Source organism: Paenibacillus sp. NFR01 (assembly GCF_900111565.1).
GTDB lineage: Bacteria > Bacillota > Bacilli > Paenibacillales > Paenibacillaceae > Paenibacillus_AQ.
This window is the reverse complement of sequence record NZ_FOIK01000002.1, coordinates 689,574-747,244: the sequence shown is the minus strand read 5'-3', so window position 1 is coordinate 747,244 and position 57,671 is coordinate 689,574. Positions and strand designations below refer to the sequence as shown.

Below are 57,671 nucleotides of genomic sequence, written 5' to 3'. Positions count from 1 at the left end.
AGCGCATCTCGGCGTCGCTCAGCTCCGGCTGCGAGAACAGCAGCTTCCCGGAATTGTCGGTCACAATGACGCACATCTCCACCGTCAGCTTGAAAAAGCGTTTGCGGTCTTCAATCAGCGCTCCGAGCGCAGGGCTGATCTCCAGGTTCCCGGCGGCATTGACGCTGCGGTCGGCGATCTCCTGGGCTAGCAGGCCGGTGGTCTGCATTCGGTTATTCATCGCCTCCTGCTGAATCCACCAGAAGGTAACAAGCGCCGTCAGCAGCAGGCCGACGCTGATGATGAGCAGGTACCGAAGCGTCCAGTAGGCAAGGATGGAGGTCCGGGCACGCGGCTGCTTCATTCGGTCCATAGCTGGTACCCGATCCCGCGCAGGGTGCGGATCTCGCCCTCGTCCGCCGGCCAGTGCTGCAAGGCTTGGCGCAATCTTTTGATCGATAAATCCACCGCGCGGTCACTCCCTTCGTAATCCATCTCCCATACCCGCTCGATCAGCTGCTCCCGCGTACAGATTTGGTTCGGCCGCTCCGCGAGGAACAGCAGCACCGACATCTCCCGCGGGCTTAAGTTCACCTCGGCATGATTCAGGAACACGTGGCGCGCGGCAAAATCGACGAGCAGGCTGCCGAAATGGCGCTTGCCGCTGCCGTCGGACCAATAGGAAGGCCGGCGCAACACGGCGTGAACGCGGGCCACCACTTCTTCCGGCACGAACGGCTTGGACATATAGTCATCGGCGCCGCCGTCCAGTCCGGCCAGACGGTCCTTGATGCCGTCTCTGGCGGTCAGCATGATGATCGGGCATCTGCTTTTTTCACGGATCAGGTGCAGCAGCTCGAAGCCGTCGATGTTCGGCAGCATAATGTCGAGCAGAATCAGCGAAGGCGGCGATGTTTCGAAAGCCTCAAGCGCGGCTTGCCCGTCGGCGGCGCGGGTTACCTGAAAGCCGGCTTTCCGCAAATAAGCGGTGAGCACGCGGGCGATGGCTTCTTCATCTTCAACGAGCAGAATCGATTTCATGGGTGGAGCCTCCTTGCCCTTTACAGCAGACGATAGTTAAAATTATGGTCATTTTACCACATTGTCCGTCCTGCCGCTTCGACTTCTTCCCGACACATTGCTTTGCTAGAATGGGGCCAAGCCAGAGAGATAAACTACAAATCCGGATGGAGGGAATGCAAATGAAGAAGAGTACCTGGGTGTGGAGCGCCGCGGTTGTTGTGGCTGCGGGTGCCGTTGCCGCTTTTATTTTGCTTAACAATAGTTTGGGGAATAATGTGGAGATCGAGTCGGTCATCCCTGAACAGTCGGCAAACAACAGCAGCACAGGGGCGGCAGGAATAAATACGGCAAATGCGGCGGCAGCGCCGGTCACCGGGGATCAGCTAAACGGAAGCTGGTCGATCACGGATGCCTCCAAAGTGTACTGGTCTGTCACTACCTCCAAGGAAACCGTCAACTTCGTGGACCCTTCGGTAGATGGAAGCTGGGAGGTCAATCTGGAGGACGCGGCCGCGATGAACGGCGAAGGAACCATCGACATGACCACGCTTGATTCCGGCAACGGCCAGCGGGACGAGCACGTGAAGAGCGGTGACTTCCTGGATGTCGCACAATTCCCGCAGGCCGAATTTATGGCTACTTCCTTCTCGGCACTGCCGGCGGAGTGGACGGAAGGAACGGCGGTTCCGGTGGAAATGAAAGGGACGCTGACGGTCAAAGGCATTGAAAAGGAGGTTACGTTCCAATCGCAGGCGGTATACAGCGCCGGACAGCTGATGTTATCAGGTACGACAGTCGTGACCTTTGCCGATTTCGGCATGACCAACCCGCATTCCATCGTGCTGGATACCGAAAACGATTTGGAAGTGCGGCTGGAGCTTGTGCTGGATAGGCAATAACGCAAGGATATAGCCGGAAAAACAAAAAAGAAACGAGAGAGCAACCCAGCTGCGGATAAAATTGGGCGGTCGGGCGCACGCTACAATGGAGAAGGGCAATACACCCAGTCTTATATAGAGAGGACTACACTCCATGACCGAAAAAAATATATTAGCATACTTTAAAAGCCCGGAAGAAGCGCAGAGCGTCTCCCGCAGACTGGAGTCCATGCGCGTCGCCGACATGTCCATCGACTACTTCAGCAGATACAGCGGAGGATTCAATGATGCCTATATTCCCGCCAATGGCCAGCTCACGACGCTGGGAACGGCGGCCACCGGGCATCCCGACGCCGGCGTAATGGCGGCGGCTGATCCCAGCGCCAGCGGAATGAGCGACGGTGGAGCCGGCGGACCGACAGGCCGCAACGTGCTTTTGACCGTAGTCATCGATGAGGCGGATTTTCATCAGGCGTTATCCCTTATTGAGGAAGCCGGCGGGATGATTTAAGGATAGGCAGAGCCGCCGCATATATGCACAAAATATAAAACATCCCCTTCAAGCCACCGTGGACTTGGAGGGGATGTTTCGTTTTACGGGTTACGAACGGGACAGCAGGTTGTAGAGGACCTGAGCCGCTTGGGCCCGCGTCGTTAGAGCTTTCGGCTCCAGCTTGCCGCCGTTGCCTTGAACGATGCCGCTTGCGCTCAAGGCTTGCACAGCCTCCTGCGCAAAGGCGGCGAACTGTCCGGCATCGCTGTAGCCGGACAATCCGGTACCGGTCTGCTGGGCCGGAAGCTGGCCCAGTGCATTCAGCGCGCGGTAGAGCAGGGTGAACAGCTCTTCGCGCGTAAGGCTTTGCTCCGGCAGGAACTGGTTGCTGCCGGAACCGGTGGCGATGCCGAGCTTCTTCGCAGCGGCGAGATAGCCGCTGTAGTAACCCGTACCGGCATCGGCGAAGTTATCCGCGCCTGCCGCTTCCGGCGCGATGCCGAGGGCTTTCAGCAGCAGGACCGTGAACTGGCCGCGGGTAACCGGGGCATTCGGCGCGAAATGCGTGCCGTCCGTTCCGGTGGCGATGCTGCGTGCTGCCAGATAACCGACGGCATCATTGTACCAGGAAGAGGCTGCGACATCGGCAAAAGTGACATAATCGGGAACGGTAATCGTTACGGATTGACCGGCCGGGTAAGGGATTGCAGTCGCGCCGGCAGCGGTTGTCGGACCTTGATATCCTGCCTTGGAAGCGTAGCGCACAACATAGGCACCCGGTGCAAGACCGGTGATGGATCCGGAATTAACCGGTTGGTACACTGCAGAAGTTACACTGCGGTATTCAAGCGCTTTGCCCGCAGTTCCGGCGATTTGTCCGTCCTGTGCGCCGGCAGCGGTCGGAGCCACGCCGGTTAATCTGGACGGTACAGCCTCCAGACGGGAATAAAGAGAATTCAAGGCATTAATTGCATTGGTATATCTGGCGCCGTCTGTATAACCGGTACTTACGTAATCAGGCTGGATATTAGTCCAGGAGTACATCAGTTCCACATGGCCCAGAATGGGCGCCGGTTGACCGTTTGCATCGACATTGTTTTTGTTATAGGCGAAAAGGTATGGAACCTGCAACCGGTCCCCGGTTACGGTACTGCCGTTTGCATCTACATAGCTGATGACGGAAGGTTTGGCGGCAGTATTGTTTTCTGTTTTGATATTGGTTAAGTATGTTTTCACTAGATCGACGTACAGATTTGCATAAGGATGATTGGTCGTACGGATTTGCAGCTCATTGTTATTGTGGGGATTCGTTTTGCTGTTCGTGCCGCTGTTGTTGGCCGGATCGCCGACGATCAGCCCTGCGTCCAGCTTGGTGTCGAAGAAGTAGATTTTATCCACGTTGTTCTTCTTTGCATATTCATTGACGTATTTAATGATGGCTTGGGTATTCGGGCACCAGGAGCCCCCGAACAGGAATACATAATTACCGTCGCTCGCGAGAATCTGCTTGAGCTGATGGTATGTAACATGCTCCAGCACGAGCGGTTCGTCGCCCTCCGTGAAGATGAGCGGTTTGCCTGCATTCTCCCCGGCGTAGTTGACGTTGAAAGATGTTTTAATATAATTCGATTCATTATAAGTGTTATAAGAATTTACTGTGGAAAATACAGCTTGCAGTTGTGCCTTATATGCATCAACTTTTGCCGAGTCAAGCACGCCGCCGGTCTGCAAGTCCGCTGCGGATTTGCTTTCGTTCAGATAAGCGACAATCGGGGCTTTGTTGCCTCCGGCATCGACATGGTCTTTGTTGTAAATGAACAGGAAGGGTGCTTCAACCTTGTTGGCGCTCACCGTCTCGCCTGATTTGTTGACGTAGCTTACGTTATGGGCAGCATCGGCTTTATCGTAAAGATTCAGATTCTTCAAATATTTGTTGACAAGGTCTACATATTTGTAGGCATAAGGGCTGCTGCTGTCGGCAATGTCGAGGCTTTCGCCGTCCAGCTTCGTGTCGAAATTATAGATCGTCGAAACGCCGTATTGCTTGGCAACCTCGTTGATGTACCCGATGTCGGCCTGAGCGTTAGCGCTCCAGGAACCGCCGATGAGGACGGCGAAATTGCCTTCGCTCTCGAACAGATGCACGATATCTTCATACGTTGCCGTTTTGAGCACATGGTTCGGATCGTTCAGGTTCGGATATACATGGCTGAAATAATCAAAATGGTCGGCCGGGGAGGCCGGTGAGCCGGTTGCGAATCCGCCGGAAGCTTCGGCCGCCGCCGTACCGCTGGTCAGCGCGGGCAGAATGAACAGGGCCAACGCCAGCAGGAAGGACAACGTTCGTTTAGGTTGTAAAGGTCTAATCATCAACTACACCTCGGTTTATAGGATGGAATAAGATCAGGAAAGAAAAAGGCAGCGGCTCGCTGGAGCCGCCGAATAGGAAGGGATTCGGATCATGGCATCATCGGCATCATCGGCCAATCGGGGAAGAGTTTATTCCGGGCAATCCTCTTCGGCGCTGGAAGCCGGCGTCGGATTGGACTGTGCCGGCGCGGATACGCTTGCCGCCGCCGGGGCTGCGGTTGCCTTCGCCTTTACAACTTCGGTCGTTGTAAAGGTGACGGCTTTGGCCGTCGCAGCCGGCGCGGCTGTCGCTTTCGGCTGGCTAGGCGTTTCGCTCTTCGGCGCCGCTGTAGCGGCTGCCGAAGCCGTAGTCACCGCCGCCTTCACTGGCGCCTGCGCAGCCGTCGCCTGCGGCTTTGCCGCCTGCGCAGCCGCGGCAACTTTCGGCGAGGCGGCGCTGCTCTTCGCCTCGCTGGCGGCCGCCTTCGGCGCCGCGGTTGGCTCCGGCTGGCTCGCCGCCGGAGCAGCCTCCCCAGCCGCCGTGACCGCGGCGGCTTCAGGTGCGGCCGAAGCGGCAGGCTCTGCCGCCGCCACGGCCGCCGTTTCCGGCTGCGCCGCCTCTGGCGCAGCGGTGGCCTCCGGCACGGCGGCTTGCACAGCCGGTGCCGCTTCAGCGGTCACCGGCGCTGCCGCGGCGACCGTGCTGGCCGTTGCGGCTGCAGCGGCCGCCGCAACCTGGCCCGAAAGAGCTTCGGTGCCGGACGCGCTGCCGCCCGTCGTCACCGCTACATACGTGAGTCCTGCGAAAACGATCGCCCCCGCAGCAATGGAAAACGTCCATTTTTTCATGAGTACATCCCATCCTTTTCTGTTGGCCCCCCGGCGTCTTCACGCATCCGGGCTAAGCTGTCGTTGTGGAGTTTCGGAACTTGGCGAAGCAGCAAAAGAAGACTGGTTCATTGCTTATCGGGGCATCCCTCCTGAAATTCGGACAACAAAAAAAGATCCAACTTCAGGTACGTAAATTGTCCCTAATGTTGAATCTCCGGCGGTCCAGTGGATTCGAAATGTTTTGCGGTTAAGCTTCATATTACCCAGGTTAACATAGGGTGTCAACTAAAAAATATAATTCAGATAAGTTTTATAGGAATTAAGATGAAACAGAGATTTTTCCCTGAAAATACGCCATTGACAAAGCTAAATATTCCCTGTACATTGGTCACATTATTCGCATCGAAAAAGTAGGCATAGGGGGTATTTCACAGAAATGAACAATATCGACAACAATTTATTGTCCGCCATCGAGACCAACTGGTATGGCTTCACGGTATCCGTCTTTGTCTTCGCGCTGCTTTACGGGCTGGCCCGCAAACGGGTCGGATTCGGTACACGGGTGCTGATCGGACTCGGTATCGGTCTGCTCGCAGGCATCTTTTTTCAAACGTTCGAGCTTCAGACGCAGGCCATTACGACCTTTGGGAGCATCTATGTCAGCCTGATCCGGATGCTGGTCATCCCGCTTGTCTTCATTCTTGTCCTAAACAGCATTTCTTCGCTGTCGAGCCTGGAATACTTACGCAAAATCGGCACCAAAACCTTTGCCTGGTTTCTGGGAACGACCGGCATCGCTTCCGTCATCGGCCTCAGCGTGGCGCTGCTTTTCAATCCCGGCCACGGTATTCAGCAGGCGGTTCCCGCCGACTTTACTGCACGCGAAATTCCAACCTTTTCCCAGGTTATTCTGGATCTCGTGCCTTCCAATCCGTTCAATGAAGCTGCGGAGGGTAAGGTGGTGCCGGTTCTGATTTTTGCGATTTTCCTGGCCGTTGCCATTCTGAAAGTGGGCGCGAAAAAGCCGGAGGCGGTTAAACCTGTCCGCGATTTGATCGAATCGCTCACGCAGGTGCTGCATCAGGTCGTGAAATTCGTGATCCGCCTTACGCCATATGGGGTGTTCGCCCTGATAGCCGGCATTACGGCGCGGTACGGCTGGGGAACGCTGGAGGAGCTGGGGAATGTCATCCTCGCTTCCTACACGGCGCTGATTCTGCATTTTGTGCTTGTCTTCGGCGGACTGGTACTGCTGGTGGCCAAAGTCAACCCGCTGCGCTTCTTCCGCAAGGTGTACCCCACCATCACGGTCGCGTTTACGACGCGGAGCAGCTATGCCACGCTGCCGGTAAATCTGGAGGTTATCACGAAGCGGCTGCATGTCTCGCCGAAAATCGCCAGCTTCGTCGCCCCGCTCGGCGCTTCGGTCAATTTCAACGGCTGCGGCGGCGTATGGCCGGCAATCGTTGCGGTATTCACCGCCCAAGTGTTCGGTATTGACCTGAACGCTACCGACTATGTGACGCTGGTGCTGGTCAGCATCATTTCCTCCATCGGAGTGGCCGGCGTACCTGGACCTGCGGTAATCTCCACGACCGTTGTGTTGACCGCGCTCGGTCTGCCGCTGGAGGGCATCGCCATTGTCGCCGGCGTCGAGGCGCTGATCGATATGGGCCGGACGGCCATCAATGCGACCGGCACCGCCGTAACCGCGCTGCTTGTCGCCAAATCGGAAGGCGAATTCGACCGCGAGGCGTTCAACAGCAGCGAAAGCGAAGACGAGATTTTGCTGAACGTAGGTTAAGCACCGCCGATAAAATTGCAGCAATCCCGGAAGAGTGGTTCCCGGCCCTAAATGTGGCTGCCGGAGCCGCTCTTTTTTGCGTGAAAAAAGAGACAAGAAGGGCTTGAAGTTGCCGCTGCGTCAAGTGCTACAATACCCTTAGAGCTCGGAAAGGGGAATCCGGATGAACGGACCAATCCATATCAGCACAATCTGCGATTCGGATTGTCGGGCCTGCACAAAATGGGGATTTCGCTCAAGGAGATCAAAGCCGTGATCAGCGATCGCATATCCGCAATGACCGGCCGGACGGCGGCGGAAATCCGTACCATTTGCAGCTGCTGGAACCGGTGAAGGAACGGTAGGCGGCTGATCGGGCAAGCCGTGGAATGTTCAATTCAATAAACGGTGCATTCTAAAAACCGCCCGCGGGATAACAGCACAAGCTGTTGTCATCCCGCGGGCGGTTCCTTTTTGTTGCTGCGTTTAGGTTTCGGCCAGACGGCGGCTGCCGCTGCTCCGGCGGTATATAAATGCTGAGAGGATGGCAATGACTGCGGCCATCGACAGGCCCCAATAAATGTTGGTGTATGCCGCAGCCAGCGGGAGACCGCTTTGCCATTTCATGGCGCTGGCGGCGAGTGCCACGCTGAAGGCGCCGCTGAAAAACTGCAGCAGCTGAAACAGCCCGATGCCGGAGCCGATCTGCGGATCCGGCAGAAGACGGGAGATTTCATTGGATACGCTGCTGGACAGCATGCTGAAGGACAAGCTCATGGCCATATTGACAAACAGGATGCCGAGCCAGGAGCGGCTGGTAAAGACGGCGAACAGCACGGTCGCCGCAAACACCAGCAGCGGGGCATACCGGAGCAGTATCCCGTTGCCGTAGCGGTCAATCGTCTGCCCAATCATCCGGGAGACGATGATCGACAGCAGCGAGCCCGGAAAGATGATCAGCCCGGCATGGCTGGCGCTGAAGCCGAAATGATGCGTTAAAATCTGCGGCAGCAGGAACAAGGTCGAGAAGCTGCACATGTAGGAAGCAATACCGATTAGCGATAACACGAGATAGGGTCGGTTGCGGAAGAGAACCGGCAGCACAAACGGATCCCGAGTCACGCGGATATGCCGGACGAACAGCGCAAAGGCAAGCAGGCCGGCCGCCAGGGCATACCAGTTGTTGTTGGTCAGGAACAGCAGCAGGCAGGTGGTCCCGACGCCGATATAGAGTCCGCCTAGTGCGTCAAAGCTGCCTTTGCCGGTCGTCTCCCTCGGCAGCAGCCGGACAAATAACGGCACCAGCAGCAGAACCGCAGCCGTTACGGCAAACAGCAGGCGCCAGCCGAGGTATTCGACGATCGCCCCGCCGGCGACCGGTCCAAGCCCGAGGCCAAGCGCTACGGACGAAGTGATCGCAGCCATCGCTTTGCCGCGGCGCGAGAGCGGGATATAGCGGGTGAACAAGATGATCGATAGCGAGATAATCGCGCCCGCTCCACTGGCCTGCACGATGCGCACCACCAGCAGATAGAGAAAGCTGGTACTGAAGAAACCGGCGACGGCCGCCAGGCCAAGCGCAAGGAGCCCCGTAACCAGCAGCCTGCGGATCGGCAAAAAATCGGACAGCCGGCTGAACGTGATGGAAGCCAGCGAGAAGACGATCGAGTACCCGGTGACGATCCAGGAAGCCGAAGCGGCGCTGATGCCGAAACGCGCAGAGACGTCGGGCAGCGCCAGGTTGAACATCGCTGTGTTCATCAGTACGAGTACAACAGCGATGCTCAACAGAACGGTCAAAAGCCCTTCATGGGCAAGAGCGGGTTCCGCCGGCTCGGCGCAAGGCGGTTCAGCCGCCGATGTATGTTGCAATGAGTCCATGAAAGCCACTCCTTCTATTGTTTTAAAGTTCGATTACTTGCGAACAATTGAAATATAGCATGCGTTGCTGTAAAATGCAATTAGGATATTCCATAAGCTATTCCAGGCCATTTTGCACAGCGAAGGGGCGTCAACGCATGAAAATGCTTTATCATCCGGACCGCAAGGACATTCAGCTGTCCTCCGTGCTTTACGCACTGAGCGATCCTGTTCGTTTATATGTCGTATCCGAAATCCGGGATTCCGGCGAGCAATCCTGCAGCAGCTTTAATGCGGGCCTCGCCAAATCGACCATGTCCCATCATTTGCGCACCCTGCGCGAATCGGGCGTCGTCTATACCCGCGCTCAAGGCACGCAGCGGCTCATCTCTTTGCGCACCGAAGATTTGGAGGCGCGTTTTCCCGGGCTGCTGGAGTCCGTGCTCCAGGCGTACGCCGCTTCGGGACCGCACACACTGCCGGCCGGGCAGCCGGAACAGGCGGAATAAGCGGGGACGGTCCCCGCTCTTTTTCCGTAATAACAACAAAAAGGACGCCTCGCGGCGTCCCTTTTTACTTTTCGCAAACGGATGTACCCTTATAATTATAGTAAAACTTTCCCAAAAATCAGATTCGGATCTTGTTATTATTACATGGCAGGTATCCAACGATTTGCCGATGCCCGGAGCTTCGGCGTTAATTTATGAAGAAACCTGGAGGGGGTTAGCAAATGGATGAAAGACAAACTTACCGTATTGCTCTGGTTCAGATGAGAAGCGAAAAAGCCGCTATCGCGCAAAATTTGAAGGCGATGGAACGCTTCGTGGCGGAAAGCAGCAGTCAGGAGGCCGGAATCGTCTGCTTCCCGGAAATGAATATTACAGGGTATATCGATCCCGGCAAATATCCGGAGGCCGTGATCGGCATGGAGCATCCGGCGATTCTTGAAGCTGTGGAGATCAGCGGACGTTACGGCGTCTGCCTGATCGCCGGCCTGGTGGAGCACAATCCGGCGGGCAAGCCGTTCATCACGCAATTCGTTGCAGATCACGGCAGCCTGCTGGGTACTTACCGGAAGAAGACCATTAAAGACGGCGAGGAGGCGTGGTTTGCGCCCGGCGACCGTCTGCCGGTATTCAGCGTTTCCGGACTGACCTTCGGGTTGGCTGTATGTGCGGACATCGATGACCGGGATATTTTCAAGGAACATGCGGCCCAAGGGGCGGAAGTCGTATTTGAACTCGCGGCCCCCGGACTGTACGGGGCACAGGAGACCCGGGACTGGTCCTCGGGCTTCAACTGGTGGCGCGGCAAATGCATCGATCAGTTGGGAGTGTACGCGGCAGAGCTGCGAATCCCGATAGCTGTAGCCACGCAAGCGGGCCGCACGGTCGACGAAGATTTTCCCGGGGGCGGATATTGGTTTAATGCGGACGGCAACCTTGAAGCGGAGACCGTAAACGGGGACGAAAGCATTTTATATGCCGATTTAACTTGAAATGCGCAAGAAATTTTGTAAAACTACCCGATTTCTGCGGCATTTTTCCTAATCGCCCGGCAATCGGCGTGGTATAATTTTCCTATGTTGTCCGGAAAACGCGTGTTCACGCTGCCAGTTCGATAAATGGATAAGGAAGATCGCCGTATGAACAATGATGTCAAACTTATTGGATTATTGAAAGACACGGTGTATTGCTTTGTATCGCCTGAAGCCGAGGTGACGGAGGTGGTGAGCATTCCCGGGACCGGCCGGTTTGCTTATGCCCATAAGGTAAAGCTGAGGATGGCGGCGGAAACGGAAGGCCCGGATGGACAACCGGACCGGGAGATTACTTTATTGTCCAAGCAGGCAACCTTTATTGAACGTTCTGCACTGTCGCGGCTGTATTCCCAGGCGGCCAATGTCCCTTACAGCTTGTCGAATTGCCCGCTCAGCAAGGAGCGTAGCCTGCTCGTCGTTCAGGATGTTGCTCATGGAGCCGATCCGGCGCTGCTTGATCCGACAAAGGTTAAGGAGAAGCGGCTGCAGGCTCTGGCTTACATCCATGTCGCCAACCTGGGCTGCCTACAGGATCTGCCCTGGCTGCCGAAAGCCGACCTTACGTATATCGCAGGAACCGTGGAACAAGGATGGCGGGAGGCTTGGGAGGCAGCGCACCGGGAGCCGGATTTTGCCGGGCGGATGACGAGATACGGGGAAGAAACGCTGGCCCGGGTGGAAGACGCCGCGGAGGGCATTGCCGCCGAAATGGCAGCCTGCCTCGCAGCGGTGGATACCTATACGATGATTCATCATAGCCTTAACCCGGAAGGCGTGCTGACGGACGATCAGGGCGAAGTGTATTTTGCGGATTGGGAGGATGCCCGTTACGGATCGCTGTTTCTGGACCTGCCGCTGCACTGCTCCGGTCTGAAAGATGCGCTGGCTTACCGCAATTATTTGAGCGTTTTCGGGTTTGAAATTCCGGAGGAACGATTTATCGCCCTATATGGCGCCGCTACCCGGTATGCCGGTTTGCGTCTGCTCGGCGAGCATTTGGGCCGGGGGCGGCAGGATGCGTATACGGAAGCCAACGTGTTCCGCGCCCTGCAAATGGTGCTGAGGCCCGTTCCGGCCTGGAACGGATTGCTGATGCAAAGCGAGGTCGTCTGAGGGCCAGATGCGTTAAGGTCACGGTACTGCCCGAAGGAAATCCGCAGGGTGCAGGAGATGCCCCTCCCGCCGATCCGGGTAATAAACGGTAAAGGACCTCGGGGAGGAATCGGTGATGGGCAATCCGCTTAAAGAAATGAAACAGAGCTTGGACGGTTTCAAGCAGTCCCTAAACGGCGTTAAGCAGTCGGTGAAACAGCTGCAGGAGCCGGCGCAGGAGCTGAAGGCGCAGGTTCAGCAGACGGTAGCCGCGGTCAAACGCCGTCCCGCTAGGCTTAAATCGGAGTTTGGCCGCATGAAGGAGGCCTCGGCGGAAACGAAGGCGGTCCTGGGCGAGGTCAAGCAGTCCGTGAAGGCTGGCGCCAAGCTGGCGTATACCCGGAGCCGCATCGGCAGGTTGACGGCCGGACGGGCCAAACGGATCTAGTCGGCGAACAGTGAGAGCAGTGGCATCCCGCAACAAAAAGACGCAAGAGAACTGTGGCATTGCCGCCCGTTTTCTTGCGTCTTTTCCATAATTCCGGCCTGGCCGGGTTAAGGCATCTGAAGATTGAGGCTGCCTACCTGATCGACAACAAAGATCGGTACGGATTCCAGTCCGTACTCGGTTTCCGTCATGCCGTAGTTACTTTGAAATTGTCCGCTGACGGCGGCAAGATCGGTGACCGGCTCCGTATTCCACTGCAGCAGCACGCTCCGGCCATTGGCGTCCAGCACGCTTTGTCCGCTGGAATCGGTATAAATGGTGCCGTACAGCGATATGTTTTCAAAAGGAAGCTGTTCCAGCAAGGAGGCATCCGTCAGCGGATAATCCTGAACGATTTCCGCGAATTGGTAGACGCCGTCCGTCTCGCGGTATACCGCATCCGGGCCGGCGGTTCCGTCGTCCAGCGCCGCATTCGTTACGGTAATGGAGCCGTCATCCGTGTTCAGTGCATAACCGTCGCCGGCGAAAGCCAGCATTCGGGAGATGCCCTCGGGCCGGATGGCGTAGCCGGTAAAGGCGATCCGCCCGTCTTCGCGGCCCGTTTCGGCGATGACGACCGGCACCTCCGTGTAAGCCGACAGCCGGTCGTCAAAGCGGAGCTGCCGCAGCTTCGCCGCATCGGCAAGCATGTCGCCGGCCTGGGTGGTCACGGTCCCGTCGCCGCTCATCTCGGCATAATACAGCTGTCCGTTGCTGTCGATGCCGGCTACAGCGACCTTCGCGCCGTAGCGGCCCCGGACAACGGCCACCTGGCTATATTTCCCTTCTTCGGTGCCGCCGGGAAGCAAGCGCACCGGCTCGGCTTCATCCCAGGCCGACTTTGCGGCCGCCGTTTCCGCCGAGGTGTCCTGCAGCGGCGAAAGTGCAGCGTACAGTTCGATGCCTTCGGCGTATTTGCCTTGCGCGACCCAGCGGGCGGCCCGTTTAAGCAGCTTTGCCGCATTGCTCTCGATATAAGTGAGCGGCTTGGAGCCGGCGATGCCGGCGGCGGAGGCATATTTACGGTACGCGGCGGCATGGCCGGAAAAGGCGGCCGCCTGATCGCCGTCCAGATCCTTGCCGAGGATCATCCGCACGCTCTCATCCGTCTGCTTCTGCACCCAGGCTGCGTCATAGTCGTGCATCTTGTAAGCCTCCGCCAAGGAGAGGGCGCTGTCGAGCAGCGGCTGGAAGCTGCCCGCACCGGCCAGCGTCTTCAGCAAGGCGGTGTCATAGGCTGCAAACCGTTCGGCGAGCAGCGCAGCCTTCTCCCCGGCCGAGCCGTAATAGGCATCGGGAATGAGGAGCAGGTTCCACTTGAAGCTGTCGTCCGTCCCGCCGGCAACGGTTCCTCCTCCGTTGCCGGAAGCATTCATGCGATCTGCAAGCTCGGCCAGAAACTGCTTCCGGAACGCCTGAAAACCGGCGGCGAGCAGCTGCGAAACGCCTGAATCTTCCGAAAGCTGGCGATAATAAGATTCATAGGAGCTCCCGGTTTTCATATATTTCCCCTTAAGGCTCAGGACGGAAGCGTAGCTTTCCATAAATCCGGGGAAATCTCCGTCTTTCATTTGCTTTAACGTCATGGCCTTCACCCGGGAAAGCGTCGTGCGGATCTCCGTAATCGGGGCCAGCTCTTTCAAGCGGGCAGCGATCAACGCTTCTTTATAATGAATGGAGAAATTGTCCGCCGCGATCCGGTAGGCGCTTTCCGCGGCAATCAGGTCGCCGGAGGCATACAGCCGGCCGGCTTCGCGCACGTCCTGAATTTTGTCCTCGATCCGAAAGGCCTTCTGTCCCAGCAGCGCAAGCATAACGATACATAATAGAATAATCGCTCCGCGCAGGGTCAAGGCCTGTTTGATCGTCATACGTACAGCCCCTTTTTTCAGCTATCGGCTTCTATAAGATGAATTTGGAAATTATCTTCTTTTCACCGTTTTTTTCATCTTATATTTCAAAAATAGGATTACACATCCGGGTCCCAGCGGTACTGCGACTCGCGGATTTCCGCGACCTTGGCATCGAGCCCGTTCCACGGCTCGTGGGGGCTGGCGGCAATCAGCTTCGACAGCCGCAGGAAGCGGTCCTTCGGCAGAACGGCTATGTATCTTCCGATCATGGCGGAATACAGCAAGGCGTAACGCTTCATGCGCACCGCAGCCCCGGCCACGCCGGTCATGATCGCGAGGCCGTCTTCCATGGCGAGAATCTCGCTTTCATGCGCCTTCACGTACCGCAGCGTCCGGTCTTTGATCAGCTCGGGCTGGATTTTGGCGATTTCTCCGATATATTCGGCAAGGAGCGGCTCGAAATCCTTAAGAAGCAGCTGCTCTAGCTCCAAATCCATGTCCTTGCGCAGCTGGAAGCCGTGAAGCAGGGCCACCCGCTGCCGCGAGATCCGGTCCCCCCGCAGCAGCACGGCAATCTCGCGCAGCTTCTCATAGGCGAGCACATCATTTTCGCGCAGGACGGAAACGGCTTCCTGCCGGTCCGCTTCGAGCCCTTCCAGGACGAGGCCGATATTCTTGCCGAGCAGTTCGTTCAGCGCGGCGAGATTCTCGTTCGCGCGCACACGGCGCTGCATCCAGAAGAGCAGCAGAGCCAGCACTAAACCTCCGGCACCGCATAATAACATCTGCTGCAGGTTTTGGCCGAAATACACCGACGCGAGGGTAAGCAGCACGATGAGCAGGATGCGGGTCTGCATCCGGTTTCGCGTGATATGGGCGGCATCCTTCTCGACGGGAATCAGGCTGGCCCGGCCGCATTTGATGCAGCGTTCACCGCCGAGCGCGGTATATTGGCCGCAATGGCGGCAGCGCCGCAGCTTGTCGAAGGCGTAACGCGGGGCCTTGAACGGGCGCAGGGTGACAGGGCGTTTTTTATTTGCCGGCATGTTGGCCTCCGTTCAGTGCAGCAAGCAGCCTTTCGTCGATCTCTTCACGGGACAGCGGCTTGCGCAGCCGGGAAGCATACCTTGCAAGCCGGAATGCGGCATATAGAAACGTTATGCCGAGAATAACGTATGAAACCATGAAACTCTTCCTTTCATTATGAATTCATAGTTTCCGGGAACAGCGCCCGAAGGCCTTAAAGTTGATGTTTACAGGGTTTAATTATATCATAATGGCATACTATTTACAGAAATTAGCGAACGAGTGCCGCTTCTGAGTATATGCCCTAAACTACACAAGAGGAGCCATTTTTATGCTTCGTACACAACCGCAACAACGAATGAAGAGAATAGGATTGCTGCGCAGTTTGCCGGTCATCTTCCTGGCCTTATGCCTGTTCTCCGCCCCTTGGGGGCAAACCCCGGCCCATGCCGCCGCGGCGGGCCCGTCCCATATCGATGCCGTGCTGCTGCTGGACGTCAGCAATTCCATGAATAAAAGCGACAAAAACAACATCGCCGGCGAGGCGATGAAGATGTTTATAGACATGCTGTCGGCGCAGGGCGACAAGGTAGGCATCGTCGCGTATACCGACAAAGTGCAGCGGGAGAAGGCGCTGCTCTCCATCGGATCGGCGCAAGACAAACAGGATTTGAAGGACTTTATCGAAGGCCTCGACCGCGGCGCCTATACGGATATTGCCGTGGGGATGGAGGAAGCGGTCAAGGTGCTGGAGAACGGCAGCGATCCCGGCCACGAGCCGATGATCGTCATGCTGGCAGACGGCAATAACGACCTGAACGAAGCAAGCGGACGGACGCAAAGTGAATCCGACCAGGAGCTGAAGGCAGCGGTCGAAACCGCCAAACAAAAGGGATACCCGGTTTATACCATCGGCCTTAACGCCGACGGCAAGCTGAACAAGAGCATTCTCGCGGATATTTCGCAGCAAACGGGCGGCAAAGCGTTTACGACCGACTCAGCCGATGATCTGCCGCAGATACTGAGTGAAATTTTCGCCAGCCATCTGAAGCTGAAAGTGGTGCCGGTGCAGTCGATCACGGCAAACGGCGATTACCAGGAAGTGACGGTCAACGTCCCCAACAGCAGCGTGCTGGAAGCGAATATTTCCATTATGTCCTCCAAGCCGGTGACGGCCAAGCTGACCGATCCTTCCGGACAAGAAGCCGTCATACCATCAAGCGATATTCTGCTCTCGAAGTCGTCGACCTACAGCCTGATCAAGCTGATTAAGCCGGCGCAAGGCGACTGGAAGCTGCAGGTCAAAGGCGTGCCGCAGGATAAGATCGATATCAATCTCGTCTTCAACTATGATCTGGAACTCAAAATCGACGCGCTGCCGGCCAAAACGTATGCCAAAGGCGACAAGCTGGACATCTCCTCGCATCTGTTCAGCGGAGGTGCTCAGGTAACGCTCAGCAGCCTGTATCAAGATATGAATGCGGTGCTGCTCGCGACGGACACCGACACGGGCAAAGTGGAAGAGATTGCGCTGGATAACTCGGGCGCGGAGTTCAAGGGCCAATTTGAAATCAAGGACAACCACAACTATGAATTGAAAGTACGCGCCGAAGAGAGCAGCTTTTACCGCGAAAGCGATGTAGTGAAGATCAATGCGGGCGGCGGCGCAGCTGCAACTCCGGGAACCGGCGGCACCGCGGGAGGAACAGAAGCGACCACGGCACCCGATAAAACATCTTCCAAGACGCTGTATTTCATCATCGGCGGCATTATCATCCTGATTGCGGCCGCAGCCGCTTTCTGGTTATACCGTTCCAAACAGGCCAAAGGGTTCGTCGGTCAAATGGTCGTGGAGATCACCGACGGGAATACCGGCGAGCGGACGTATCCGCAGTACAAAAAATTGTCTGGCTTCAAGGGCAAATTCACGCTGCATCAGCTGCTCCAGCTGGCGCCTGAACTGAAAGAAACCGAAAAACTTGTCTTTACGCCGGGCAAAAACGACCGGCTGCTGGCGCGCGGCGGCGCCGGCCTCACCGTGGAACGGTCGGGGCGCACCGCGGATCTTACGCGCGGCCTGGAACTGAAGAGCGGTGACCGCATTTCAGTCACTCTGCACACGATAGACAAAACCATTATGCTGGAATATTTGATCTAGGGAGTATTCAAGTATCCACTTCACTTGGGAGGAAAGAACATGAAACCGGTAGTAAGAGAACATATTCAGCAGCTCGACGTATCGCTCGGCGGGGGAATCGTCAGCGACAAAATCAGGGTAGACACGATCGACAATCCGATTCTGATCATCGGTCTAGGCGGTACGGGCATCGACGCGCTGCTGCGCCTTAAATACCAGATCAACCGGCGCTTCAAGCTGCCGGAGGATCCGATCTCCAAGAAGAAACGGGATAAGCCGGACAACGTGGAGTTTCTGGCTTTTGAAACGAACGAACAGGACCGCGGCAAAAAATACGGCGGCATCGGCCTCGATCCGCAAAACGAATTCGTGCTACTGTCGAACGCCGAAATCGGCGGCTTGCTGCAAAACCGCAGCATTCTCGACCCTTATATCACGGAGTGGCTGTCCCCGGAACTCAGCATCACCGACGGGATGAACGGCGCCGCAGGCGTGCGCCAGGCCGGACGCCTGCTGCTGTTCACCAAAATTAATCAAGTCGTTGCAGCTATCGACAAAAAGATCAAAACGCTGTCGGTCGGCACCAGCAAAAAGCTGATGGTCTTCCTGCTTACCGGCCTCTCCGGCGGTACGGGCAGCGGAACGTTCCTGGATATTGCCTACATCGTTCGCGGCATCATCGAACGCGATTTCGGCGCCGCCGGCATCGACCGCGTCAACACGCTCGGGTATCTCTTTACCCCGGACGTCAATCTGGCCAACAAGTCCCTAAGCGAGCATACGCGCGAATATATCCGCAAAAACGGCTACGCTGCGCTCAAAGAGCTGGATTACTGGATGAATGTGGACAGCCGGGCCGAGCGGTTCCGCCAGCAGTACGGCAACATCCTGACCGTCAATTCGCCGCTGCCGCCGTTTAACCTCTGCCACCTGATCTCGGCGACCAACACCGAAGGCAAGCTGCTGGAGAACGCCTACGATTACTGCATGAACGTAACGGCGGAGAACATTACGAACTTTATGGCCAGCGAGGAAAAACAATCTGGCGAGGAGTTCGCCATCCACGACTACATCAGCAACATCCGCACGAATATCGCGCAGATGAACAAGACTTACCCGGCCAATTATGAATACAACATCATCGGAGCATCCTCCGCGGTGCTCCCGATTGAAGAAATGACGACCTATCTGGCGTACCGGCTCTTCGACAAGATGGACAAAATGTTCCAGCAGGCGCCGGGACAGGAGGATGTCGAGAAGATGGCCCGCAAGCTGGGCATCGATCTGGATACGATGGTCAAAACGTTCGAATCCCGCGTGCCGGAGCCGCTGCCGGGCTACGAGAACAGCGAACGGCTCAGCCATGGCAATGTGATCAAAAACCAGGTGGTCGATATGGACACCGAGCTGGAGCAAAGCTTCCTGGCCCGTGCCCGCGAGGAATACATCAAAGCGAAAAAACAGCTTCCGGGCGAAATCGCCAGCCGTTTCGGCGAGGAGCTGGAGCGGATCTTCCTGCATCCCGAGCAGGGGCCGTTTTACGTGTCGCGTCTGCTGTATACGGAAAGAGGCTTCTGCGTCCTGAAGCTGATCCAGTCGTATATTGAAACGCTGCGCGAGAGCCTGCTTCGGCTGCCGCGCGATATCGAGGCGGCGCAGGACAGTGCGGAGGAGAAGCTCGGCGACGCGCGGAGCGCTTTTGTCTCCAAGGAGAAGAAGAAAAACGCCTATATCGAGGCTAAAATCAATGAATATTGGCTGCATGCCGACGTGGAACGCACGGAGCAGATGATCCAGTTCTACGAGGACCTGTATGAGCTGCTGAACGATCAGAACAGCCGGATTTACGGGGTGTTTACGGAGATTTTGAACGCGCTCAGCTCGATCTTCGAGAAGAATGGCAACATCCTGACGAACAGCGAAGAGCAGGCCGACCATAAAGGCAACAAAACCTACTATTGGAATATCGTCAGCGTGCCGGATATTTCGGCGACGATCTCCAAGATTATGGACCAGAAGGACGGCGACGACCTGATCCGCGACTTCTCCCGCGAAATGCTGAAGCATTCCGGCCGCTGGGTCAAGGAACAGGAGATCGACATCGTCCGTTCCATTTCCGAGTTCCTGAGCGACAAGTTCGGAGATCTGATTACCCGCTCCATGGAAGATTTCCTCGTGATGAAATACGGCAGCGAAGAGCCGCTGGATAAATTCGTCGAGCGCAGCATCGCCGGACGGCTGGATGAGGATGCGGTTCCGGTCTTCCATCTCAGCAACAGCTCGGGCAGCCTGCACTTCCCGTCGTGGGGATTTGTCTCTGTGCCGCTCAAGGCCCCGGGCATCCTGAAGGGCATCAAGAATTACCAGAACAACGCGCTGGGCAAATCGCATTTTACCGTCAAGGAGAGCGAGGTCAAAAACCGGATTTTCTGGCTGAACACGCGCAACGGGGTGCCGCTTTTCGTATACACGCCGCTGCGGGTTTATGAAGAGAACTACGAGCGTACCATCCTGGACAAGGAGGGCATCGGCCGCCATCTGGTGATGACCGAAAAAGATAACTGGACGTATCTACCGTCCCCGATCCCGGAAAAATCATGGGGCGAAACGTACCTCAATCCGCGCGTCCGCGACTACAACGCCAGAGTGCGCAGTGATTTTGCCAAGGCGCTTGAGCTGGGTGTCATTCTGGAAAAAGGCCTCGACGAAAATACGAGCAGCCGCTTTACCGTCGTCATGACCAAACCGCTGGATCTGGAGAACCTGCTCGGCGGCTTCGATATGCAGCTGAGTTCGCAGCGGCCGAACCTTGGGGAAGTGAAAAAGGCAGCCGATGTGCTGAAGGAGCTGCGGCAGAGCGGGCTGGAGCGTACGGGCACCAAGGATATTTTCGGCAGCATTAACCGTGAAATGGCCCAGGAGAACCTGATCCGTTCGCCGCAGCTCATCGCCAAGGTTCGCGAGGAGATCGCCAAATACGAAGCGCTAACCGCCAAAGCTGCGGAACTGGACGTGATCCTGCGCCAGCAGCTGGACGAGGACCGCTGGCTGGATCAGTTCATCGAGGCGCTTTATACCGATACGATCGTTAAAAAAGGTGCGCTGTACGTCTACGACCGCGACGAAGATGAGGACGCGTTTGAGCCGTTCGCGAATTTGATGAAGGAACGCAGCTACGTGGAATACGCGGTGTACCGCAATTTCCGCAAGCTGGACGAGAAGAGCCGCAGCGTGCTGCTGCGCAAGGCTTCCCGCCGCGCCGCCGAGATGACGGCATCGGAGGATGTTGCGCCGCTGCTTTACAAGCTGGAAGGGTTGTACGTCTCCTTCCTGGAAGCGCGCGACAGCTTGGAATACGAGCGGGTGGAGCATGCCGACGGGGATGAAATGTACAGCTTCTACAAGACCCTGACCGGCAAGCTGGGCAGCATCCGCAGAAAGCTGAAGTAAGCCGATGATGAAGGCGAAGGCTTTACGTTACGCGGAAAGCTATGCGGCGCAGGAGGAGGCGCAGCGCAGGAAGGGTGATGGACGCAGCAGCATTCATTACCCCGCGCTGTTTCTCTTTATCGGGGACAAAACGGCCTCGGCCATCGGCCCTGTGCTGGACAGCTGTGAGCGCAAATGGGATAACGCGGCCGGCGTGATGGCGCTGCATGCGGCATCACGGCCCGCCGGCCGGCGAAGCGGCTCGGCCAACGAGCGTGCCGCAGGCCGTGAAGCGGCTGAATTGGGAGATGGAATTCAGGGTTACATCGGAAGCGGGCTATCCCAAGCCGGAACGGGCGCAGCTTACGGTTCAACGCGAGACGAAGACGTCCGAGCCGGCAAGGAGCGGGTGCTGTTTGCGGCGCTGCCGGACACGGCGGGGCGCGATCCGCTAACCGTGCGCCGCGATGTGTATGAGGCATTCCGCGAGGACAGCCGGTATCTGGCCGGACTGAACAGGGCGCTGCGCCAGCTTGCCGCAAGCATTGCGGATTACGGCCGGCTGTACTCTTCGTTCGACGTGATTCATCTCTCCATCATTACGCGGGTCGACGATCCGCTCAATGTGCTGCTGCCGCAAATTACGCTGTTGGCCCGGGCCGTGCTTGCGCAATCGTTCAAGTCGGTGCAGTCCGACCTGTATGCGCTAATTAATGAACGCGAGCAGGGCGAGCAATTCGGCTATTCCAGCTCGGTGGGGCTGGCGTTTCTGCGGGAGCTTGAGGGGATGCAGCAGCCGGATTACACGCTGCATGCGCCGCTGCTGGTCACGGAAGACGGGCTGTCCATCCCGGTTAACCATGGGCCGGCGGCGCTGTTCGATCTGGTCTATGTGCTCTCGGACAAAAACGAACGCGGCATGACCTCGCCGCATGGCATGGATGATAATTACGAGATTATTGCGCATATCAGCCTGCTCAAAAACCGTGTCCGTCCATCCGCGGATTTCGCCTCAGGGCATGGCGGGTACAACAACATGATCTTCAAAAGCGGCATCCGCGGCGGCACGGGCCGGCAGGGCTGCGCGTCGGCCGGGTTCGCGGCCGTGCGGCGGCCGAACCGCCAGATCGCGCTGGCAGTGCTGTACCATGCCGCCCGCCATCTGACCGGTGAGCTCCGCGCGCCAAGCCCGCTGAGCCAGCGCGAGCGCCAGGCGCTGCTGGGCGTCAGCCCGGAGGCGCTGCGCGAGCGGGCCGCCGGCTTCCTGCCGGACGCGGCGGGCCTCGCGGAGATGACCGGGCTGATGAGCCGCGGACGGCCGTCGCTGGCGGAGCTGAAGCGGCTTTCACTGCGCGAAGCCGAGGAAGTGCTCTTCGGGAGCGGCGGCGAAGCGTATTTCCGCCGGGGCTTCGAGGATGAAGCCGCGGCGAAGCTCGCGGCTTATCATCCGGAACGCGAGTGGGCCAAGGTGCTGGCGGCCCGCGAGCAAGGCCATCCGCCGCTGACGTTCTACCAGCTGGCGGAGTGGACGGCCGAGCAGGGCGAGGCCGGCGGCACCGTGCTGAATGCGCTGCATCAGCACATGGCGGGCCTGCGCGCAGGGCTTGCCACCGCGCGGCTGGAGCTGGAGCAGCTCTACGCGGACAGCGTGGAGCGCCAGCCGTTTACGCGCGTGCCGCTGCTGGAGAAGCGGACGGTGCGCAATCTGATCCATTATCTGTTCGAGCGCGTGTACGGCCGCAAATATGATTTGCTGCGCCTGGAGACCGAGCTCGCCCTCTGCCGCAGCTGCGCGGAAGCGCTGGAGCGGCTGCATGCCGAAAGCACGGCGCAGATCAAGGCGATGGATGTGCTCGTCGAGGAGCTCCGGCAGCTGGCGCTGGACAGCATCGGCCGCGGCGGCGAGACGGTGGATCAGAACATTATGGAATATTACGCCGTCATTACCGAAGGCGTCATCCAGGAGATCGAAGCCCGCAAAGGACCCGGTGCCCTGTTCGGGGACCGTTATCTCGGCAGCTTGCCCGGACTGCTGCGCAGCGGCGGCGCGGACGCTGTTCTGGAGCGGCTGATCGACGTCTGCCGCAGGGAACTGCTGGCGGCCGATATCTTCGATCTGCCGTTCGAGGAAGAACTGCTCCGCCGCGCGAATGTGGCGGCGGCTTACGATAACCAGGGCGTCGTCTCCAAGGAGGAGCTGTTCAAACGCCTGTACCTGAGGCTGGAAGAAGGCGCGCTGATCAACGTCCGCCTGTTCGAATACACGCAGGAGCACCGCCATGAAGAGAAATATTTCTTCGGCGACAGCGGTTCGGAGTTTCTGCGCTATGCAAGCGGCGTGGACGAGACGACGCGGATCTACCGTCTCGGCGTCGTTCACGAGGAACGGCGAAGCGGAGCCGAAAAGCTGAACCTGATGGGCGGCTTCCATCTGGAGGATCTGCTTTATTACCGCAATGCCAAGGTCTACTACGAAACCTATGTGGCCAATGGTTACCGGCTGCACGGATTAGAAGAGGCAGAGCTGCCGGCGCTGCGCTGAGCAGGGTGAAGCTGACGGAACCCGAAGGGCCGCGCATGAACGCATGAATGTTTTGCATACGCCGAAGGAGTCGAATAAGCGGACATTGCACGGTGGAAGCCGACCGCATGCCTCGCTGTATAAAGTGCAACAGAAACGGCCTTTTTGCCCCGCAAAAAGGCCATCCGTTGTATTTGGCGCAGCGGATTTAGCATTGATAAAAATTACATAACCTTGCACTTATACTCATTATAGAAACGGAAAGGGTGGTTAGGATGCAGCGAAAGATCAATATGCTTCTGCTGGTATTCAGCCTGCTGGGCGGCGCGATTGCCTTTACGGCCGGCGAGCTGCTGCTGGACCGGACGTTAGAGGACTGGCCTTCGATTCTCGTGGTCGGCATTTATTTTGCCATTGCCGCACTCGGCATCGGGCTGGGCTGCCTGGTTGCGGAGGCGATCTCGCCGCGGCTGAACGGCATGTCCTGGCGTCGGCGGTATCTCGGGCTCTCCTGGAAGCTGCTGCCGCTGATGGTAGCGCTGTTGCTGGGCGTCGGCGCACTGATGGAGTTCGTCTATGAGCTGAACTTCGGCGGCACGAAGCCTGTCGCGAACATCGTGATGGTCATCGACGACTCCGGGAGCATGTCGCAGAGCGATCCGGACAACAGCCGCTACCGGGCCGCGGAGGCGTTGGTGCAGCGGATGGACAAAGGCCGCCAGGTGGCGGTCATTACGTTCAATAGTACGGTTACGGTCGCCCAGCCGCTGACGCCGCTGTCCAAGGGCGGAAACCGCGAGCAGGTGATCCAGGCAATTGCGAACCTGCAGACGACCGAAGGCGGCACAAACCTCGGCGGCGCGCTGAACGAAGCGATGAAGGTGATTCAAGGCGACGATGCGGCGAACCGCGGGTCGATGGTCATCCTCTTGTCCGACGGCATCAGCGAGTTCGACACGGCTACGGAATTGGCGGAATATCAGAACCGCGCCGTTGCGGTCAATACGATCGGCCTGGCGATGAACGATCCGGCCGGCGCGAAGCTGCTGCAGGATATCGCCACCGCGACCGGCGGACAGTTCTACGATGTGACTACCGCCGACCGGCTCGGCGGCGTATTCACGCAGATCTATGACCGGCTCGGCGACCGCACGCTGCTGACACTGCGCGACGACAATACGGCAGACAGTCCGTATTATGCCGTTGTCCGCATTCTTTCCCTGCTCCTGGTCGGCATTGCGCTCGGCATCGGGCTGGGCATCGTGTTCGACAACCGCCATCTGGCCAAAAGCTTCGGCTTCGGCGGGGCCGTATCCGGCCTGAGCGCCGGATTGATTCTGGAATTTGGATTAAGCGGCCATACCTTCGGCGATGCCGTCATCCGCTTGATCGCTCTGCTGGTTTTGGCGGGTATTATCGCGCTCTTTACGCTGATCGTGCCGGTAGGAGAAGGACGACTGACCCGCCGCGGAAGCCGGCAGGCCGCCGGACATGGACAGGAGTCAAGCGGATTCCGGCCTCCACGCCGGGGCCGAGGCAGCCAAGGATTTTAACGAACGGTGAGGAAAGGGGCTTACGCTCATGAAATATGCCGGGGAGGCTATTCCCGAAGCGGAAATCACCGCGGTTACCGCCACGCTGGAGGACAGGGCCTGCACGCTGCGCTGGCGTTGGCCGGATCAGGTTCAGGCGGTTTGCATCCATAAAGGGCCGGCAGGCCAAACGAAGGAGGGGGCACCCCCCTCCGGGCTGAAGCTGTACACCCGCGAGGAATACAAAGCCAATAACGGTTACCGCGACCGGCTGGATGATATCGGGCTGGTCGAGTATACCGTATATGCCCGCTTGAGCGAGGGCGGCGAAACGGTACTGCTGCGCCAGCCGGGCGGAGGCAACCGTACCGTGGTCAGCGCAGGCAAAGCGCGGATTTATTATTCCATCCAGAACAAGAAAAGCCTGTTCGGCAAGCATAAAACGGTAAATATGACGATTTCGTCCGAAGTGCCAGTTCCCAAAGACGTGCTTTGCTATGTCAAAAAAACAGGCGGTTCGCCGGTGTCCAAGGACGACGGCATCCGGTTCCCGTTTATCGACGATTTTCCGGCCGGACGCAGCGTCCTGCCGCCGATCGAAATCGGCCGTGACGATCAGATCCGGATTTTTTTCACCGATGGCCGTACCTACGGCCGGTATTATGAACTGATCCCGGAATAACCGGGACGCTTGCATTCTATTTTTCAGGGAGGCCAGGAGATGTCTTTTTTCAGCCGATTGCTCAAGAAAAACCAGCAGCAGCCGAAGCCGCTGTTTTACGATATTGTCTGTCCATTCTGCTTCAGCCGCTTCCAGCCGGACGAGGTGGTGTTCCGTGCCACCCACAGCCGCGAGGATGACGAGAATTATGCGCTTGGCGAAGACTATGCGCTGAATAAATACCGCGAACGCTTTGGCCTGGATACCGTCGATGACATGGAAGCGGTGCTGAAGCCTGCCGATATTCCCGAGGAATATCATCATTACTCCGACCATGTGCTGACCGGGCTGACCGACCGTTATGGGGAACTGACCCGCCGCCGGCTGTGCCCGAATTGCCACAACGAACTGCCGCTGACCGCGGGCAAAGTGCCGAGCAACATCATCTCCATCATCGGCGCGTCGCAGGTCGGCAAATCGGTGTATATGACGTCTCTGATCCATACGCTGCAGCATTCCACCGCCGGGCATTTCGATGCCGCCTGCATGCCGCTCAGCGCCGAGATCAGCCGCAAATTCCGCACGCTGTACGAAGAACCGTTATTCGAACGCGGCGACCTGCTCGCCTCCACGCAGAAGGAAAAAATGCAGGAACCGTTTATTTTTCAATTTAAGTTCAAGGATGAGAGCAAACCGCCGCTGACGCTGGTCTTCTTCGACGTCGCCGGCGAAGGCATGGTCGATCAGGATTATCTCGGTCTCCACGGGCAGCATATCAAAAATTCGGCCGGCATCCTGTTTATGGTCGATCCGCTGCAAATCCGTTCCATCCGCGAAAAAATCCGCATCAAGGCCGGCGACAATCCCGGGGAATGGGTCTCGCAATACGATGAGCCGCGGGATGTGGTGCTGACGCTGTTCGGCGACTTCATCGCCTATCAGGAAAAGAGCAAAACCGATATTCCGACCGCCGTCGTCCTGACCAAAAGCGACATGTTGCACTCGCTGAAGGATGAGGAAGGCGAGTACATCAAAGCGAACAGCAACGTGTTCCACAACTATGTGCACCGTAAAACGGTCAATCTGAACGAGATCCGCAACATTGACGGGGAGATCCGCCGCTTTATCGGCAAGGTCGACCGTCCGTTCAAGGATACGATGGACGTTTATTTCGGCAATACCGGTTATTTCGCCGTGTCCGCCCTGGGCAGCAATCCGGTCAACCAGCGGATTGACGGCGTCGTCAGCCCCATCCGGGTCGATGAACCGTTCATCTGGCTGCTGCACAAGCTGCATTACATCGAGGGGAGTGAAGGGCAGTGAGGGAGAACCCCGGAGCCATGATTCTCCAGCAGATGTATACCCGCGAGCGGCGCGGCGTTTACCGGGGAACGGAAGGATTTGACACGGTAGCGAAATCGGAACGGCTGGACAGCAATTTCGTCAAAAAAATCATCCATCCGTTCTGCCTTTACGATGCTCCGGCGGAGCTGACGGCGCGCGGCGAGAAAGACGAGACGCTGTATCCGCTGGCACTCCATCTGTTCCATGCGGAGACGGGCGAGACGGTCATCGGGCAAAGCCGCTATTTGGCGGCGGATTTCACCGGCCAGCGGAGCGCCTTCTTTGCCCATAACTTCGTGGTGCCCCCGGCACGTTCAGGGGAGATTCTCCGCGAGTACGGTCGTTATCTGCATGCCGGCTTTGCGGACCGTTATGAGGGTGAACTGGGTGGAACGCTGCCGGAGCTGGCCGAGGTGCCGGAGCGACAGGAGGCTGGTAGCGATGCAGGCGCCGTGCTGGCGGCACTGGGCATTTCGGAAGAAATGTTCAAAGCGCTGCTGCAGTCCGTTATGCTGTCCGTGGCCGGCAAGAAAAAGGTATACGTAGCGCTGGATGTTCCGATCGACCAACTCTCCGGACAGGCGGCCCGCCTTACCGAAGTGCTGTTCGGTGCGCTGCCTTACGAGTTCCGCCGCCGGCTCGGCGTGTTGACTTATGCCAAAGAACCGCAAAACCGCAAATACATTCATCTGACCTTTGTGGAAAAAGGCGCAATCCGTCCCGGCGACCGTAGCCTGGAGAAGGATTTCCTGTTCGATTTTGCCGCTGGACGGTTCAGCGGAGCGGAGATCAGCGATTCCCGTCAGCCTTATGCCGATCTGGCCTGGCGGCTGCTCGGACAGGGCGAAGCGCTGGAGGACTTCGCCGGCTTTGCCGACGCGCTGACCCGTGACGAAGCCGAAGCGCGGAAGCTGTCGCTGGCCCTGTACAATGAACTGGCGGTATTCTATGAGATCGAGCAGGACAACGAAGGGCTGTATGCCGAGAACAAAAACGCGGTGCTGGCCGGCCTGCTGACCTATCTGTCGCCGGAAGGCGCGATCCGCAGCAGGGAACGGCTGAACGATCTGTTCCTGATGATGTTTGACCGCGAATACGATGCGCTGCGCTCGGGCGAGGTTCCCGAGCTGGAGATCCTGGAACGTTTCCGGGAGTATTACGCTCTTAGCGGCCATAACTATCGCACCCGTATCGTCGATTATTACATTAACGGGCTACTGAACAGCGCGCGGAGCAGCCGGGAGGATCTGCTCGAAGGCGCCTACCGGATCATTGAAGGCGATGAGGCGCTGGGCGGGGAGTTCTTCCGCAGAGTGCTGGCCCAACCGACGTTCCGCAAAATGCTGTTCGAGCCGTATGCGGAAACGCGCCTCAAGGCGGCAGGAGGGCCGTCGGAGCTGCTGCGGATCGCCGCCCGCTGGGGTAAGCTGCTGCCGGAAGCGCTGGAGCAGCCGCAGGTCCTCGACCTGTTCCGCGAGGTGCTGCTCGAGAAGCTGCACGGCGGCCAAGATCCGGTCTTTGCGGTTGCGGCGATTCATGAATCGCTCGCCGGCGCCGAGAAGGAGCACCGCCGCGGCGGCGTTTCGGCCCAGGCGCTGACGCTGATGCAGGAGCTCGCCGATGCAGCGGACCGTTTCCTGCTGAACCAAGTCGTGCTGGACGAGCTCTCCCAGGAGCAGCTGCTGGATATCCGGTTTCTGCAATTCCGGTCCTCCGCCGTCTGGGAGCCGCCGCTGGATCCGCCTACCAAGCAAAAGCTGAACGCGCTGCGTGCCGCCTACCGTTGGTTCGGGGAAGAGAATCCGGACGAGACGATTTTTGCCGGGCTGTCCTTGAAGGAATTGGACGATGTCCAGCTGCTCGGCCGGCGCTGGCTGAAGGAAGCGGGAAGCGCCGAGCCGTTCGAACGGCTGCCGCTGGCGTTCTATATCAGCGAGGATCGCGAGGGCGGTCCGCTGGATTACGACGCTTTGCTGGAGCATGTGCTGCGCAAGGCGGGCAAGGATAAGGAAACGGTGTACCGCTTCCTGGCCTGGTCGCAGCGCAGCCGCCTGTTCACCGCTGGCAAAAAGCTTCAGCCCTATTACCGCCGGGCGATCTTGAAATATTTCATGACCCATGACCGCGAGGCCTTCAAAAACCGCGAGTTCCGCAAAACCTATGTAGACAAAGCCGGTCCTGCGCTGCAGAGCGCGTATGCCGACGCCCGCGCCAAGCTGGCTTCGCCGATGGCGCGCTGGCTGGGCCGCAGCAAGCTGCCGCTGCTGCTCTCGGGCATTGTGCTTGGCCTGGCCGTGATACTCGTAATCGTGATCGCGGGACAACTCGGCGGCGGCGCGGATAACGCCGCGCCGACGGCAAGCCCTTCGCCGGCCGCCAGCCCGGCGGAGAGCGGTCCGCCGCCGGTCACCGTCCGGCTGGACGGCGGCGCGGACAGCGGCAATCGGCTGGTATTCACCTTTGCCGATGCCGCCGAATGCACCTCCTTCACGCCGAAGGAGGTGGACGTCGTGGGCGCGGACGGGCAAGCGTCCGCGTATGCCGTGAAGGCGACGATCAGCCGCTGCACGGCTTCGTCGCCATCCGTTACCCCCGCCCCGGATAGCGGGGGCGCGGGGGACAATGCCGCCGCGGATACCGCCGGCGGCACAGGCGATGCCGCAGCCGCAGACGGCAGCGGCACGGGCAACTCCGCAGCCGGGGATACCGGCAGCGGAGGAGATCCTGCCGCCGCGAACGCAGGCGGCGGCAACAACAGCGCCGTCGTACCGGCTGCGGCGGCGGACGCGCCTCGCTTCGAGGTGACGCTGCAGCTCGAATCCGGCGCCAAGCTGGCCGCCGGCGACATGATCACCGCCGGCGACTACAGGCTGCGCCTGGAGGCGGCGCCTGCCGCAACCGCGGATCCCACGATTGAAGGCACAGCGCCAACGGCTGGAGACGAGCCGGACAAGCCGACGGCAACGCCGGAGTCCAACGAGCCGGAGGCCTCGGCAACTGCCGGCAGCGGTCAATAACACGGCTGCCTGATGGGCAAGGAATGCTGGCTGCGAATTGAGGAGTGGTTCACTCCGGCCAAGGTGGACCGTATAAGTTTGTAAAGCCATGAGAAGCCAGGATTTACCTGACTATGGATTTTACGAAATCCTTCATTTTTTTTGTTCATCCTATTAACAATTATTCATGCAAACTCCACCTATCCAGGGTGGAGTTTTTTTATGTGGTTATATCAGGAAAGTTGTTCCAAATGGGCTAAACCGGCGGCTTTTCCGAAGATAGGCGAGGCGAAATGCGAAGCGAATATTCTCGGAAATGACGGCAATTATATGTTATTAAACATTACACAAACTTACTTTTTGAGTAAAATTCTTCTATTAACATTACATTTTATGTAAGTAAACCTCTGGACACAGCGGTGAAACTGATTTATTATGTAAAAAAATCCAGCATCTCGCTTTACATAAGCTTAATTTTTAACTAACAAACCGCTTGTATCATTAGTTACGGGTTTACTGAAAAATTCTCATTTTTCATGGAACTAAAACATTAACTCATGATGGGGGTATCCGTAAGTGAAGAACAGAATGATGTTAACCGCCGTGTTGGCTCTCGGCGTCAGCCTTCTTGCAGGCTGCGGATCGAATAATAACAATGCGGCCGGCAACAATGCCGCCGCAGAGAGCACGGCTTCCGCTCCGGCAGCCGCCGCAACCGAAAGCCCGAGCGCTTCGCCGGCGGCTACGGAGATTAAAGAGCTCAAGGTCAGCTTCGTTCCCTCCAAAGATCCGGATCAAATCATTACGGCCACAGGCCCGCTCAAGGATCTGCTCAAGAACCAATTGGCAACCGAAGGATATAAAGTAGACGATGTCAGCATTGACGTCGGAACAACATATGAAGCAGTGGGCGAAGCGCTGACTGCCGGCACAACGGATATCGGTTTTATTCCAGGCGGAACGTACACGCTGTATGACGATGGTGCAGAAGTTCTCCTGACGGCTACACGCGCTGGCTTGTCGAACGACTCCGACAATCCGAAGGACTGGAACGATAACAAACCCACAGAACCAACCGATCAACAAGCTACGTATTACCGCTCCCTGCTGATTGCCGGTCCTACCGAAAAAGGCAAAGAGCTGGCAGCCAAAGTCAATGCCGGCGAAAAGCTGACCTGGGATGACCTGAACAGCGCCAACTGGGCGATCATGTCGACTTCTTCTTCCGCAGGCTACATTTACCCGACCCTGTGGCTGCAAACCAACTACAGCAAGAGCCTGACCGACCTGTCTCATGTCGTAACCTCCGATTCCTACGGCAGCTCCTTTGCCCGCCTGGCCGCCGGCCAAGCCGACGTGATCGTCGCTTATGCCGATGCCAGAAGAGACTACGTGGACAAATGGACGGCTGACTTCGGCCGCAGCGCATCGATCTGGGATGAAACGAACGTGATCGGCGTAACGGAAGGCATCTACAACGATACCGTCAGCGTCAGCAAGAAATCCCCGCTGATGACGGACGAATTCAAAGCAGCGCTGCAAAAAGCGTTCATCGCCATCGCCCAAACCGAAGAAGGCAAAAACGTAATCGCCATCTACAGCCACGAGGGCTACAAAGAAGCGCAATCCTCCGACTACGACAACGAACGCAAAGCACAGGAACTGATCAAAAACATGAAGAAATAACAGCGAATGTGAACTGAATAAATGAGGGCATCGCCGCAGCGCGATGTTCTCATTTTTTTCACATCATAGGCTTAAATTACGGGGTCCCCGCAAAGTGCCTGAGATCGCTTGGATGCCAAGGCTCCACTTTGTGGGGTTGTTTCACGTTTTAAGCAAGATTACAGGATTGGAGCTCATGCCATGATTGAATTCAATAAGGTGGAAAAGAAATATCCCAACGGAACGACCGCACTTCAGAACATTAACTTGATCATCCAGCAGGGAGAATTTGTTGCGGTCATCGGCCTTTCCGGCGCGGGGAAATCGACCCTTATCCGCTGCATCAACCGCATGCATGACATTACCGGCGGCCAGCTGAATGTGGACGGCGTCGATGTATCCAAGCTTAGGGGGAAGCAGATCCGCCGGTTCCGCCGGAGAATCGGAATGATCTTTCAGTCCTTTAATTTGGTGACGCGGACAACGGTCATTAAGAATGTCCTGGTGTCTTTTGTGCCCGATCTTCCCTTATGGCGTAAGGTGACCGGAATCTATGCGAAAGACCATAAAATAAAAGCGCTGGAAGCGCTAGATAAGGTAGGCATTCTGGATAAGGCCTATATCCGCGTGGATCAGCTGTCCGGCGGGCAGCAGCAGCGCGTCGCGCTGGCGCGTACGCTGGCCCAGAACCCCGATATTATTTTGGCCGATGAGCCGATTGCTTCGCTGGACCCGGTGACGTCGAAGCTTGTTATGGATGATTTTAAGCGGATTAACCAGGAAATGAACATTTCCGTCATCATGAACATTCATCACGTGGAAGTGGCACTGGAATATGCGGACCGGATTATCGGCATCCGTAAAGGTGAGGTCGTGTTTGACGGAGAAGCCTCGGGCGTGACCAAGGAACTGCTGAACGAAATCTATGGCGGCAGGGTAGAGGAAATGGCGGTGAGATCGGAGGCGGATGCGGTCCATGTATGATAAGATTTTTCCGCCCAAAAAAGTGATCCTGCCAAACGGCAAGCTGGTTCTGGAAAAGCGCTCGCGTACGCCGCTGATTCTGCTGCTGATGATTGTGGCGGTGGTATTGTCGGTCCGGTTCACGGATTTCAGCCTGAAAATTCTGTTTACCCGGATCGGACAGTTTTTCGTGATTATCGGGGACATGATTCCTCCGGACTGGGGCTACTGGCCGCATTTATGGAAAGCGCTGGTGGACACCTTGCAAATGTCGCTCATCGGTTCGATGATCGGGGCAGTTTTGGCTCTGCCGGTAGCGGTGTTTGCCTCTTCAAACATTGTGAAAAGCCGGATCGTGGTCGGCATTTTTAAAATTTTTCTCAGCTTGCTTCGAACACTGCCTACGCTGGTCACGGCTCTGATTGCCACCTTTGTGTTCGGGCTTGGACCGATGGCCGGCGTGGTTGCCATATTGCTGTTCACGCTCTCCTACGTCGGCAAGCTGCTGTATGAGCAGATTGAAAATGTCGACATGGGCGCTTTTGAAGCGATGGAATCGATCGGGATGACCCGCATCCAGGCGTTCCGTTACGCGATGCTTCCGCAGGTGCTGCCCAGCTATTTATCCAACGCGCTTTTTTGCTTTGAGGGCAACGTCCGCTATGCGGCGATTCTGGGTTATGTGGGAGCGGGAGGCGTCGGTCTTTTGATCAAAGAGGATTTGGGCTGGCGGGATTATCCCAATGTAGGCATGATCGTGCTTGCCCTGGTCGTTACGGTTTATTTGATTGAGACGGTTAGCGAGCATTTCCGCAAAAAATTAATTTAAGGGAGAAGATGGACGATGACCACCACTTCCGTGGAGAAGCAGCTCCAGTCTTCGCCGCGAAATCTGCGTTACGCACTGACGATTACAATGATTGTGCTTCTCCTGTTCGGCTGGTCGCTGGCGGCCGTCGATTTAAAGGATGTCAACCAAAGCGGACTTAAAATCGCATCGAATATTATTAAAGGAATTACGCACCCGGACCTGGATCTGCTGCTCAGCGTTTCGAAGCAAAGCGTGCTTTATTTGCTGGTCGAGACCTTGGCTATCGCCTTCCTGGGAACCATCGTGGGGGCGGTGCTATCCGTGCCGCTGGCTTTTCTGGCCGCATCCAATATCGTGCCGAAGCCGGTAGCCTGGCTGACGCGCCTGCTGCTGATTGTCATCCGCACCATTCCGGCGCTGGTCTACGGCTTAATGTTCATCCGGGTGTCCGGTCCGGGGCCGTTTGCCGGCGTGATGACGGTGGGAATTACGTCGATCGGAATGCTGGCGAAGCTGTACGTCGATGCCATTGAGGAGCTGGATACCAAAGTGCTGGAATCCATGACCTCGATCGGCTGCTCGACCTTTGAAAAAGTGCGCTACGGCATCATGCCGCAGCTGCTGTCGATTTTTCTCTCGGTGACGATTTACCGGTTCGACATGAACATGCGGGAGGCTTCAATCCTCGGGCTGGTCGGTGCGGGGGGGATCGGCGCTCCGCTGATCTTCGCAATGAACAGCTATAAATGGAATCAGGTTGGGGCCATTCTGATCGGATTGGTCATTCTGATTCTCCTGATCGAATGGATGTCCAATAAGCTGCGCGCCAAGCTCGTCAGAGGGTAGGATCAGCATCGGCGCTTGGGTGAACGCTGCCAGACGAAACGTTGCTCCCATCGCTCTTGTGTCCAGATTTTTTTGTTCCCTTAGCGGTGAAAATCCGGACAGAAAGGCGACCGCTGCCGCTTTTCCACAATCGTTCCGTTATCATTCACAACTTTGAAAAGCAAGCCATTATAAACCTATAAAGCCGGACAGCGTTCCTTCAATAAAAGGAGCATTGCTGTCCGGCTTGTTTTTTGGGAGAGATTAGGTTGTGGCAGGCATAGAATCTTTGCTATTGACCCTGAGCTCCATAAACGACGCGCCAGTTATGGTTGCAGGCAGCGGTAAGAACGTCCTGCTTCAAAATCCATTCGGCCAAAATTTCGGTCATGTCCGTCGGAACTTCCCGGACCACCGGCTTATCCTTCAGCATGCCGAAATTGCCGCCGCCCCCGGCACGGTAGCTGTTCATGACGACGTCGAAGCTGGCGCCGGGATCGAGCGGGATGCCTCCCCGTTCAAGTTGGACCACTCTTTGGCCCGGAGGTTTGGCGATATCGAGCACGTATTCGATGCCCTCCCACATGTCGTAATTGAAATGCTGGGGTTTGGGCACCAGGTACGAAGGCGAGACCTGCAGGCTGCCCAGGGACTCATTCCATTCAAAGTAAAGAGCATTCTGCTCCAGGGCGTCGCGAATATCCTGGCCGCTCAGGCGCAGTACCTTGAGCGTATTGGGGTAGATGTAATTGGATACCACATCCCGCATCGTAATCCGTTCCCCGTACCCTCGGGCCGCATTGGTGAAGATCGCGGCACAGGAGATGTCCGCGCCGGTTACCGCCATTTGAACGCGGTTGACGAATTCGGTAAACGCATGGTCCGCCTGCCGGGCCGTGAACGGGTCGGGAATCGTCATATCCCCTTCCGTGCGCCCGATCGGCTGGTCGAGCCACGCCTGAGTGGCCCGCTCATCCTCCGCGAACAATGCCAGCAGTTCGTGGTCGGCGCTTTCCGCTTCTTCCGCAAACAGAAGAGCGGCGCTTTTGCGTTGAAGTGACCAGCGGTTATCTTGCCCGGGGACGAATTCCAGCTCGATCTTGCTCAAGGCTTGCCCTGCGCTGCCGGGCTGAGCAATTAAGACACCGTTGATTTCGCCGGTCAGCAGCCGGTGCTGATGTCCGGTCAGGAGGACGTCGATGCCCTCGATCTGCCGGCATAGGGCATAGCCCTGATTTTCGCCGGTGAGCGGCTCCGTCGGCGCTCCGGTCAGCGGATCGCGTTCGAATCCGCCGTGGTAGCAGACGACGATGGCATCGGGGTCTTCCTTTTCCTGGATGTAGGATGTCCAGTGCCGGCAAGCCTCCAGGGCATCCTGAAATTCCAGGCCTTCAATATTTGCGGGATCTTCCCAGTTCGGAATGTAATGCGTGGTGAGGCCCAGAACGGCGATCCGAATGCCCTCGGCATGCGTGAAAATGCGATAGGGCTGCCCGTAAGCCGGGTTGCCGCTGACCCCGTCAATAATATTTGCGGACAGCCACGGGCAGCCGGAATCGGCAATGGTCTGGCGGAGCAGCTCGGTTCCATAATTAAATTCATGGTTGCCGAGTATGGCTGCATCATAACGCAGCGCATTTAACGCCCGCGCTGCCGGATGCACGCCGCTGCGGTCGAATTTGGCATAGTGGTACATCAGCGGCGTTCCTTGCAGCAGGTCGCCGTTGTCAATCAGCAGCAGCGAAGGATCAAGGCTCCGCTCCCTGCGGATAAGGGTGGACAGCTTGGCAAGGCCAAGCGGTTTGTCGCCGGAGTCGCGGTAGTCCGTCGGATACAGATGGCCGTGAACATCGCTGGTCTGCAGGATTGTCAGATTGACGGAAGTCCGGGAAGTCATGATTGGGAGCGCCTCCTCACGCGGTCAGATTCGTAATGCCGATAAAAGGAATCAGCTATGGCTTCATTATAACTGGTTCAGCCGCCTCAAAGGTCAAGGCAAGATCAAAACCGCCGTCCGTAAGAAAAAAATCTTGCGGTTTATTCACGCTCCATCAGCTTCTGCAGCTTTTGCTCGGTCGCGGAATCGGGATCCGGCGTATAGATGCTGCAGCGAAGATCGGCGCTGCCCTGCACCTGGAGGGAGGTCAGGTTAAATAGCATTTTTCCGGCTTTGGCGTGGCGGAATTCGATCAGCACCTCCGGCGCGGACTGCACCTCGCTTTGCTGCCAGAGCGGGCCGAACTCCGGATACGCCGCCTTCATCTGCTCCAGAAACCGGTCGTACCAGTCATCCTCCAGGTATTGGCCGTAGTAGGCGCGGAAGATGGCCAAATATCCTCTGACGAAATGCTCCCAGTTTACCGCCAGGCGCCGCAGCTCTTTACGGGCAAAAAGCAGGCGGAGCAGGTTCCGTTGTCCGTACGGAATTTGTTCAAAATCGAGGAAGACATGGGCCGCAGCTTCGTTCCAGCCGAGAATTTCATACCGCCGGTCGGTAATAATGGTAGGGCAATAGCGCAGTTCATCCATAATCTTGCGCAGCGAAGGAGCAATCTCCGGTTGAGTCTCCTCCAGGGGAGCGACGCCCGTGGCCGTCTCCAGGGCTAAGGCAAACAGATATTTCCGTTCGTCGGGCGTCAACCGCAGCGCTGCCGCGATGCACTCGAGCACCGAGGCGGACATGCGGATATCCCGGCCCTGCTCCAGCCATGTATACCAGGTGGTGCTGACGCCGGCGAGCTGGGCGACTTCTTCCCGCCGCAATCCCGCGGTCCGTCTGCGGGTGCCGGGAATCAGTCCGACCGCTTCGGGCAGAAGTTTGGCGCGTTTGGCTTTCAAAAAAACGGACAATGCCGCAAGGCGTGCTTGCCGGTCCATCTTCAGGTTCCTCCCATACCGTGTTTATCGTGTTATCGTGGTATTGATTATACCAGTATAAACGATAACTTGTAATAGGATAACCGGAGTGACATCATGAGGCTATACCAGTAATACTTAGGGAGGAATCAGCAGTGGATAAAGTCGTGATCACAGGCCTCGGCGTCATTACGCCGCTTGGAAATACAGTGGAATCGTTTTGGAATGGACTAGTGGAGGGACGCTCAGGCATTTCGCGGATCGATACCTTTGACGTTTCACGTTATAAATCGAAAATCGCGGGGCTGGTCCGGGATTTTGACGCCGACGGGCGTTTCGGGCGGAAGGAGGCCCGGCGGATGGACCGGTTCTGCCAGTTTGCCCTAGCCGCAGCCGAGCAGGCCTGGGAGGATGCCGGACTGACTTCGGCTGCGGTCGACAAGGAACGGCTGGGCGTCTATGTCGGTTCGGGCGTCGGAGGAATCCAAACCTTATTCGAGCAGACGGCCGTGGTCCGGGAGCGCGGGCCGGAGCGGGTCAGCCCAACGCTTGTGCCGATGATGATCTCGAATATGGCGGCGGCAATGATCAGCATTAAATACGGGGCGCTTGGCCCGACTTTGTCACCCGTAACTGCCTGCTCCATCGGCAATACGGCCATCGGGGAGGCGTCCCGGCTGATCCGGCTGGGGCTGGCGGATGTCGTGCTTGCCGGGGGGAGCGAAGCGGCGGTGACTGAAATCGCGCTGTCGAGCTTCGGTAATGCGACGGCGCTATCCACCCGGAATGACGAACCGGAGCGGGCCAGCCGTCCGTTCGACGGCGGACGGGACGGCTTCGTGATGGCGGAGGGCGCCGGCATCGTTGTGCTGGAATCGCTGGCGCACGCGCAGCGTAGGGATGCGCGGATTTACGCGGAGGTTATCGGCTATGGCGCAAGCTCCGACGCGTACCATATGGTAGCAACGCATCCGGAAGGGCTCGGCGCCTATCAGGCGATGAAGCAGGCGCTGGCTGAAGCCGGCATCCGGCCGGAGGAGGTCGATGTGATCAGCGCACATGCGACCAGCACCGAAATCGGCGACCGTTCCGAGACGCTGGCGATCAAGAAGCTGTTTGGCGAACAGGCTTACCGGATTCCGGTCACGGCGAACAAATCCATGACGGGCCATCTGCTGGGTGCGGCCAGCGCGGTTGAAGCCGTTGCGCTGGTGAAGACGCTGGAGCAGAACCTGATTCCGCCGACGATTAACCAGGAGCAGCCGGATGGAGATTGCGATCTGGATGCCGTGCCGGGTAAAGCGCGGGAAGCGGCGTTGCAGATCGGGTTGTCGAACTCCTTCGGCTTTGGCGGGCATAACGCGGTCATTGCGCTGAAAGCCTCCCGGTAAGGGCAGGCGGCCTCATGCAGCCAAGGATTTTCAGTGGACAGGCGGGGCAATTCCCGTTATGATAATGTAGATCAAAATTGAATAAACTGCACGAAAAGGGTGTCGGTTCTGCATAGCAGAGCCGGCTTAATAGGGAAGGCCGGTGCAATTCCGGCGCGGTCCCGCCACTGTAAACGCGGAGCGACTCTTCATACAACCACTGCCCGAAGGGCGGGAAGGAGAAGAGGAGCGAAGATGCGCAAGCCAGGAGACCTGCCTTTTTCGGAAATGTTCTATTCTTCGAGGGATAAGAAGCGGAACAGATACAGATGGCGTTTTTCCTGTGCGGAAGCATGTTGGGCACGGAAATGATTAAAAAACCTATCGTATTCTACCGGGCCGCCCTCAGGGCGGCTCTTTTTGCGCACTGGGGAAGATGGAGGCGAACCGGCGCGCTCAAATTTCAAGAAAGAGAGAGGTTGAGACATGAAAAAGCTTTACTCTGCCAAGTCTTATCTGCTTGGCCTGGCCTTATTGCTCGTCATCACAACCTTCGGAGCATCGCTTGGACCAGCGGGGCAAGCCAGTGCGGAAACCGCCGGCACGGCTGCGACTCAGGCAACGGCCGCTTCCAGCCTGCATGAAAGCGTCGCGAGCGCAGTATACGGTACTGCCGAATTGATTTTGAAGAACGGCGCGGCTTCCGACTGGCAGGCGATTGGCGTAACCGCCGCCGGTTATCAGGTGCAAGGCGGCTATCTGGCCAAGCTGGAAGCTGACGTGAAAGCGGCCAAAGGCACGTACAGCCGGGCGACGGATTATGCCCGGATTACGCTGGCCGTTAAAGCGCTCGGCGGCGATCCGGAGAAATTCGCCGGGTATAATCTGATCGAAAAACTGTACAGCAACGACAAGCTCAGCGGACAAACGCTGAATCAATATGTCTACACGCTGCTGGCGCTTGATTCCGGCAGCTACTCCATACCGGACAACGCCAAATGGACCAAGGCGAAACTGGTAGCGGAGATTCTGGCCAAACAAAACAAAGACGGCGGTTTTGCGCTGACCGGCAGCACGAGCGACCCGGATATGACCGCCATGGTACTGAATGCGCTGGCCGGCCATAAAGCGGAAACCGGCGTGAAGGCGGCAGGGGACCGGGCGGTAGCCTGGCTGGCTGCGGCCCAGGATGCGAACGGCGGCTACGGCGCCAGCAGTGAAAGCGTGGCACAGGCGATTATCGGCTTGTCCGCTTACGGCGTAGATGCGGCAGGCGCGGATTTCACCAAAAATAAAGTGAATCTCGTGAGCAAGCTGCTCAGCTTTGCTGCAACCGGCGGAGGTTTTGCCCACACTGTCGGCGGCGCGTATGACGCGATTGCCACCGAGCAGGGACTGCAGGCGTTGGATGCTTATCTTCTCTTCGGCGCGGGCGGCAAGCTGTATGATTTCAGTAAACCGGCGGCAGCGCTGCGTACCTTGGCTCAAGTGACCATAGAAGGTCCGGCGGCAACGCTGCTGCAGGGCGAAGCTTATGCCGGCAACGTGCTGGAAGTTTTGGAAAAAACGACGGCGGCCAAAAACCTGAAGCTGGTTAAGGCAACCGGTAACTACGTGACGGAAATCGGCGGCATCGCCGGCGGCCAGTTCGGCGGCTGGGACGGCTGGATGTACATCGTCTCCCGCGGCGGCCAGTGGATTTATCCAAGCGTGGCCATGAGCGATTTCACGCTGGAGAAGGGCGACCGCGTGCTCGTATATTACGGCGGGGATGCCACTCAAGTGGTGGATGCCGTTAAGCTGTCCGCGGCCAAACCGGTATCCGGTAAGGCGTTTACGGTTACCGTAACGCAAAAACAATGGATCTGGAACAACGCTACCTTTACCTCCGATCCGGTGACCTCCCCGGCTGCCGGCGTTCAGGTAACGGCGGGCGGCAAAACGGTAACGACCGATGTCTACGGCGCTGCGAACTTTGCTTCCGGCTTGCCGACCGGCCAATATACGCTGACGGTGTCCGGTTATTCCAAGGATAATGCGCCGAAGGTGGTCCGTTATACGCAGCCGCTGACGATTGCGGCTTCCGGCACGGCGGCAGCGGCATTTGCCGATGCGAAGCAAATTTCGGCTTGGGCTGCGGATTCCGTGCAAGCAGCTTACGAACAAAAGCTGATGGAAGGCGTCAGCGGCAAAACACTGCTCTTTGCCCCGAAGCAAAACATTACCCGCGCCCAGTTTGCGGCGCTGCTCCTCCGGGTGACCGGTCAGGAATCGGCTGCAGTTGCAGCGGCTCCTGGATTCAGCGACGTGAAAGCCGGAGCATGGTATTATGAAACGGTGGCTCAAGCGAAAGCACTGGGCATCATTTCCGGCGTAACGGCCACGACCTTTAATCCGAACGGCGTGATTACCCGCGAGGATATGGCGGTCATGATTGCCAGAGCGCTCAAGCTGAATACTGCGGCTGGACACACGCTGAGCTTCAGCGACGATAAACAAATCAGCGCATATGCGCTGGCTGCGGTCCGCACGGTTGCCGATCTCGGCATCATGAGCGGGTCGAATGGCGCCTTTGCTCCAAAACAAGTCGTCACGCGCGAGATGGCTGCGGTTGTAGCCGTCCGCCTGCCATAATCAAAAAATTTAACGCATAAGGATGGAACGGGAGCGGAAGGCCACGGCCGCAGCTCTCGTTCTTTTCCCGTTTCATGGAGGTGTGTACAGCGTCATGAAGAATAAAACGCCCCGCTGGTTGACGCAGGAATACCGGCGCAAGACAGGCGCATGGATGCGGCCCGGCGCGCTGCCGCTGGCGCTGCTGCTGGCTGCGCTGCTGCTGGCGTCCTGCGCCTCCGGCGGGCAGGCCGCGGACGGCGGCGGGCCGAGCGCCGCCGTAACGGCCGCGCCGCAGTCCGGCGGCGCGGATGCGGCGGGCGCGGCGAGCCACCCGCCGGCCGTGGCGGCGTCCCCTGCGGACGCCGCAGCCACCCCTTCCGCGGGCGTTGCCGCCGCGGAAGCAAGTGCCGGCGCCGCCGCAGAGCTCGGCGCCATGGCGACCCCGCCGCCGACCTCTGCGGCGGGCGGGGCAACCGGGTCCGCGGCAACGCATGCGGCCCCGGCCACTGAGGCGGCACGGCCCGCCGCCTCAGCCGCTGCCGGCGGGCAAGCGCCGGCAGCCACGGCTTCTCCGGCGGCTCCTGCCTCGCCGCCGGCAACCGCGGCTGCGCCGGCTCCGCAGGCGCAGCGGACCGTGACCGTCTCCATTCAGGGAGACGAGGAGCGGGGGCAGATTCTTGCGCCGACGGCCGTCGAAGCCAAGGAGGGCGAAACGGTGCTGGAGCTGCTGAAGCGGGTCACCCGCAAGCAAAAAATCCAGATGGAATACCAGGGCAGCAAGGGCTTTGCGTATGTCGAAGGGATCGACAACCTGTACGAGTTCGACCGCGGCCCTGAAAGCGGCTGGAACTATAAAGTGAACGGGAGCTTTCCGGGCAAAAGCGCCGGCAGCTTCACGCTGTCTCCCGGCGATACCGTGGAATGGGTATATACGCTGAACTTCGGCGCCGATATCGGGAGCTCAGCTCCATGACGGGCGGCTTCCGCGCCGCCCATCCGGCCGTGGCGATGCTGTATTTCGCCGGTATGCTGCTGTTTGCAGCGCTTCTTCTGCATCCAGTTTTTCTGCTGACTGCGCTGCTCGGGCTGACGGCGCTGGTGCTGGCGCAGGGATTGGGGCCGAATCTTTTAAGGAGCCTGCCGTTTCTGGGCTTGACCGGAGTTTCAGTCGCAGTGCTGAATCCGCTGTTCTCCCACAGGGGTTCGCACCTCCTGTTTTATTCTTTCGATCAGCCGATTACGCTGGAAGCCGTGCTGTACGGGCTGCTGATGATGATGGTGCTGTGGTTGGTCATGGTGCTGTTTATCTCTTATAACGCTACCGTAACACCCGATAAATTTCTGTATTTGTTCGGCGGGATCGCTCCGCAGGCGACACTGCTTTTGCTGATGGCGCTGCGCTTTGTGCCGTTGTTTCAGCGGCGGCTGCGGCGGATTACGCTGATCCAGCGGACCCGCGGCATCGATGTCCGGCATGGAAGCTTGCGCAAACGCTTGAGGGACGGGATGACGCTACTTAAAGTGCTGCTCTCCCTGTCGCTGGAGGAAGCCCTCGATACGGCCGATTCCATGAAAGCCCGCGGCTATGGCGTCCGCAAGCGGAGCGTCTACGGCATCTATAAGCTCGACCGGCTGGACCGGGTAGCGCTGCTTCTGCTAGCGGGATGCGGAATCACGGTCGCGATCTGCCAGATGTCGGGTTTCGGTGCCTATGAGCTTTACCCGCGCATGAAGCCCGCCGTCTGGGGCCGGGGCGAAACACTGATGTATGTCTGCTATTGCTTATTCTTATTATTGCCGCTTGCGCTGGAGGGAAGGGAGAGATGGATATGGAGATCATCACGGCGGAACAATTATCCTTCCGGTATCCGGAGGCAGAACGTGAGTCGCTCCACGGGCTCTCCTTCAAAATAAATGAAGGCGATTTCGTCGTCCTCTGCGGCCCTTCGGGCGGCGGGAAAACGACGCTGCTGCGCCAGCTTAAGCGCGAGATTACGCCGGTCGGCGACCGCAGCGGCGTGTTGATGTACAAGGGGCTGCCGCTGGGCGATTTGCCGGCTGAGCGGAGCGCCGCCGAGATTGGCATGGTGTTCCAGAACCCGGAAGCGCAAATCGTCATGGATACCGTCTGGCATGAGCTTTGCTTTGCCATGGAGAATCTCGGGCTATCTCAGCAGACCATGCGCAGCCGGCTGGCGGAGATCGCGGGATTGTTTGGGCTGGAGCCGCTCCTATACCAGCCGCTGCACACACTGTCCGGCGGGCAGAAGCAGCTGGTGAACCTTGCGTCGGTGCTGCTGCTTCAACCGGAGGTGCTGCTGCTCGACGAGCCGACCGCGCAGCTTGATCCGGTGGCGGCGCGCGAATTTATGGATACGCTGCGCCGGCTGAATGAAGAAATGGCGATGACGGTGATCATCAGCGAGCATCGCCTGGAAGAAGTGCTGCCGCTGGCAGACCGGGTGCTGCTGCTGGAGAATGGCGTGCTGCGGCTTGACGGCACGCCGCGTGAATTTGTGCAGTATGCCGGGCATAGCGGGCAAGAGCTGACTGCGGGGTATTTGCCGGCCGCTCCGGCTTTATTTCTGGCGCTTGCGCCGGAACCGCTTGCTGCGCCGCCGGCGGAAATTCCGCTGACGCTGCGCGAGGGCAAGAGCTGGCTGGGCCGGGCGTACCATGAAGCCGGGGGTGTGGGCAGCAGTACTAGCGGCGTAGGCAATCGTCCTTCCGCAGGAGCAACATTGGCTTTACCCGAAGCGGATGCCCCGCCGCTGCTCAGCGCGCGAGAGCTGTCGTTCCGCTACGAGAAGGATGCTCCCGAGGTGCTGCGCAAGCTTAATGTTACGCTGCGGCAGGGCGAACTGCTTGCCGTGATGGGCGGCAATGGCGCCGGCAAATCGAGCCTGCTGTACGCACTCGGCGGATTGGTCAAGCCGCAGCGGGGTAAGGTGACGCTGGCAAAGGGCGTGAAGTCCGGATATCTGGCCCAGAATCCGCTGCTCTATTTCAGCCACGATACTGTCATCGAGGAGCTGCAGCAGATGGCAGCTTACGCAGGCATGTCCGAATCGGAGAGCGGCTGGGAGATTGCCCGGCTGTCTTCGCTATTCCGGCTGGGCGAAGTGCTTGGCAGCCATCCGTTGGACATTAGCGGCGGTCAGCAGCAGCTTCTGGCGCTGGGAATCGTGCTGCTGCAGAAACCCGGCGTGCTGCTGCTGGATGAACCGACCAAAGGGCTGGACCCTGCCGCGAAGGATGCGCTGGCCGCAGTGCTGAAGCATTTGCGGGCGGAGGGCATTGGCATTCTGATGGTAACTCATGATGTTGAGTTTGCCGCCCGGCATGCGACCCGCTGCGCAATGCTCTTTGATGGGGGCATAACGGCGGAGGGGGCACCGGCACCCTTTTTCGGCGCCAACTATTTTTACACGACAGCCGTAAACCGGATGATGCGGGAACTGCTGCCGGACGCGCTGACTGTGGAGGATGTGAGACGACAATGGCCAAATACCGATATCCGCTGCTGATCGCCGGCGTCCTGTTTCTAACCGGTCTGGCGCTGACGTCGGCACTGGAGGACCGCCATTACCTGCTGCTCAGCCTCCTGCTGCTGGGAGCAGCCATGCTGCCGCTGTTCGTACGGCTGGAACGGCGCAGGCTGGAAGCGAGGGAAGTGGTGCTGCTGGCGGTGTTGTCCGCGCTGGCTGCAGTCAGCCGGATTCCATTCGCCGCGCTGCCCAGCGTGAAGCCGGTCTCTTCGATTGTCATCCTCTCGGCTTATGTGTTTGGTGCGGAAGCGGGATTCATCGTCGGGGCAATGGCTGCGCTGGTCTCGAATATGTATTTCGGCCAGGGGCCCTGGACGCCGTGGCAGATGTTTGCCTGGGGGATGATGGGCCTGAGCGCCGGGCTGCTGCGGAATACGCGCTGGATGAAATCCAGAGCCGGCCTCCTGGCGTTCGGCATCTTCTGGGGTTTTCTATTCGGGTGGATTATGGATGTCTGGACGCTGATCAGTCTGCCGGATGCCTTTGGCGGCGGATTGACTCTCACGGTGTTTGCCTCCAGCTTTTACTTTGACCTGGCCCATGCGTTGTCAAATGCGTTTTTCCTGGCGATCCTTGCGGGAGGATGGATTAAGGTGCTGGTGCGCTTCCGCAAGAAATACGGGCTGCTGCAAGACTGAACTGAAATTTGGATGAAATGTCTCCGCTGCGGCGGAGCTTTTTTTTACCCGGATGCCTTTGAGATCATTTATCACGCAAGTGGGTCCCAGGTACTATTCATTCGCTATTAATCGACAAATTTTAATATCTTTATCTTCACAAATCCGCCTTATCCAACCGATATATATATTATAATAAGCAACTAAGGAAAAGTGATTAAGGGAGAGGGCGGATAAACGTCATGAAGAATTTAAAGGTTAAATACAAATTGGCTCTGCTTATCGCGGCGGCGCTGATTATGATTACCGCACTGGGCATAACGGGAATTCGCTATACGGGAAAAATGTCGGACCGTTCCCAGGAGACGTATAACGAAAACCTGGAGCCGATCTACCTGGTCACGCAAATTCGCGGAAATAACCGGATGATTGAGTCGTATCTGCTGGAAAATCTCCTTACGATGGATTCCGAAAAAACCAGGGAGCTGGATGCCGGGATTCAGAAAGCGATCGCCGATAATAACGTACTTATGGAACAGCTCAAAGCGATTCCGTTCGATGATTCATCCATTACCGTGAATATCGACGAATACAACTCGCAGCTGACAAGCTACCGTACTCAGCGTGAAGCTATTATGGAGCTGGCTGCCAAAAACGAAAATGATGAAGGCTACCGTGCTTTTTCCGGCCAGGAGTTTAGCCAATCCCGGAAAAAAATAACGGCCGTTCTGGATGATACCGTCCAGCTTCTTACGGACATGGCCAAACGGCAAAACCAGGAAGCCAAACAGGATGCCGATAGCGCCAAACTGGTTAATATCATCGTTATGCTTGCTGCTGCAATAGTTACGGTGGGCATCAGCGTCCTGATTGCCCGTCTGATCACGGTACCGCTGAAAGAGCTGCAGGCGATGATGAAGCGCGCCGAAGAAGGGGATTTGACCGTAGCGGTAACTTACACGGCGAAGGATGAACTGGGCGTCATTACGGCCTCTTTTAATGCCATGCTCGGCAGTCTGAAACGGATGATGCTCGGCGTTTCGGAGAGCGCGGAGATGCTCTCCGCTTCTTCGGAGGAGATGAGCGCCAGCGCAGAACAGACCGCCCGCGCTTCTCAAATGATTGCCGAAAATTCATCGGAAATTGCCGTCGGTTTTGAAACCCAGGTCGAAGGGATTGCCCGAACCAAACATTCCGTTGATGTAATGGCGGACAATATTGTATCGGTTAACCGCAGCGGCGAAGAAATGGCGGTATTGATGTCCAAGGCTTCCGCTTTGACGGACCGCGGGGCGGAAGTGGTTGAACAGATCATCGCGCAAATGGGTCAAATCGATGAGAGCGTTGCAGCCGGCAGAGAAACCGTACAGCGCCTTGGGCATTTGTCGGCGGAAATCGATACGATCATTACGACGATCAATGAAATTTCTTCCCAAACGAACCTGCTGTCGCTGAACGCCTCCATCGAAGCGGCGCGGGCCGGCGAGCATGGAAGGGGCTTCGCGGTCGTCGCCGACGAAATCCGCAAGCTGGCTGAGGCGACCGGCCGCAGCTCGCTGCAAATTACCGAGATTATCCGCCATATTCAGACGCAGACCGAACAAGCGGTTGAAACGATGGAGATCGGTTCGCAGCAGGTTGCGCAAGGGGTGGCGCACAGCGGGTTTATCTCCGAAACGTTTGGGGATATCCAGCAATCAATCCGTGAGACTTCCCAGCAAACAGAGGAAATCCGAAAGGCAATTGCGGAAATTTCGCTGGAATCACAGGATGTGGCCACATCGGTCAACCAGACCGATGAAATTGTCCGCAAGGGAGCCGGCGAAGTGCAGGATACGAGCGCTGCAAGCGAAGAGCAGCTGTCCGCGATGAGTGAAATGTCGATGTCGGCACAGCACCTGGCGACGCTGGCGGAGAACTTGCAGAAGGATATCGGCCGGTTTAAGCTGTAGAAGGCAAGGGCGGGATTCCCCGAAATGGCAATGTCCATCGTATAAAAAAAGCAGGGCAGCGGTTCCTTTAAAGGAAGCTGCCCTGCTTTTTTGATTGATGCATGAACGAGATTACGAATACCAGCCCCATACGAAGATGTAGAGGGTGCCGAAAATCGTGAACAAACCGACGAACAGCGCGTAGGCGATATTGATGTAGAGCTCCTTCTTGGTGTCTGCCGATTCCCCGATGTGCATGAAGACGAACAGCTGCAAGGAGGCCTGGATAATGGCTGTAATTGCAAGTATCGTCATATTGGCAGCGTGGGACAGATCCCCGTAATACACGATCAGCGCAGCGGCAGAAAGGACAAGAGAGGCTACATAACCGACCACATGGCGAGTGGGAAACAGTTGTTTCAACATGTCACATCAGTCCTTTCAGGTAGACGTAGCTGAAGATGAAGATCCAGACTACGTCCAGGAAGTGCCAGAACAGCGAGAAGATGAAAGTCTTGTTGGCGTTCTCTTTCGTGATGCCTTGACGCCAAAGCTGAATCATAATCACTGTTCCCCACAGGAAGCCGAAGCTGACGTGGGCACCGTGCGTGCCCAGCAGCACGAACAGGCTGGAGAGGAAGCCGCTGGTCTGGAGGGTTGCGCCCTCATGGACATAAGTGAAAAATTCATTGATTTCAATGCCAAGGAACCCCAGGCCCATCAGCAGCGTGACGGCCATAAAGGCCATCATCGCTTTTTTGTAGCCGAGCCGCATGGCGTGAACCGCAAGGCCGATGGTGAACGAGCTGGTGAGGAGCAGGAATGTTTCGACCAGTACAGGACCGATCTCGAACAGCTCCGAACCGCTCGGACCGCTGGCATAGCGGTTAACCATAACGAAGAATACCGTAAACAATGTAGCGAAAAGCGGAATTTCAGCTCCGAGGAAGACCCAGAAACCGAAAATCTTGTTGCTGTTCTCTTCCGTTGAATATTCAAGCGGCTTGGACGCATCTATTTTCATACAGTCTCACCCCGCAGTTTCTTTTCAGTCTCGATAACTTCTTCTGCCGGAATATAGAAGCCGTGATCCCGGTCGAAGGACATGGTTGCCAGTGTAATCAGAACGCCGATGCCGGCAACGATGGCCGGAATCCACATGCTGAAGACGAGGAAGAAGCCCAGGAAGAAGAAGATGACGCCGAGCACGAACGGTTTGCCGCTGTTGCTAGGCATATGGATTTTGGTGATTTTGTCTTCGAACAGCTTTGTTTTACCGCGTTTTTCCGCCCAGAGCGGATCGCGCGTCGTTACTTTAGGCACAACCGCAAAGTTGTAAGCCGGGATCGGGCTGCTGGTCGCCCATTCGAGCGTGCGTGCATCCCACGGATCGCCGTTCTTTTCCCGCGGCATGTACCGTGTGCTCCAGTAGATGTTGTACACGAGCAGCAGGAAACCGATCGCAAGGCCGCAGGCGCCCACGAAGGAGAGCATATTCAGCGGGCCGAAGCCGGTATCTGCAGAGTAGGTGTACATCCGCCGCGTCATGCCCATCAGTCCCAGGAAGAACAGCGGGAAGAAGGTGACGTTAAACGAAATGATGATCCACCAGAAAGCATGTTTGCCGAGACGTTCGTTCAGGCGGAAGCCGAACACTTTAGGGAACCAGTAATGGAACCCGGCGATTACGGCGAATACCGCACCTGGGATCAGCACATAGTGGAAATGCGCGACCAGGAACATCGTGTTGTGATACTGATAGTCGGCGCTGGCCATGGCCAGCATGACGCCGGTAACGCCGCCGATCGTAAAGATCGGGATGAACGCCAGCGAATAAAGCATCGGCGTCGTAAAGCTGATCCGCCCCTTTCGCAGGGTGAACAGCCAGTTGAAGATTTTGACCCCGGTCGGTACGGCGATCGCCATCGTAGTGATCGAGAAGAAGCCGTTGACCATGACGCCTTGACCCATCGTATAGAAGTGATGCGCCCATACGAGGAAGGACAAGAGAGAGATGATAACCATACTGGCGACCATGGAGGTATAGCCGTACAGGTTTTTCTTGGAGAAGGTGGCAATGATTTCACTGTAAATCCCGAAAGCCGGCAGGATAACGATATAGACTTCCGGATGGCCCCATACCCAGAACAGGTTGGCCCAGAGCATATCCATGCCGCCGTTGGCCATCGTAAAGAATTGTGAGCCGAACAGCCGGTCGAACATCATGAGCGCCAGCGCCACGGTGAGCACAGGGAATGCAAAGACGATGATGATATTGGTGATCAGCACGGACCAGGTAAACATCGGCATTTTCATCAGCTTCATGCCCGGTGCGCGCATCTTGAGGATCGTTACGATAAAGTTGACGCCGGTCATCAGCGTCCCGATACCGGAAATCTGCAGCGCCAGGGAATAATAGTTGTTGCCGACGGTCGGGCTGAACTCAGTGCTGGCGAGCGGGAAATACGCCGACCAGCCGGCATCCGGCGAACCGCCGACGACGAAGGAGATGTTCAGCAGCATGGCTCCGAAGAAGAAGAGCCAGAAGCTGACGGCGTTCAGCCGCGGAAACGCGACGTCGCGCGCGCCGATCTGCAGCGGCACAACCACGTTCATCAGACCGATAATAAACGGCATCGCCATGAAGAGGATCATGATCAAGCCGTGAGTGGTGAAGACCTCGTTGTAATGCTGGGCGTCGAGAAATTTCATTTCCGGCGCCGCCGTCTGCAGACGCATCATCATGGCGTCGATGCCGCCGCGGAACAACATCAGCAGCGCGGCGAGAATGTACATGACGCCGATCCGTTTATGGTCTACGGTAGTCAGCCATTCGCGCCAGAGATAACCCCATTTTTTAAAATAGGTCAGTCCGACGACAATCCCGATGCTGACGAGCACGATGCTCACCATGGCACCGTAGATCAGCGGTTCGCCATGAACCTTAAATTTATCCCAATCCATTAGGGTGGCTCCTTTCGAAAATAGTACCAGGACTAGTTATTGTGTGTATGTTCGTCTACGGACGAAGTAGGAACCGGCTCCTGAAGCTCCGGATCGGGTTTGCTGTCAAACTCGGTATCCGGTTCGGCCGACGGATGGATTTCCTTGTTATCCTGATGCTCCGTGCTTCCGTTGTCCATATTCATTTCCGAACCGTTTTGACTCATATGCTCGCTGTGTTCTCCCGGTGGCGGGCTGAACTCCAAATGCGTGGAGGAATACGTTTTACGGCCGACGAAATCGGTCGCCAGAAGGGTTTTGAACTCCTCTTCGCTCAGCTGCGGAGCGGTGTCCTTGACCTCTTTGACCCAATCGGAGTAATCCTTGTCGCTCATGACCAGCGTTTCGAATTCCATTTGGGCATATCCCTTACCGCTAAAGTTCGAGTTGCGGCCCAAATAAGAACCTACCGCGTCCGAAGAAAGATTCAGTTCGGTGAGCATGTCGCTCATCGCATACTTTTGCCCGCCGAGCTGCGGGATCCAGAAGCTGGTGATCGGCCCGTAGGAATACAGTCTGAATTCCACGGCACGATGTACCGGAATATTGACGTAGTTCACGGTCTCGATGCCTTCTTCAGGATAGCTGAAATGCCATTTCCAGTTGGAGGAAGAAGCATAGATGACGAGCGGCTTCTGATCCTTGTAATCGGCTGCGACATTTTCGACGGTGTGAGTGGTTTTGACGGTAACGACAGACAAGAAGGTTACGATGATGATCGGGATGATGATCCAGATCGCTTCAAGTACCTTGTTGCCCTCCTCATCCTCGGGGATATATCCCTCGTTGCTCTTTTTGGCCCGGTATTTCACGAGCACGAAGATGTACAGGATGTAGACTACCGCCAGGACAAAAGCCATCACGAGGATCGACAGGATGATGGTGTCCGACAATGTACGGGCAGCCGGCCCCTTCGGATTCAGGACAGTCAGCGAACTGCATCCTGGCAGAAGGAGGATCAGGCTGAGAAACAATGCGTATAACGGTCCCTTCTTTTTCATATAAAGCTCCTTCCTTCATTACTCTTTTCTTAGCCGAGCTAGTCGTGGTCCTCAATCAACCTGTTTCTATAGTAAGAACTACTTAACCAGATTGCAAAAACCATATTTTGTCATAAAATCTAGAATCGTCCTCAAAAATGACCATTATGTTAAATATATGTGAACAATTGACGTCTTGATGGAGACGATATGATTAAAATCACTGTAACCATGCGCTTTAAGCTTCCTTTAATAAAGTTCAACATTTGTTCACAGTTTCACAAATGTTGCTATTTTCGTCACAAATAGAATGCGCCTTTTCAAGGGTGTTTATCCGCCGTTTTACTTGATACGACAGTATTCGACGCTGCTGCGACGCATTGCGAATTAAAACTGTAAAATGTGATTATTTTCACAGAAATAAAGGTTTACAATTTTTTAGGCCGGAGGTAACAAACTCTCCATTTCCCAAAGCCCCGTCTATGATAGAGTGATAGATAAATATACATAGATGGGAGCAGCTTCAAAGTGTCTATTAAAAAAATAATGCTTGTATTGTTCTCATTATTCCTCTTGTTCTCGGTTGCCGTTCCAGGCGCAAAAGCGGCAGGCGAACCTCTAAAGCTGCGCCTGTCCGTGGAGGATCAAGTTTCGGCAATCGAGGCTATTCCGGTCAAGGATGTCTATTATGTTCCACTTCGCCCGCTTACCGAGGCATTGAACGGAACGATGACCGGCCTGCCGGATGGCATCTCGGTCAATGCCGGGGGCGGCTCTTTCAAACTGATGAAAGAAGGCGGCGTCCTGTATGCGGATGGAACGACCGCGGCGGCTGAAACCTTTAATCAAAATGGAATGCTAATGGTTCCGCTGCGCCTTTTTGCCAAGCTTGGCTATAGCATTTCCTATTCTCCTTCGGACTATTTGCTGCGTATCCGCAGCGCTTCGGCGACGCTCGATGACCTTGGTTTTATTAGCCGGTATGCCGCCGATTTGAAACCGCCTGCGCCGGCATCGCCTGCACCATCCGCCGGAACCGCGGGGAAAACGGTATATTTAACGTTTGACGACGGACCATCGGCATCGACAGGGCAACTTTTGGACCTGCTGGACAAGTATGGGGTTAAAGCAACCTTTTTTATGCTGGGTCCCAATATGAACCGTTACCCTGCCGCCGTGAAACGAATTGCCCGGGACGGCCATGGGCTGGGGCTGCACGGGACGACGCACCGCAAGGAGAAGTTTTATGCATCGCCGGCAGCGGCGCTGGGTGAAATGGTACAGGCGGATAAGACGCTGGAAAAACTGACGGGAACGGGCACTTCGCTGATCCGGCCGCCGTACGGCAGCAAGCCTTATTTCACGAAAGCCTACCGGGACAAAGTGCTGGCGCAAGGGTTCCACTTATGGGATTGGAACGTCGATTCCGACGACTGGATGTACAAAGAAGACCGCAGCGCGGTTTATGGCAATGTAATGTCACAGGTACATAAGCTGAAGAAGGCGGGTACGAATCCGGTCATTTTGATGCATGATCAAAAGGCCGATCTGACCGTGCTGCCGCATTTGCTGGAATCATTGAAGCAGGAAGGATACACCTTCGGAGTAATTACGGACGGGATGCCGCCGGTGAATTTCTGGAAGGATAAACGTTGAGAAAAGTGAGGTGCGGCGATGTTGCGCCGCCGTTGTATTTAGTACAATAGATTGCGCCCTAAAACAGGATTTCTTTGATTCCGTTGCACTTCGTGCAACGGATTTTTTGATATTCGGTGATTTGCGGCAAATCGGCATGTGCCGGGAAAAGGAAAGCAAAACGCTGACTGTCCATAAACCCGGCTATGCACTTCATGTCGTTAAATATTTTGCGAGCATCTCCACAAGCTGGCGTTTGAGCCGGTCGGGAGCGATCCGCTGTTTGGAAAAAGCGATGGAGTCGATTACCGCCCCGACGGCTTCATATACGATCACTGCAGCGGCTTCGGGATCATCCGTTTTCAGTTCATCCCCGCCCATCCGAAGATACGCCAAGGTCTGGCGGCGGCCGATCTCGTATTGCTCGTCCATCAGCTGTTTGATTTCATCGTCGCTCAGGTACAGGATGGACAGCTCCTTATGGATCCCGACAAACGGTTCATGGGACTGAAGCAGCGCATCCACAAGATGGGCCATCAGCTGGCGGGTATCGCCGGTTTGGAAATCCACATCCGCCAATGCGGCGTCGATCCTCGCGAGCAGCGCCTGGTTATAGATATGCAAAATATCGATGAATACCGCCCGCTTATCCAGATAGTAGGAGTAGAAGCTCCCGGTCGATACGCCTGCGGCGGCGGCGATTTGCTTCGTATTCGTCTGGTAATAGCCTTTTTCGGCAAAAAGCTTCATAGATGCCTGGAGAATGGCTTCTTTCGTTTTGATGCCGCGGTCCTGCCGTGGCGTACGGGTTTTGTCTTCCGTTTCGTTCATGGATCGCCGACTCCCTTCTAGTTCGATTGTAGTAGAGCGTTTTTTTGCTGTCAATAAAATATGAACTCAAGTTCATTTTTTGATTGACAAATGTGAACCGTGGTTCATATAATCAAAATATGAACTATGGTTCACATTATTGGAGGTGCGAAAAATGAGTATTGGAATGCGGAGGGCGTTTTCGTTTACAGCAATCGTACTGGGCTTCTTCATCGCATTGCTGGATACGACAATTACCAACATCGCTTTGCCGGAGATGACGCGGTTTTTCGGAGGAAACGTGACGAAAATTTCCTGGGTAATGAACGGGTACAATCTGGCGTTTGCCGTATTTATTTTGACGGCGGCGCGTTTGGCCGATCAATTTGGCCGGAAAAGGGTGTTTATTGTCGGAGTCGCGCTGTTTACCGTGACGTCGCTGCTGGCAGGATTCGCGCCTACGTTAGGCGTGCTTGTCTTGCTGCGGGTGCTTCAAGGACTGGCGGGGGCGATCATCGTTCCGGTGACCATCCCGCTGACGACCACAACGTTTCCCAAAGAAATGCATGGCACGATTATCGGCATCTGGGGCGCGGTTTCCGGGGTGGCGGCAGCCAGCGGCCCGGCGCTTGGCGGCGTAATTATGCAGCATCTCGACTGGAAATGGATCTTCTTCGTCAACGTACCGCTGGGGCTGCTCAGCATCGTGCTTACGCTGCGGTTCATTGATGAATCGCGGGATGATTCGGCCAGCCGGAGAATCGATTATTTCGGCATTGCCGGTATCTCTGCGGCGATGTTCTGCATCGCCTATACGCTGATCAAGGTGCAGGATTACGGTTGGGATTCCAACCGTACGATCATCGGTCTTGTCGCGGGAACGCTTTTCCTGGCACTGTTTGTCCTAATCCAATGGAAGGCCAAGGAACCGATGCTGCCGCTGTCGCTGCTCCGGTTCCGCAGCTTCGACGGTGCGGTACTGACGATGCTGATCGTCGGGGCGGCGCTGATGAATATTTCGCTGCTGACGTCCTTTTTTCTGACCCGGATGATGGGGATGACGGAACTGAAGGCAGGACTGCTGCTGTCGGTGGTCGCGCTGGGCTCGATGTTCAGTTCGGCCATCTCCGGCCCACTGTCGGCCAAGTACGGCAGCAACGGCTTTGCGGCGCTGGGCATTGCGCTGATGACTTGCGCTTCGTATTGGCTCAGCGGGCTGCATGCGGATTCCTCGCTTGCGGACGTGATCATACGCCTGGTTCTGGCCGGGCTGGGCACAGGTTTCACTATGGCGCCGGTGATGTCGTCCACGGCCCGCAACGTGCCGGAAGAGAAGGTCGGCATCGCTTCCGGCGCCGTCAACATGGCCAAAGCGCTTGGCAGCGTCATCGGTGTGGCGATTATCGTCACCGCCCTGCAAGGGCATATGGATGACGGGCAACGGGAAGCCGGCATCAAGGCCGCACAGGCTATCGAGACGGATGCCGCACTCCAGCCGTTTCTGCGCGCGGTCGTAGAGGATGCTGCTTCTGCTAGTGGAAGCAGTGAGGAGAGCGGCGCATCGGAAGCCGAATTGTCGGCTGCACTGATGGAGCAGGCGGACGCAGCCGCGGCCAAACTCGGTGTAGAGGAACAGCAGGCGTTTTTGGCCGACCGGGAGGGGCAGCTCCGTGAAGCCGGAAGACTGCTGGCTCAGGCGGGCCTTAGTCAGCGGCATGCGGCCGAGCGGGCGTTCAGCCGGACCTATGAACTGGCCGGGATGTTGATGATCCCCGGCATTCTGTTTGCGCTGACGAGCGACAAACGGCGGAAAGCGAAGCAGGCGAATGCGAATGCCCTTGCGGAAACCCCGCCGCTTCCGGCCGCGGAATAGCATTGCAGAGCATCGCGCGGAATAAGATTGCGGAATGCCATCATTGAAAAGACGGTCCTGCGGACCGTTTTTTTGTCGTTGACATCCATGTTAAACTGTATTAATAATAGTAATACAGTTAATACACCTGATATTTCCAATCCGCATTTCAGAAAGGAGGAACGCGATTGTTCGAACTGGATATCCGCAGCCGCAAGCCGATCTATGAACAGCTGATCGAGAAGATTAAAGAGATGGTCATTCATGGAGTGTTGCAGCCGGACGAACAGCTTCCTTCCGTCAGGACCTTATCCTCGCAGCTCACCGTCAATCCGAATACGATTCAGAAAGCTTACCGGGAGCTGGAACGGGAAGGGTACATTTACTCGCTTCAAGGAAAAGGCAGCTTTGTAGCGCCGCTCGGGCCGGAGCTGCGTGGCGGCAAAAAAAACGAGATCCGCGAAGAACTGCTGCGCCTAATGGCCGAGGCGGTATTTCTAGGTTTTACCGAACACGAGATCGGGGCGTTGTACCGGCAGGCGCTGGAACAGAAAAAGGAGGGAGAGCAATGATTGACGTTCAGGACGTCAGCAAAAGTTTTCAAGAGGAGAAGGCGGTCGACGGCATTTCGCTTTCCGTCGGCAAAGGCGCGATCTACGGCTTGCTCGGGTCCAACGGTGCAGGCAAGACGACGCTGCTCAAAATGCTTGCCGGTATTTACCGGCCGGAGCAAGGCAACGTTCAGATCGGCGGCAAAGCGGTGTTCGAGCAGCCCGATACGAAGAGCGGAATTATTTTCATGCCGGATACGCCGTATTTTTTTCCACAGGCTACGCTCCGGGTGATGGCCGATTTTTACCGTGCGGTATACCCGAAGTGGAGCGAGGAGCGGTTCAAAGAACTGGAAACCGTATTCCGTCTGGACCCGAAACGCAAGCTTAGCCGGTTCTCCAAAGGGATGCAGCGGCAGGCGGCATTCCTGCTGGCGCTCAGCTGCATGCCGGAGGTGCTGATCATGGACGAACCGATCGACGGGCTGGACCCGGTGATGCGCCGGCAAATTAAAAATCTGCTGTTTCAGGAAGTGGCGGACCGCAGCCTGACGGTGATGATCTCATCGCATAACCTGCGTGAAATCGAGGATTTATGCGATCACATCGGCATTATGCATCAGGGCCGGATGCTGGTGGAGAAGGAGCTGGATGAGCTGAAGTCGGACACGCACAAGGTACAGGTGGCTTTCCGGGATGAACGGCATGCTGCGGCGCTTACGGCCAAACTTCAGGTGCTGCATCACGAGGCCCGCGGCAGCGTCAATTTGTATATCGTCAAAGGCGACCGCCCGCGGATCGAGCAGACATTTCGCGTATACGATCCCTATGTGCTCGATTTGCTGCCGCTGACGCTCGAAGAAATCTTTATTTATGAAATGGGGGATGCCGGTTATGACGCGCAGCCGCTACTTGTTTAACGGCGGAGTCCTCCGCCAAAATATGCGCCAGCACGGCTGGGTCGGAATCATCTATTTGCTGGGGCTTTTGTTTGCTTTGCCGCTGCAGATGCTGCTAGCGCATCAGGAGGATGTGCCGGCGCAGGAGATACACAATCTTTTTCAAATCGCAGACAACGTGCAGACACTGTTTATCCTGATCGTGCCGGTTGCCGCGGCCTTGTTCCAATTCCGTTACCTGCAGGCGAAACATCCGTCCGATTTATGGCATAGCCTGCCGCTGCGACGCGGACAGCTGCTGTTCAACCATATGGCCAGCGGCCTGTTCCTTCTGCTGGTGCCGGTATGGCTGGTCAGCTTGCTGTCGGGTCTCCTGATGCCGCTCGATTCGAACGGCTACGCTTATCAGGCGGCCGACGTATGGAACTGGTGCGTCACCGCAAGCGTCATCACGCTATTTTTCTATGTGTTCAGCGTTTTTGTCGGAATTTGCATGGGACAGACCGTGCTTCAGGGCATTGTGATTTACATATTAATGCTGCTGCCCGCTTTCTTGCTCATGCTGCTCGACAAGCATTTTAGCATGTATTTGTACGGGTATCCCAATTATGACGGCATATACGGAGACATGGGGGACTGGTCGCCGGTATACACCATGCTGTTTGCAGTCAGTTCTCCGGTCGGTGGGGTGAAGCTTTGGGTGTATGCCGGGCTTAGCGTGCTGTTCACTGCGCTTTCGTATTTGCTGTACCGGAAACGCCACGCCGAGAAGTCGGGTTATGCCATTGTATTCACTTATTTCAATCCATTGTTTAAAGCGGGAGTCATGTTATGCGCGATGCTGCTGTGCGGTACGTATTTCGGCAGCTTGAAAGACAAGTATCCGGGCTGGGTTATCGCCGGTTATCTGGCCGGGGCGCTGATC

45 protein-coding genes and 1 riboswitch (2 of these 46 cut by a window edge) are annotated in these 57,671 nt (G+C 56.9%); of the genes, 30 read left to right on the top strand and 15 right to left on the bottom strand.

Annotation, left to right across the window (positions count from 1 at the left end; genetic code table 11):
* Both BMW84_RS14525 and BMW84_RS14520 read right to left on the bottom strand, forming a co-directional pair.
* A protein-coding gene (locus BMW84_RS14525) for a HAMP domain-containing sensor histidine kinase (RefSeq protein ID WP_091069599.1) crosses the window boundary here: on the bottom strand, positions 1-352 show its start. It extends 1,058 nt beyond the left edge of the window; the window shows 352 of its 1,410 coding nt (coding positions 1-352); its start codon is at positions 350-352; the stop codon falls past the left edge of the window.
* A complete protein-coding gene (locus BMW84_RS14520; protein ID WP_091069597.1) occupies positions 340-1,020 on the bottom strand; it encodes a response regulator transcription factor in 681 nt (226 codons plus the stop codon). The genes BMW84_RS14525 and BMW84_RS14520 overlap by 13 nt, the downstream gene beginning before the upstream one ends.
* 161 nt (positions 1,021-1,181) lie before the next feature.
* Here BMW84_RS14520 and BMW84_RS14515 point away from each other — a divergent pair, with 161 nt between their 5' ends.
* Both BMW84_RS14515 and BMW84_RS14510 read left to right on the top strand, forming a co-directional pair.
* Positions 1,182-1,901, top strand: coding sequence for a YceI family protein (locus BMW84_RS14515; RefSeq protein ID WP_091069595.1), 720 nt, complete (start codon positions 1,182-1,184; stop codon positions 1,899-1,901).
* A gap of 133 nt (positions 1,902-2,034) precedes the next feature.
* The gene (locus BMW84_RS14510) at positions 2,035-2,391 is read left to right on the top strand and encodes a hypothetical protein (protein WP_091069594.1); all 357 of its coding nucleotides are present in this window, start codon (positions 2,035-2,037) and stop codon (positions 2,389-2,391) included.
* A gap of 90 nt (positions 2,392-2,481) precedes the next feature.
* Here the strand turns inward: BMW84_RS14510 and BMW84_RS14505 are convergent, their stop codons facing one another.
* Positions 2,482-4,743, bottom strand: coding sequence for an S-layer homology domain-containing protein (locus BMW84_RS14505; protein WP_091069592.1), 2,262 nt, complete (start codon positions 4,741-4,743; stop codon positions 2,482-2,484).
* Positions 4,744-4,872: 129 nt separating this feature from the next.
* A complete protein-coding gene (locus BMW84_RS14500; RefSeq protein ID WP_091069590.1) occupies positions 4,873-5,571 on the bottom strand; it encodes a hypothetical protein in 699 nt (232 codons plus the stop codon).
* Between the two features lie 418 nt (positions 5,572-5,989).
* Here BMW84_RS14500 and BMW84_RS14495 point away from each other — a divergent pair, with 418 nt between their 5' ends.
* Complete coding sequence (locus tag BMW84_RS14495) at positions 5,990-7,357, top strand: dicarboxylate/amino acid:cation symporter (protein ID WP_175498820.1); 1,368 nt, start codon at positions 5,990-5,992, stop codon at positions 7,355-7,357.
* Positions 7,358-7,822: 465 nt separating this feature from the next.
* Here BMW84_RS14495 and BMW84_RS14490 read toward each other — a convergent pair whose 3' ends face one another.
* Entirely contained in the window at positions 7,823-9,217 is a 1,395-nt protein-coding gene (locus tag BMW84_RS14490) for an MFS transporter (protein ID WP_091069589.1), read from the bottom strand.
* Positions 9,218-9,354: 137 nt separating this feature from the next.
* Between BMW84_RS14490 and BMW84_RS14485 the strand changes: the two genes are divergently transcribed.
* The 4 genes from BMW84_RS14485 to BMW84_RS14470 all read left to right on the top strand — a co-directional run bounded on the left by BMW84_RS14485 (position 9,355) and on the right by BMW84_RS14470 (position 12,276).
* Positions 9,355-9,705 (top strand): ArsR/SmtB family transcription factor, encoded by a 351-nt coding sequence (locus BMW84_RS14485; RefSeq protein WP_091069587.1) that lies wholly within the window; start codon positions 9,355-9,357, stop codon positions 9,703-9,705.
* A gap of 221 nt (positions 9,706-9,926) precedes the next feature.
* Positions 9,927-10,694: a carbon-nitrogen hydrolase family protein gene (locus BMW84_RS14480; protein ID WP_091069585.1), complete on the top strand. Its 768-nt coding sequence runs from the start codon at positions 9,927-9,929 to the stop codon at positions 10,692-10,694.
* 147 nt (positions 10,695-10,841) lie between these two features.
* Entirely contained in the window at positions 10,842-11,849 is a 1,008-nt protein-coding gene (locus BMW84_RS14475) for a phosphotransferase (RefSeq protein WP_091069584.1), read from the top strand.
* Between the two features lie 115 nt (positions 11,850-11,964).
* Positions 11,965-12,276 (top strand): hypothetical protein, encoded by a 312-nt coding sequence (locus tag BMW84_RS14470; protein WP_091069582.1) that lies wholly within the window; start codon positions 11,965-11,967, stop codon positions 12,274-12,276.
* A 107-nt stretch (positions 12,277-12,383) separates the two neighbouring features.
* On the opposite strand, the gene BMW84_RS14465 is transcribed toward BMW84_RS14470, so the two are convergent.
* From BMW84_RS14465 to BMW84_RS24840, 3 genes are all read right to left on the bottom strand, one after another.
* Positions 12,384-14,186, bottom strand: a complete 1,803-nt coding sequence (locus tag BMW84_RS14465; protein WP_091069580.1) for a hypothetical protein — start codon at positions 14,184-14,186, stop codon at positions 12,384-12,386.
* Positions 14,187-14,284: 98 nt separating this feature from the next.
* Positions 14,285-15,214, bottom strand: coding sequence for a hypothetical protein (locus BMW84_RS14460; RefSeq protein WP_091069579.1), 930 nt, complete (start codon positions 15,212-15,214; stop codon positions 14,285-14,287).
* Positions 15,201-15,353, bottom strand: coding sequence for a hypothetical protein (locus BMW84_RS24840; RefSeq protein WP_175498819.1), 153 nt, complete (start codon positions 15,351-15,353; stop codon positions 15,201-15,203). The genes BMW84_RS14460 and BMW84_RS24840 overlap by 14 nt, the downstream gene beginning before the upstream one ends.
* Before the next feature lie 172 nt (positions 15,354-15,525).
* Here BMW84_RS24840 and BMW84_RS14455 point away from each other — a divergent pair, with 172 nt between their 5' ends.
* From BMW84_RS14455 to phnE (BMW84_RS14405), 11 genes are all read left to right on the top strand, one after another.
* Positions 15,526-17,352: a vWA domain-containing protein gene (locus BMW84_RS14455; RefSeq protein ID WP_091069577.1), complete on the top strand. Its 1,827-nt coding sequence runs from the start codon at positions 15,526-15,528 to the stop codon at positions 17,350-17,352.
* A gap of 39 nt (positions 17,353-17,391) precedes the next feature.
* Positions 17,392-20,781, top strand: coding sequence for a tubulin-like doman-containing protein (locus tag BMW84_RS14450; protein ID WP_091069576.1), 3,390 nt, complete (start codon positions 17,392-17,394; stop codon positions 20,779-20,781).
* Positions 20,782-20,785: 4 nt separating this feature from the next.
* A complete protein-coding gene (locus BMW84_RS14445; protein WP_091069574.1) occupies positions 20,786-23,302 on the top strand; it encodes a transcription initiation factor TFIID in 2,517 nt (838 codons plus the stop codon).
* 254 nt (positions 23,303-23,556) lie between these two features.
* On the top strand, positions 23,557-24,834 hold the full coding sequence (locus BMW84_RS14440) for a vWA domain-containing protein (protein ID WP_091069573.1): 1,278 nt from the start codon (positions 23,557-23,559) through the stop codon (positions 24,832-24,834).
* A 28-nt stretch (positions 24,835-24,862) separates the two neighbouring features.
* Positions 24,863-25,495, top strand: coding sequence for a beta-mannanase (locus BMW84_RS14435; RefSeq protein WP_091069571.1), 633 nt, complete (start codon positions 24,863-24,865; stop codon positions 25,493-25,495).
* 39 nt (positions 25,496-25,534) lie between these two features.
* Positions 25,535-26,797, top strand: a complete 1,263-nt coding sequence (locus BMW84_RS14430; protein ID WP_091069570.1) for a TRAFAC clade GTPase domain-containing protein — start codon at positions 25,535-25,537, stop codon at positions 26,795-26,797.
* Entirely contained in the window at positions 26,794-29,835 is a 3,042-nt protein-coding gene (locus BMW84_RS14425; protein ID WP_139209632.1) for a GAP1-N2 domain-containing protein, read from the top strand. The genes BMW84_RS14430 and BMW84_RS14425 overlap by 4 nt, the downstream gene beginning before the upstream one ends.
* Positions 29,836-30,402: 567 nt before the next feature.
* Positions 30,403-31,500 carry a phosphate/phosphite/phosphonate ABC transporter substrate-binding protein gene (locus BMW84_RS14420; protein WP_091069771.1) on the top strand — a complete coding sequence of 366 codons (1,098 nt, stop codon included), beginning with the start codon at positions 30,403-30,405 and terminating at the stop codon, positions 31,498-31,500.
* 180 nt (positions 31,501-31,680) lie between these two features.
* The gene (phnC, locus tag BMW84_RS14415; protein ID WP_091069566.1) at positions 31,681-32,463 is read left to right on the top strand and encodes a phosphonate ABC transporter ATP-binding protein; all 783 of its coding nucleotides are present in this window, start codon (positions 31,681-31,683) and stop codon (positions 32,461-32,463) included.
* The gene (gene phnE / locus BMW84_RS14410) at positions 32,456-33,271 is read left to right on the top strand and encodes a phosphonate ABC transporter, permease protein PhnE (RefSeq protein ID WP_091069565.1); all 816 of its coding nucleotides are present in this window, start codon (positions 32,456-32,458) and stop codon (positions 33,269-33,271) included. The genes phnC and phnE (BMW84_RS14410) overlap by 8 nt, the downstream gene beginning before the upstream one ends.
* 15 nt (positions 33,272-33,286) lie before the next feature.
* Positions 33,287-34,099 (top strand): phosphonate ABC transporter, permease protein PhnE, encoded by an 813-nt coding sequence (gene phnE / locus BMW84_RS14405; RefSeq protein ID WP_091069563.1) that lies wholly within the window; start codon positions 33,287-33,289, stop codon positions 34,097-34,099.
* A gap of 271 nt (positions 34,100-34,370) precedes the next feature.
* Here the strand turns inward: phnE (BMW84_RS14405) and BMW84_RS14400 are convergent, their stop codons facing one another.
* Both BMW84_RS14400 and BMW84_RS14395 read right to left on the bottom strand, forming a co-directional pair.
* Positions 34,371-35,975 (bottom strand): bifunctional metallophosphatase/5'-nucleotidase, encoded by a 1,605-nt coding sequence (locus tag BMW84_RS14400; RefSeq protein WP_091069562.1) that lies wholly within the window; start codon positions 35,973-35,975, stop codon positions 34,371-34,373.
* Positions 35,976-36,115: 140 nt separating this feature from the next.
* The gene (locus BMW84_RS14395; RefSeq protein ID WP_091069560.1) at positions 36,116-36,955 is read right to left on the bottom strand and encodes a helix-turn-helix transcriptional regulator; all 840 of its coding nucleotides are present in this window, start codon (positions 36,953-36,955) and stop codon (positions 36,116-36,118) included.
* A gap of 134 nt (positions 36,956-37,089) precedes the next feature.
* Here BMW84_RS14395 and fabF point away from each other — a divergent pair, with 134 nt between their 5' ends.
* The 7 genes from fabF (at position 37,090) to BMW84_RS14360 (ending at position 47,037) form a co-directional block, all read left to right on the top strand.
* A complete protein-coding gene (fabF, locus tag BMW84_RS14390; protein WP_091069559.1) occupies positions 37,090-38,325 on the top strand; it encodes a beta-ketoacyl-ACP synthase II in 1,236 nt (411 codons plus the stop codon).
* Positions 38,326-38,405: 80 nt separating this feature from the next.
* A riboswitch (cobalamin riboswitch) is annotated at positions 38,406-38,600 on the top strand.
* A 190-nt stretch (positions 38,601-38,790) separates the two neighbouring features.
* The gene (locus BMW84_RS14385) at positions 38,791-40,938 is read left to right on the top strand and encodes an S-layer homology domain-containing protein (protein ID WP_091069557.1); all 2,148 of its coding nucleotides are present in this window, start codon (positions 38,791-38,793) and stop codon (positions 40,936-40,938) included.
* 94 nt (positions 40,939-41,032) lie between these two features.
* A complete protein-coding gene (locus BMW84_RS14380; protein ID WP_254772991.1) occupies positions 41,033-41,893 on the top strand; it encodes a DUF4430 domain-containing protein in 861 nt (286 codons plus the stop codon).
* Positions 41,890-42,834 carry an energy-coupling factor transporter transmembrane component T gene (locus BMW84_RS14375; RefSeq protein ID WP_175498818.1) on the top strand — a complete coding sequence of 315 codons (945 nt, stop codon included), beginning with the start codon at positions 41,890-41,892 and terminating at the stop codon, positions 42,832-42,834. Before BMW84_RS14380 ends, BMW84_RS14375 begins: the two co-directional genes overlap by 4 nt.
* The gene (locus BMW84_RS14370; RefSeq protein ID WP_091069555.1) at positions 42,744-44,447 is read left to right on the top strand and encodes an ABC transporter ATP-binding protein; all 1,704 of its coding nucleotides are present in this window, start codon (positions 42,744-42,746) and stop codon (positions 44,445-44,447) included. The genes BMW84_RS14375 and BMW84_RS14370 overlap by 91 nt, the downstream gene beginning before the upstream one ends.
* Complete coding sequence (locus BMW84_RS14365) at positions 44,420-45,106, top strand: ECF transporter S component (RefSeq protein WP_091069553.1); 687 nt, start codon at positions 44,420-44,422, stop codon at positions 45,104-45,106. Before BMW84_RS14370 ends, BMW84_RS14365 begins: the two co-directional genes overlap by 28 nt.
* A 221-nt stretch (positions 45,107-45,327) precedes the next feature.
* On the top strand, positions 45,328-47,037 hold the full coding sequence (locus BMW84_RS14360; RefSeq protein WP_091069551.1) for a methyl-accepting chemotaxis protein: 1,710 nt from the start codon (positions 45,328-45,330) through the stop codon (positions 47,035-47,037).
* Positions 47,038-47,148: 111 nt separating this feature from the next.
* On the opposite strand, the gene qoxD is transcribed toward BMW84_RS14360, so the two are convergent.
* From qoxD to qoxA, 4 genes are read right to left on the bottom strand one after another with little or no spacing between them, the layout of a single operon-like run.
* Positions 47,149-47,442 (bottom strand): cytochrome aa3 quinol oxidase subunit IV, encoded by a 294-nt coding sequence (gene qoxD / locus BMW84_RS14355; RefSeq protein ID WP_091069550.1) that lies wholly within the window; start codon positions 47,440-47,442, stop codon positions 47,149-47,151.
* Position 47,443: 1 nt separating this feature from the next.
* Positions 47,444-48,040, bottom strand: a complete 597-nt coding sequence (locus BMW84_RS14350) for a cytochrome (ubi)quinol oxidase subunit III (protein ID WP_091069548.1) — start codon at positions 48,038-48,040, stop codon at positions 47,444-47,446.
* On the bottom strand, positions 48,037-49,980 hold the full coding sequence (gene qoxB, locus BMW84_RS14345; RefSeq protein ID WP_091069542.1) for a cytochrome aa3 quinol oxidase subunit I: 1,944 nt from the start codon (positions 49,978-49,980) through the stop codon (positions 48,037-48,039). Before qoxB ends, BMW84_RS14350 begins: the two co-directional genes overlap by 4 nt.
* Before the next feature lie 32 nt (positions 49,981-50,012).
* Positions 50,013-51,020, bottom strand: a complete 1,008-nt coding sequence (qoxA, locus tag BMW84_RS14340; protein ID WP_091069541.1) for a cytochrome aa3 quinol oxidase subunit II — start codon at positions 51,018-51,020, stop codon at positions 50,013-50,015.
* A 507-nt stretch (positions 51,021-51,527) separates the two neighbouring features.
* Here qoxA and BMW84_RS14335 point away from each other — a divergent pair.
* The gene (locus tag BMW84_RS14335; RefSeq protein WP_254772990.1) at positions 51,528-52,655 is read left to right on the top strand and encodes a polysaccharide deacetylase family protein; all 1,128 of its coding nucleotides are present in this window, start codon (positions 51,528-51,530) and stop codon (positions 52,653-52,655) included.
* A 192-nt stretch (positions 52,656-52,847) separates the two neighbouring features.
* Here the strand turns inward: BMW84_RS14335 and BMW84_RS14330 are convergent, their stop codons facing one another.
* Positions 52,848-53,465, bottom strand: a complete 618-nt coding sequence (locus BMW84_RS14330; RefSeq protein WP_091069539.1) for a TetR/AcrR family transcriptional regulator — start codon at positions 53,463-53,465, stop codon at positions 52,848-52,850.
* Positions 53,466-53,619: 154 nt separating this feature from the next.
* Here BMW84_RS14330 and BMW84_RS14325 point away from each other — a divergent pair, with 154 nt between their 5' ends.
* The 4 genes from BMW84_RS14325 to BMW84_RS14310 all read left to right on the top strand — a co-directional run.
* Positions 53,620-55,317, top strand: coding sequence for an MFS transporter (locus BMW84_RS14325; protein ID WP_091069538.1), 1,698 nt, complete (start codon positions 53,620-53,622; stop codon positions 55,315-55,317).
* 167 nt (positions 55,318-55,484) lie between these two features.
* The gene (locus BMW84_RS14320; protein WP_091069536.1) at positions 55,485-55,868 is read left to right on the top strand and encodes a GntR family transcriptional regulator; all 384 of its coding nucleotides are present in this window, start codon (positions 55,485-55,487) and stop codon (positions 55,866-55,868) included.
* On the top strand, positions 55,865-56,767 hold the full coding sequence (locus tag BMW84_RS14315; protein WP_091069535.1) for an ABC transporter ATP-binding protein: 903 nt from the start codon (positions 55,865-55,867) through the stop codon (positions 56,765-56,767). Before BMW84_RS14320 ends, BMW84_RS14315 begins: the two co-directional genes overlap by 4 nt.
* Positions 56,742-57,671 carry the start of a DUF6449 domain-containing protein gene (locus BMW84_RS14310; RefSeq protein WP_091069533.1) on the top strand. 1,080 nt of this gene lie beyond the right edge of the window, so the window shows 930 of its 2,010 coding nt (coding positions 1-930); its start codon is at positions 56,742-56,744; its stop codon lies beyond the right edge, outside the window. Before BMW84_RS14315 ends, BMW84_RS14310 begins: the two co-directional genes overlap by 26 nt.

Bases quoted from the DNA above. Each gene is read 5' to 3' on its own strand.
- BMW84_RS14520 (WP_091069597.1), bottom strand. From the start codon at position 1,020: ATGAAATCGATTCTGCTCGTTGAAGATGAAGAAGCCATCGCCCGCGTG.
- BMW84_RS14515 (WP_091069595.1), top strand. From the start codon at position 1,182: ATGAAGAAGAGTACCTGGGTGTGGAGCGCCGCGGTTGTTGTGGCTGCG.
- BMW84_RS14510 (WP_091069594.1), top strand. From the start codon at position 2,035: ATGACCGAAAAAAATATATTAGCATACTTTAAAAGCCCGGAAGAAGCG.
- BMW84_RS14505 (WP_091069592.1), bottom strand. From the start codon at position 4,743: ATGATTAGACCTTTACAACCTAAACGAACGTTGTCCTTCCTGCTGGCG.
- BMW84_RS14500 (WP_091069590.1), bottom strand. From the start codon at position 5,571: ATGAAAAAATGGACGTTTTCCATTGCTGCGGGGGCGATCGTTTTCGCA.
- BMW84_RS14495 (WP_175498820.1), top strand. From the start codon at position 5,990: ATGAACAATATCGACAACAATTTATTGTCCGCCATCGAGACCAACTGG.
- BMW84_RS14490 (WP_091069589.1), bottom strand. From the start codon at position 9,217: ATGGACTCATTGCAACATACATCGGCGGCTGAACCGCCTTGCGCCGAG.
- BMW84_RS14485 (WP_091069587.1), top strand. From the start codon at position 9,355: ATGAAAATGCTTTATCATCCGGACCGCAAGGACATTCAGCTGTCCTCC.
- BMW84_RS14480 (WP_091069585.1), top strand. From the start codon at position 9,927: ATGGATGAAAGACAAACTTACCGTATTGCTCTGGTTCAGATGAGAAGC.
- BMW84_RS14475 (WP_091069584.1), top strand. From the start codon at position 10,842: ATGAACAATGATGTCAAACTTATTGGATTATTGAAAGACACGGTGTAT.
- BMW84_RS14470 (WP_091069582.1), top strand. From the start codon at position 11,965: ATGGGCAATCCGCTTAAAGAAATGAAACAGAGCTTGGACGGTTTCAAG.
- BMW84_RS14465 (WP_091069580.1), bottom strand. From the start codon at position 14,186: ATGACGATCAAACAGGCCTTGACCCTGCGCGGAGCGATTATTCTATTA.
- BMW84_RS14460 (WP_091069579.1), bottom strand. From the start codon at position 15,214: ATGCCGGCAAATAAAAAACGCCCTGTCACCCTGCGCCCGTTCAAGGCC.
- BMW84_RS24840 (WP_175498819.1), bottom strand. From the start codon at position 15,353: ATGGTTTCATACGTTATTCTCGGCATAACGTTTCTATATGCCGCATTC.
- BMW84_RS14455 (WP_091069577.1), top strand. From the start codon at position 15,526: ATGCTTCGTACACAACCGCAACAACGAATGAAGAGAATAGGATTGCTG.
- BMW84_RS14450 (WP_091069576.1), top strand. From the start codon at position 17,392: ATGAAACCGGTAGTAAGAGAACATATTCAGCAGCTCGACGTATCGCTC.
- BMW84_RS14445 (WP_091069574.1), top strand. From the start codon at position 20,786: ATGATGAAGGCGAAGGCTTTACGTTACGCGGAAAGCTATGCGGCGCAG.
- BMW84_RS14440 (WP_091069573.1), top strand. From the start codon at position 23,557: ATGCAGCGAAAGATCAATATGCTTCTGCTGGTATTCAGCCTGCTGGGC.
- BMW84_RS14435 (WP_091069571.1), top strand. From the start codon at position 24,863: ATGAAATATGCCGGGGAGGCTATTCCCGAAGCGGAAATCACCGCGGTT.
- BMW84_RS14430 (WP_091069570.1), top strand. From the start codon at position 25,535: ATGTCTTTTTTCAGCCGATTGCTCAAGAAAAACCAGCAGCAGCCGAAG.
- BMW84_RS14420 (WP_091069771.1), top strand. From the start codon at position 30,403: ATGATGTTAACCGCCGTGTTGGCTCTCGGCGTCAGCCTTCTTGCAGGC.
- phnC (WP_091069566.1), top strand. From the start codon at position 31,681: ATGATTGAATTCAATAAGGTGGAAAAGAAATATCCCAACGGAACGACC.
- phnE (WP_091069565.1), top strand. From the start codon at position 32,456: ATGTATGATAAGATTTTTCCGCCCAAAAAAGTGATCCTGCCAAACGGC.
- phnE (WP_091069563.1), top strand. From the start codon at position 33,287: ATGACCACCACTTCCGTGGAGAAGCAGCTCCAGTCTTCGCCGCGAAAT.
- BMW84_RS14400 (WP_091069562.1), bottom strand. From the start codon at position 35,975: ATGACTTCCCGGACTTCCGTCAATCTGACAATCCTGCAGACCAGCGAT.
- BMW84_RS14395 (WP_091069560.1), bottom strand. From the start codon at position 36,955: ATGGACCGGCAAGCACGCCTTGCGGCATTGTCCGTTTTTTTGAAAGCC.
- BMW84_RS14385 (WP_091069557.1), top strand. From the start codon at position 38,791: ATGAAAAAGCTTTACTCTGCCAAGTCTTATCTGCTTGGCCTGGCCTTA.
- BMW84_RS14380 (WP_254772991.1), top strand. From the start codon at position 41,033: ATGAAGAATAAAACGCCCCGCTGGTTGACGCAGGAATACCGGCGCAAG.
- BMW84_RS14375 (WP_175498818.1), top strand. From the start codon at position 41,890: ATGACGGGCGGCTTCCGCGCCGCCCATCCGGCCGTGGCGATGCTGTAT.
- BMW84_RS14370 (WP_091069555.1), top strand. From the start codon at position 42,744: ATGGATATGGAGATCATCACGGCGGAACAATTATCCTTCCGGTATCCG.
- BMW84_RS14365 (WP_091069553.1), top strand. From the start codon at position 44,420: ATGGCCAAATACCGATATCCGCTGCTGATCGCCGGCGTCCTGTTTCTA.
- BMW84_RS14360 (WP_091069551.1), top strand. From the start codon at position 45,328: ATGAAGAATTTAAAGGTTAAATACAAATTGGCTCTGCTTATCGCGGCG.
- qoxD (WP_091069550.1), bottom strand. From the start codon at position 47,442: ATGTTGAAACAACTGTTTCCCACTCGCCATGTGGTCGGTTATGTAGCC.
- BMW84_RS14350 (WP_091069548.1), bottom strand. From the start codon at position 48,040: ATGAAAATAGATGCGTCCAAGCCGCTTGAATATTCAACGGAAGAGAAC.
- qoxB (WP_091069542.1), bottom strand. From the start codon at position 49,980: ATGGATTGGGATAAATTTAAGGTTCATGGCGAACCGCTGATCTACGGT.
- qoxA (WP_091069541.1), bottom strand. From the start codon at position 51,020: ATGAAAAAGAAGGGACCGTTATACGCATTGTTTCTCAGCCTGATCCTC.
- BMW84_RS14330 (WP_091069539.1), bottom strand. From the start codon at position 53,465: ATGAACGAAACGGAAGACAAAACCCGTACGCCACGGCAGGACCGCGGC.
- BMW84_RS14325 (WP_091069538.1), top strand. From the start codon at position 53,620: ATGAGTATTGGAATGCGGAGGGCGTTTTCGTTTACAGCAATCGTACTG.
- BMW84_RS14315 (WP_091069535.1), top strand. From the start codon at position 55,865: ATGATTGACGTTCAGGACGTCAGCAAAAGTTTTCAAGAGGAGAAGGCG.